At 61.4% G+C, this 56,485-nt stretch carries 55 protein-coding genes (2 of these 55 only partly in view); 25 read left to right on the top strand and 30 right to left on the bottom strand.

All coding sequences use genetic code 11. The features are described from left to right. Window positions 1-1,188 carry the 3' portion of a heavy metal translocating P-type ATPase gene (locus HY26_RS02195; protein WP_112072835.1) on the top strand. 870 nt of this gene lie to the left of the window's left edge, so the window shows 1,188 of its 2,058 coding nt (coding positions 871-2,058); its start codon lies beyond the left edge, outside the window; it ends in the stop codon at window positions 1,186-1,188. Window positions 1,189-1,383: 195 nt separating this feature from the next. Here HY26_RS02195 and HY26_RS02190 read toward each other — a convergent pair whose 3' ends face one another. From HY26_RS02190 to HY26_RS02150, 10 genes are all read right to left on the bottom strand, one after another. Further along, window positions 1,384-1,572 (bottom strand): hypothetical protein, encoded by a 189-nt coding sequence (locus tag HY26_RS02190; RefSeq protein WP_112072834.1) that lies wholly within the window; start codon window positions 1,570-1,572, stop codon window positions 1,384-1,386. Window positions 1,573-2,047: 475 nt separating this feature from the next. Further along, window positions 2,048-2,449, bottom strand: coding sequence for a holo-ACP synthase (gene acpS, locus HY26_RS02185; RefSeq protein WP_112072833.1), 402 nt, complete (start codon window positions 2,447-2,449; stop codon window positions 2,048-2,050). After that, on the bottom strand, window positions 2,446-3,492 hold the full coding sequence (locus tag HY26_RS02180; protein WP_112072832.1) for a nucleotide kinase domain-containing protein: 1,047 nt from the start codon (window positions 3,490-3,492) through the stop codon (window positions 2,446-2,448). Before HY26_RS02180 ends, acpS begins: the two co-directional genes overlap by 4 nt. A gap of 76 nt (window positions 3,493-3,568) precedes the next feature. Further along, window positions 3,569-4,216: a deoxycytidine triphosphate deaminase gene (locus tag HY26_RS02175; RefSeq protein ID WP_158531393.1), complete on the bottom strand. Its 648-nt coding sequence runs from the start codon at window positions 4,214-4,216 to the stop codon at window positions 3,569-3,571. A 7-nt stretch (window positions 4,217-4,223) separates the two neighbouring features. Next, a complete protein-coding gene (locus tag HY26_RS18930) occupies window positions 4,224-4,787 on the bottom strand; it encodes a hypothetical protein (protein WP_158531392.1) in 564 nt (187 codons plus the stop codon). Between the two features lie 12 nt (window positions 4,788-4,799). Next, complete coding sequence (locus HY26_RS02170; RefSeq protein WP_112072830.1) at window positions 4,800-5,657, bottom strand: hypothetical protein; 858 nt, start codon at window positions 5,655-5,657, stop codon at window positions 4,800-4,802. Then, window positions 5,658-6,305 carry a C1 family peptidase gene (locus HY26_RS02165; protein WP_112072829.1) on the bottom strand — a complete coding sequence of 216 codons (648 nt, stop codon included), beginning with the start codon at window positions 6,303-6,305 and terminating at the stop codon, window positions 5,658-5,660. Further along, the gene (locus HY26_RS02160) at window positions 6,302-7,321 is read right to left on the bottom strand and encodes an ImmA/IrrE family metallo-endopeptidase (RefSeq protein ID WP_158531391.1); all 1,020 of its coding nucleotides are present in this window, start codon (window positions 7,319-7,321) and stop codon (window positions 6,302-6,304) included. Before HY26_RS02160 ends, HY26_RS02165 begins: the two co-directional genes overlap by 4 nt. Continuing rightward, window positions 7,311-7,667, bottom strand: coding sequence for a helix-turn-helix domain-containing protein (locus HY26_RS02155; protein WP_112072827.1), 357 nt, complete (start codon window positions 7,665-7,667; stop codon window positions 7,311-7,313). Before HY26_RS02155 ends, HY26_RS02160 begins: the two co-directional genes overlap by 11 nt. Window positions 7,668-7,671: 4 nt before the next feature. Further along, the gene (locus HY26_RS02150; protein ID WP_112072826.1) at window positions 7,672-8,058 is read right to left on the bottom strand and encodes a hypothetical protein; all 387 of its coding nucleotides are present in this window, start codon (window positions 8,056-8,058) and stop codon (window positions 7,672-7,674) included. 207 nt (window positions 8,059-8,265) lie between these two features. Between HY26_RS02150 and HY26_RS02145 the strand changes: the two genes are divergently transcribed. Continuing rightward, window positions 8,266-8,589, top strand: coding sequence for a helix-turn-helix domain-containing protein (locus HY26_RS02145; RefSeq protein WP_112072825.1), 324 nt, complete (start codon window positions 8,266-8,268; stop codon window positions 8,587-8,589). Then, entirely contained in the window at window positions 8,589-9,845 is a 1,257-nt protein-coding gene (locus tag HY26_RS02140; RefSeq protein WP_112072824.1) for a type II toxin-antitoxin system HipA family toxin, read from the top strand. Before HY26_RS02145 ends, HY26_RS02140 begins: the two co-directional genes overlap by 1 nt. A gap of 111 nt (window positions 9,846-9,956) precedes the next feature. Here the strand turns inward: HY26_RS02140 and HY26_RS02135 are convergent, their stop codons facing one another. Continuing rightward, the gene (locus tag HY26_RS02135) at window positions 9,957-11,015 is read right to left on the bottom strand and encodes a site-specific integrase (RefSeq protein ID WP_112072823.1); all 1,059 of its coding nucleotides are present in this window, start codon (window positions 11,013-11,015) and stop codon (window positions 9,957-9,959) included. Between the two features lie 110 nt (window positions 11,016-11,125). On the opposite strand from HY26_RS02135, the gene dusA reads away from it, so the two are divergent. The 11 genes from dusA (at window position 11,126) to HY26_RS02080 (ending at window position 21,337) form a co-directional block, all read left to right on the top strand. Beyond that, window positions 11,126-12,109, top strand: a complete 984-nt coding sequence (dusA, locus tag HY26_RS02130; RefSeq protein ID WP_112072822.1) for a tRNA dihydrouridine(20/20a) synthase DusA — start codon at window positions 11,126-11,128, stop codon at window positions 12,107-12,109. A 15-nt stretch (window positions 12,110-12,124) separates the two neighbouring features. Beyond that, window positions 12,125-12,343: a hypothetical protein gene (locus tag HY26_RS19180; RefSeq protein WP_081812955.1), complete on the top strand. Its 219-nt coding sequence runs from the start codon at window positions 12,125-12,127 to the stop codon at window positions 12,341-12,343. Between the two features lie 66 nt (window positions 12,344-12,409). After that, complete coding sequence (locus HY26_RS02120) at window positions 12,410-13,894, top strand: response regulator (RefSeq protein WP_051599590.1); 1,485 nt, start codon at window positions 12,410-12,412, stop codon at window positions 13,892-13,894. Then, on the top strand, window positions 13,891-15,630 hold the full coding sequence (locus tag HY26_RS02115) for a hypothetical protein (protein WP_065382758.1): 1,740 nt from the start codon (window positions 13,891-13,893) through the stop codon (window positions 15,628-15,630). Before HY26_RS02120 ends, HY26_RS02115 begins: the two co-directional genes overlap by 4 nt. Continuing rightward, the gene (locus tag HY26_RS02110) at window positions 15,630-16,172 is read left to right on the top strand and encodes an HdeD family acid-resistance protein (protein ID WP_051599593.1); all 543 of its coding nucleotides are present in this window, start codon (window positions 15,630-15,632) and stop codon (window positions 16,170-16,172) included. Before HY26_RS02115 ends, HY26_RS02110 begins: the two co-directional genes overlap by 1 nt. 74 nt (window positions 16,173-16,246) lie before the next feature. Beyond that, on the top strand, window positions 16,247-16,720 hold the full coding sequence (locus HY26_RS02105) for a DUF4440 domain-containing protein (RefSeq protein ID WP_034762157.1): 474 nt from the start codon (window positions 16,247-16,249) through the stop codon (window positions 16,718-16,720). A 111-nt stretch (window positions 16,721-16,831) separates the two neighbouring features. Beyond that, window positions 16,832-17,722, top strand: a complete 891-nt coding sequence (locus HY26_RS02100; RefSeq protein WP_051599622.1) for an ion transporter — start codon at window positions 16,832-16,834, stop codon at window positions 17,720-17,722. Window positions 17,723-17,802: 80 nt separating this feature from the next. Beyond that, a complete protein-coding gene (locus tag HY26_RS02095) occupies window positions 17,803-18,519 on the top strand; it encodes a molecular chaperone DjiA (RefSeq protein ID WP_034762159.1) in 717 nt (238 codons plus the stop codon). A 91-nt stretch (window positions 18,520-18,610) separates the two neighbouring features. Then, window positions 18,611-18,889 (top strand): hypothetical protein, encoded by a 279-nt coding sequence (locus HY26_RS02090; protein ID WP_034762162.1) that lies wholly within the window; start codon window positions 18,611-18,613, stop codon window positions 18,887-18,889. 154 nt (window positions 18,890-19,043) lie between these two features. Continuing rightward, complete coding sequence (locus tag HY26_RS02085; protein WP_065383110.1) at window positions 19,044-19,430, top strand: BlaI/MecI/CopY family transcriptional regulator; 387 nt, start codon at window positions 19,044-19,046, stop codon at window positions 19,428-19,430. After that, a complete protein-coding gene (locus tag HY26_RS02080) occupies window positions 19,427-21,337 on the top strand; it encodes a M23/M56 family metallopeptidase (RefSeq protein WP_065383109.1) in 1,911 nt (636 codons plus the stop codon). Before HY26_RS02085 ends, HY26_RS02080 begins: the two co-directional genes overlap by 4 nt. 69 nt (window positions 21,338-21,406) lie before the next feature. Here the strand turns inward: HY26_RS02080 and HY26_RS02075 are convergent, their stop codons facing one another. The 4 genes from HY26_RS02075 to HY26_RS02060 form a co-directional block, all read right to left on the bottom strand. Beyond that, window positions 21,407-22,345, bottom strand: a complete 939-nt coding sequence (locus HY26_RS02075; protein WP_112072821.1) for a ribose-phosphate pyrophosphokinase — start codon at window positions 22,343-22,345, stop codon at window positions 21,407-21,409. Window positions 22,346-22,438: 93 nt separating this feature from the next. After that, the gene (gene pgeF, locus HY26_RS02070) at window positions 22,439-23,218 is read right to left on the bottom strand and encodes a peptidoglycan editing factor PgeF (RefSeq protein WP_034769664.1); all 780 of its coding nucleotides are present in this window, start codon (window positions 23,216-23,218) and stop codon (window positions 22,439-22,441) included. A 55-nt stretch (window positions 23,219-23,273) separates the two neighbouring features. Then, entirely contained in the window at window positions 23,274-24,488 is a 1,215-nt protein-coding gene (locus HY26_RS02065) for an ammonium transporter (protein ID WP_051600342.1), read from the bottom strand. Window positions 24,489-24,695: 207 nt separating this feature from the next. Further along, a complete protein-coding gene (locus tag HY26_RS02060) occupies window positions 24,696-25,619 on the bottom strand; it encodes a peptidylprolyl isomerase (RefSeq protein ID WP_051600333.1) in 924 nt (307 codons plus the stop codon). Window positions 25,620-25,713: 94 nt separating this feature from the next. Here HY26_RS02060 and HY26_RS02055 point away from each other — a divergent pair, with 94 nt between their 5' ends. Continuing rightward, window positions 25,714-26,205 carry a GFA family protein gene (locus tag HY26_RS02055; RefSeq protein WP_065383028.1) on the top strand — a complete coding sequence of 164 codons (492 nt, stop codon included), beginning with the start codon at window positions 25,714-25,716 and terminating at the stop codon, window positions 26,203-26,205. A gap of 176 nt (window positions 26,206-26,381) precedes the next feature. Next, on the top strand, window positions 26,382-29,243 hold the full coding sequence (locus HY26_RS02050) for a YncE family protein (protein ID WP_065383029.1): 2,862 nt from the start codon (window positions 26,382-26,384) through the stop codon (window positions 29,241-29,243). A gap of 10 nt (window positions 29,244-29,253) precedes the next feature. On the opposite strand, the gene HY26_RS02045 is transcribed toward HY26_RS02050, so the two are convergent. Continuing rightward, window positions 29,254-30,870: a class I adenylate-forming enzyme family protein gene (locus HY26_RS02045; RefSeq protein ID WP_034769659.1), complete on the bottom strand. Its 1,617-nt coding sequence runs from the start codon at window positions 30,868-30,870 to the stop codon at window positions 29,254-29,256. A gap of 92 nt (window positions 30,871-30,962) precedes the next feature. Further along, window positions 30,963-31,259, bottom strand: coding sequence for a TM2 domain-containing protein (locus HY26_RS02040; RefSeq protein WP_051600331.1), 297 nt, complete (start codon window positions 31,257-31,259; stop codon window positions 30,963-30,965). 179 nt (window positions 31,260-31,438) lie between these two features. Here HY26_RS02040 and HY26_RS02035 point away from each other — a divergent pair, with 179 nt between their 5' ends. Both HY26_RS02035 and HY26_RS02030 read left to right on the top strand, forming a co-directional pair. Further along, window positions 31,439-31,837 (top strand): DUF1330 domain-containing protein, encoded by a 399-nt coding sequence (locus tag HY26_RS02035; protein ID WP_233348874.1) that lies wholly within the window; start codon window positions 31,439-31,441, stop codon window positions 31,835-31,837. A gap of 44 nt (window positions 31,838-31,881) precedes the next feature. Continuing rightward, window positions 31,882-32,739 carry a 50S ribosomal protein L11 methyltransferase gene (locus HY26_RS02030; protein ID WP_034769657.1) on the top strand — a complete coding sequence of 286 codons (858 nt, stop codon included), beginning with the start codon at window positions 31,882-31,884 and terminating at the stop codon, window positions 32,737-32,739. Between the two features lie 132 nt (window positions 32,740-32,871). On the opposite strand, the gene HY26_RS18925 is transcribed toward HY26_RS02030, so the two are convergent. Beyond that, window positions 32,872-33,048, bottom strand: coding sequence for a hypothetical protein (locus HY26_RS18925; RefSeq protein WP_155843687.1), 177 nt, complete (start codon window positions 33,046-33,048; stop codon window positions 32,872-32,874). Window positions 33,049-33,248: 200 nt separating this feature from the next. Between HY26_RS18925 and HY26_RS02025 the strand changes: the two genes are divergently transcribed. After that, a complete protein-coding gene (locus tag HY26_RS02025) occupies window positions 33,249-35,060 on the top strand; it encodes an aminopeptidase P family protein (RefSeq protein ID WP_112072819.1) in 1,812 nt (603 codons plus the stop codon). Here HY26_RS02025 and HY26_RS02020 read toward each other — a convergent pair. Continuing rightward, window positions 35,057-35,851: a helix-turn-helix transcriptional regulator gene (locus HY26_RS02020; protein WP_112072818.1), complete on the bottom strand. Its 795-nt coding sequence runs from the start codon at window positions 35,849-35,851 to the stop codon at window positions 35,057-35,059. The two genes, HY26_RS02025 and HY26_RS02020, sit on opposite strands and share 4 nt — an antisense overlap. Before the next feature lie 116 nt (window positions 35,852-35,967). Between HY26_RS02020 and HY26_RS02015 the strand changes: the two genes are divergently transcribed. Then, on the top strand, window positions 35,968-36,378 hold the full coding sequence (locus HY26_RS02015) for a tautomerase family protein (RefSeq protein WP_034769652.1): 411 nt from the start codon (window positions 35,968-35,970) through the stop codon (window positions 36,376-36,378). Window positions 36,379-36,385: 7 nt separating this feature from the next. Here the strand turns inward: HY26_RS02015 and HY26_RS02010 are convergent, their stop codons facing one another. Together HY26_RS02010 and HY26_RS02005 are read right to left on the bottom strand one after the other, a co-directional pair. Beyond that, window positions 36,386-37,072 carry an SDR family oxidoreductase gene (locus HY26_RS02010; protein WP_065383363.1) on the bottom strand — a complete coding sequence of 229 codons (687 nt, stop codon included), beginning with the start codon at window positions 37,070-37,072 and terminating at the stop codon, window positions 36,386-36,388. Between the two features lies 1 nt (window position 37,073). Beyond that, the gene (locus tag HY26_RS02005; protein ID WP_034769645.1) at window positions 37,074-37,859 is read right to left on the bottom strand and encodes an SDR family oxidoreductase; all 786 of its coding nucleotides are present in this window, start codon (window positions 37,857-37,859) and stop codon (window positions 37,074-37,076) included. Between the two features lie 166 nt (window positions 37,860-38,025). On the opposite strand from HY26_RS02005, the gene HY26_RS02000 reads away from it, so the two are divergent. Next, on the top strand, window positions 38,026-39,714 hold the full coding sequence (locus tag HY26_RS02000) for a DNA repair protein RecN (protein ID WP_034769643.1): 1,689 nt from the start codon (window positions 38,026-38,028) through the stop codon (window positions 39,712-39,714). Further along, window positions 39,711-41,816 carry an NAD-dependent DNA ligase LigA gene (gene ligA, locus HY26_RS01995; protein ID WP_034769641.1) on the top strand — a complete coding sequence of 702 codons (2,106 nt, stop codon included), beginning with the start codon at window positions 39,711-39,713 and terminating at the stop codon, window positions 41,814-41,816. The genes HY26_RS02000 and ligA overlap by 4 nt, the downstream gene beginning before the upstream one ends. 18 nt (window positions 41,817-41,834) lie before the next feature. On the opposite strand, the gene HY26_RS01990 is transcribed toward ligA, so the two are convergent. From HY26_RS01990 to HY26_RS01965, 6 genes are all read right to left on the bottom strand, one after another. Then, entirely contained in the window at window positions 41,835-42,665 is an 831-nt protein-coding gene (locus tag HY26_RS01990) for an outer membrane protein assembly factor BamD (protein ID WP_065383118.1), read from the bottom strand. A 175-nt stretch (window positions 42,666-42,840) separates the two neighbouring features. Continuing rightward, entirely contained in the window at window positions 42,841-43,752 is a 912-nt protein-coding gene (gene lpxC / locus HY26_RS01985) for a UDP-3-O-acyl-N-acetylglucosamine deacetylase (protein WP_233351503.1), read from the bottom strand. Between the two features lie 212 nt (window positions 43,753-43,964). Next, window positions 43,965-45,428, bottom strand: a complete 1,464-nt coding sequence (gene ftsZ / locus HY26_RS01980) for a cell division protein FtsZ (protein ID WP_034769635.1) — start codon at window positions 45,426-45,428, stop codon at window positions 43,965-43,967. 92 nt (window positions 45,429-45,520) lie between these two features. Beyond that, the gene (gene ftsA, locus HY26_RS01975; protein ID WP_034769632.1) at window positions 45,521-46,813 is read right to left on the bottom strand and encodes a cell division protein FtsA; all 1,293 of its coding nucleotides are present in this window, start codon (window positions 46,811-46,813) and stop codon (window positions 45,521-45,523) included. After that, window positions 46,813-47,679 (bottom strand): cell division protein FtsQ/DivIB, encoded by an 867-nt coding sequence (locus tag HY26_RS01970; RefSeq protein WP_065383117.1) that lies wholly within the window; start codon window positions 47,677-47,679, stop codon window positions 46,813-46,815. Before HY26_RS01970 ends, ftsA begins: the two co-directional genes overlap by 1 nt. Beyond that, a complete protein-coding gene (locus HY26_RS01965) occupies window positions 47,667-48,575 on the bottom strand; it encodes a D-alanine--D-alanine ligase (protein WP_034769627.1) in 909 nt (302 codons plus the stop codon). Before HY26_RS01965 ends, HY26_RS01970 begins: the two co-directional genes overlap by 13 nt. A gap of 257 nt (window positions 48,576-48,832) precedes the next feature. Between HY26_RS01965 and HY26_RS01960 the strand changes: the two genes are divergently transcribed. After that, window positions 48,833-50,899: a TonB-dependent siderophore receptor gene (locus HY26_RS01960; RefSeq protein ID WP_139068897.1), complete on the top strand. Its 2,067-nt coding sequence runs from the start codon at window positions 48,833-48,835 to the stop codon at window positions 50,897-50,899. Here the strand turns inward: HY26_RS01960 and murB are convergent. The 3 genes from murB to secA form a co-directional block, all read right to left on the bottom strand. Further along, window positions 50,896-51,849, bottom strand: coding sequence for a UDP-N-acetylmuramate dehydrogenase (gene murB, locus HY26_RS01955; RefSeq protein WP_034769624.1), 954 nt, complete (start codon window positions 51,847-51,849; stop codon window positions 50,896-50,898). The genes HY26_RS01960 and murB overlap by 4 nt on opposite strands. 61 nt (window positions 51,850-51,910) lie before the next feature. Beyond that, window positions 51,911-52,420 carry an AAA family ATPase gene (locus HY26_RS01950; protein ID WP_065383115.1) on the bottom strand — a complete coding sequence of 170 codons (510 nt, stop codon included), beginning with the start codon at window positions 52,418-52,420 and terminating at the stop codon, window positions 51,911-51,913. Window positions 52,421-52,426: 6 nt separating this feature from the next. Continuing rightward, on the bottom strand, window positions 52,427-55,204 hold the full coding sequence (gene secA / locus HY26_RS01945; RefSeq protein WP_112072816.1) for a preprotein translocase subunit SecA: 2,778 nt from the start codon (window positions 55,202-55,204) through the stop codon (window positions 52,427-52,429). 181 nt (window positions 55,205-55,385) lie between these two features. On the opposite strand from secA, the gene HY26_RS01940 reads away from it, so the two are divergent. Continuing rightward, window positions 55,386-56,354 (top strand): peptidylprolyl isomerase, encoded by a 969-nt coding sequence (locus HY26_RS01940; protein WP_051600328.1) that lies wholly within the window; start codon window positions 55,386-55,388, stop codon window positions 56,352-56,354. Continuing rightward, window positions 56,351-56,485, top strand: partial view of a bifunctional glutamate N-acetyltransferase/amino-acid acetyltransferase ArgJ gene (gene argJ, locus HY26_RS01935; protein ID WP_034769610.1) — the beginning only. The gene runs 1,113 nt beyond the window's last position; the window shows 135 of its 1,248 coding nt (coding positions 1-135); its start codon is at window positions 56,351-56,353; the stop codon falls past the right edge of the window. The genes HY26_RS01940 and argJ overlap by 4 nt, the downstream gene beginning before the upstream one ends.

Raw genomic sequence — 56,485 nt, 5'->3', positions numbered from 1 at the left:
CCTCTGGTAATCGGACTCGCTATAGCGACATCACTTTCTTTTCTCGTCTTTGATGAAACGGTAGCGGACAGTTTCTACCGCGCGATGGCGGTTCTTGTGGCTGCAAGCCCATGCGCGCTGGCGATCGCAACGCCGAGCGCTGTCTTGTCGGGAATCGCGAGAGCCGCACGTGGAGGCGTCGTGATCAAGGGCGGTGCGCCACTTGAAGCTCTGGGGCGCGTCGAGGCGGTAGCCTTTGACAAGACTGGCACCCTCACGGAGGGAGAGCCGAAGCTTGTCGACATAGTTCCAAACGAAGGTAGCAATGAGGAAGAATTGCTGTCCGTCGCTGCCGCCGTGGAGTCACTTAGCGATCATCCCCTTGCAGAAGCTGTTGTGCGTGATGCCTCGCGCCGCCTAGGTGCGCCGGTCAGCCCCGCCACAGAGTTCTCGAGCCTGACAGGACGCGGCGTATCGGCGATTGTGAAGGGTAAACCCGTTCACATAGGCAAGTCTGACCTGTTCGCCGAAATTCCGGGTGCTCCCATTCCGGCAGGTCTGGATGCTCGCGCGAAGGACCTGGCGAATTGCGGGCGCACGACCATGATTGTCCGCCACGGCGACCGCTATCTCGGTGTGATCGGTTTGATGGATGCGCCCCGCAAGGCAGCGAGGCCCGTCATTGCAAGGCTGAGAGAGCTTGGAATCAGGCGGATGATGATGATTTCCGGTGACAATCAACGGGTCGCAGATGCCGTCGCAGGAGAGATCGGGCTCGATGAGGCATTCGGCAATCTGATGCCTGAAGACAAGGTAGTCAGGATCGCTGAGATCAGCAAAAGTGGGGGCGTTGCCATGGTGGGAGACGGGGTCAATGATGCCCCGGCGCTCGCAAATGCAACTGTCGGAATTGCTATGGGCGCTGCAGGTTCTGATGTGGCGCTTGAGACAGCCGATGTTGCGCTTATGGCGGACGATCTCGAGACGTTACCCTTCGCCGTTGGGCTCAGCCGTTCGACTAGCCGAATAATTCGCCAGAACCTGTTCGTCAGCCTCGGCGTAGTGGGATTCCTGATTCCGGCAACCTTACTCGGGCTGGGGATTGGGCCGGCTGTGGTTGTTCATGAAGGCTCGACTCTCGCTGTTGTTGCGAATGCTCTGCGGTTATTGGGATATGACACTTCGTTCCAGAGTAATTTGTCCCGCTGAAAAAAAAGGGGGTCCACCCTGTTCCACTAGCCAGCAGCACTATTCAGGAACTTCATAGAGGAAATTACTTTAACAGCTCTGACCCAGCCCCTTGATCCGGGCCGCTTATTTGGAGACTCCGTTCGCCTGTTGAACTTGACCCCATTCCTGGACCATGCCCAAGCCACGGATCAATCTTCGCCTTGCGACCGATATCTACGCTAAGCTTGATAAGGCAACGCCGAGACCTGGTGCAACGAAGGCAGCCAGGCGCTTCGAGAGTACTTTGATCCTGAGGTCAAAACTGGGCTCGAGGAACGCATTCTGGCGCGCTTGGATGCCTTTGAAATCCGTCAGGGTGAAATCGAGCGAGATGTCGGCTTCACGCTTGAGGCGCTTGGTCAATTTGTTCTCTACTGGCTGACTCGGACAGATCCTCTTCCAGAAGGGGAGCGGGAAGCGGCGCACGCGCTTGGGCAGAGAAGGTTCAATTATTTCGTCGAACAAGTTGCGCGAAAAGTAAATGGTGACGGGAGTTTGCTTGCCAGCCTTTGAGCTAGATTCATTCGATATCGACTCTTGCTCTGAGACCCAACCTTGGACTGAGCCGCTCCCAAAGCTGCCCTCACTCGGGGATGGAGTTTTTGGCGCTTCCTCACCTTCGCGGGCTGGCTTCGCCGAGGTGATTCATTGGTGTAATCGGGGGGCATGTTTCCCCACGCGCAAGTGCACATCCATCCTGTTGTGGCGGTCGACGGCTATTCATTGGTCGAGAGGCCATGCAACAGTTCCTGATGCGCTCGCCTCGCGTCAGCGGTGATTGCATTGCTAAGCCATACGGAGAACAAACCTCAGCATGGCACACCTCCTTCCTTATGCGTTATGACGCCGTCGGTTTCGCGATTTCGGCGAGTGCATACGCCAATACGAGCGGAGGACGAGCCGACACGCTGAGATGAAGACGGAGCATGTCATGAGTTTGACCGAATTGGGCAGCAAGGGATGCCTCTGAAATGAATATCGATGGTTTGGACGCGAAAACTTGCCCGATTTCGATGTCATCCCAGAAAAGGGAATCTCCAATCCCGGTGCCGAGCGCTTTGGCGATCGCTTCCTTCGCCGAGAATATACCAGCGTAGGCAATGACAGGATTGGCGGCGCGCTCTGCCCAAGCAAGTTCATTAGGACGGCAAAACTGATTTGTGAAGTCGCGGCCAAATTCTTTTACGGACGCAGAGAGTCGGGGAATGAGACATATGTCATGTCCGACTCCAAAGATCATGGCGTGACATCGCAGCTACTTGTGCCTGAGCTGACGACTTTCCGGTTTGTTGATTTATCGGGGCGGTTTGATGCTCCCGCCGACAAGAATGCAGTAACGCGCATTTCGAGATTCCAATCGGCGGGAAAGGTCGGGTAGGGGATCGGTTCATGGTCCAGGTGGTATTTCTGCTTAATACGCGTCCGGTTTGCGGTCCCCACGATTTCGGGATGGGCAACGCGAGCATATTTGGAAATCTCACAGAATAGGTTCTGGCAATCTATGGGCTGCAGTCGCCGACCAAACAACGAAGGGGGCGAGAGCCTGTAGGCGCCAGCAAGCTGCTCCTGATTTTGATGGACGTGCATGATCACCTGTTCCGGTGTCATGCCATCCAGTTCAGAAAAGCACTTGGCAATTCCGTCAATCGCCCCTGGGCCTGCAACAACGAGATCGGATTCGTCGAAGTGCAGCATTGATGAATAATTGAGGTCGATCGTGAACTGGAAGGCAAGAAACCGTCCGAGACCCGGCCACTCCAAGAGGGACTCATACACGTTGGCAAGGCTAGGCAGTTGCGCGAGGCGTTCGGGTAGTCGCGCCTCCATCATCCGGAAGAGAAGCTCGAGGTGATTGGCGTGCTTTCTTCTGTGCCCGAAGGGGGGGGCGGGAATTATGTAGGCGGCGGAATAAATGCGCTTTCCCTCAGCAAGAAGTTGATCGAACAGCTGAGAGGTCTGCTCATAGTCGAAATCTGTGGATACGATGGGTCCCAGTTCTCTTTCCAGAAATTCCCAAGTTTCGATCTTGTTGAAGAGCTTAAACAGAATGGTCCTGAAGAACACCTCCCGAGGGGATTGCGGCCGGTCCTGTCCTAGTTGGACCTCGGCGATCAGATACTGTGAAACACGGTCGGCCGCGCGAAATGCGTTCGTGAAGCGATAGGTATTCAGAATGGGGTCATTGGACCAAGGGCCGGCGGGCGCGCGAAGGCGGCGCTCATATATGGACTGGCGCTCCCAGGCAAAGCGCCAGTAGGATTCAAAGACCGGTGTCGGCTTCATTGCGGAACCGGTCGATCTTGCGGTGTTGCGTCTGCAGGATCCTTGCCAGTCATATCTATCTCTTTTGCGGTATCCATCACCGGCTGGCGGCTGATGTTTTCGGCCTCCTGTATTGTGTCCTGAGCTGGTCCTGTGTTCGTTCGATTGCTTCGGCTCGTTGATGGTAACGCTTTTCTGAATCCTGGATCTGCGTTGAAAGGCTCTCGAAGGAATGCAGTTGCGGTCCGAGGTCATTGATTATGGTGGAGTCGATCCTTGCATAACCGCGGCGGGTGGCCTCCTCATGAGGCTGGTCAACGTCCGCATACCAGATGTGAAAACACTTTTCACCGCGGGCCAGCGTGATGTCTGAAGGGCCCGCATTGAATACGGCGAACACCAGCCGTCCCTCAAAGCCCGGATCGACATGAAAACCCGACACATTCACAAGGCCCCGGAATTTAAACCGGGCACGGATCGAAATAAAGGCAATGGCATTTGCCGGAACCCTGATGGATTCCTCGGTCAGGAGGAATGCGAACTGCCCAGCGGGAATCCGGAATGTCTGGTCCGGGCCTAGTTGAATCTTTGTCTGGTCGGTCGGGCCGTCAGGTTTCCGGCTGGGGCTCACATATATTTCAGGACCGACGCTGAGAGTGTAATTGGCGCGCTGAATATTGGCCGCGTCATAGAGGTCAATGAGTTGCGGTAGCCGTTCGCGAAGGGTCGAGGCGCTCCAGAACATGGACGGGCTACTCCAGGAGAAGGCTGCGCGGCGAATTTGACTCAATGTCTTTGAGCCGTTGCATGTAGAGATGCGCGAAATCCAGCTTGCGCACTGCTGCCGTCTCGACCAGCAGGCCGAACATGTTTTCATTGGCTGCAAGCAGGGCTTTTCTGAACGGAAAATCCTCTACATGATCGAAGGATTCGCAAGCCTTTGCCATTGCGCCCGCCTGCTCACTATATCGCCTGACAAACCGCAGATCAGTCTTCGGCGTATGCGCGACCACTTGCCCAAGTTCCATAAGGGTGCTGCTCTTTTCGGCCCGGCCTTGAAAGCCGTGCCGGAGGTCCTGAGCGAAGATATTTGCAGTCGCGACCGAAATAATTGCTGCATCCGTGAAGGTGCGTTCGAACAGAACATCGTCGCCGTCTTCTTCAGCCCCAAGAAAGCGCGCCGTATATTTGGCGTGGTGCAGAGCCATGTGCTTCATCCGGCTCGCCGTATCAAGGAACAGGATGTCCGGATGGTAGCCGGCATCATGCCGGTTCTGCTCCCGCTGCAACTGGAGGATCTGGTTGGCGGCGTTCATCTCCATCTCGTCCTAGACGTAGGTCATTTCCCGGGTTTCAGTTGCGTAGATGGATTCGCAGCGAGCTAGGAGGGCGTCGATGTCGCGATACCCCCAACTGCTTTCGCCGCGCCCATCGCTACCTGTATCCAGCTTGGCATAGGTTGCATTGATGGTCAGGGGCCCCACGCCTGCGCCCGCCTCGTGGGCGACAAAGAAGAGGAGGCGGCCGAGGCCGATAAAATTGCCGAGAGCGCGCTGCATGTAGTGGTGCGCGCGATAGGTTGCGTTGAGGCGGACCTGATCGTTTCTCTTGTCATACTTTATGCTTACATGGCTGAGACACGGAAGGTGACCCCGGTAGACCTTGCGGTCCGTTGCGGGGTCATAAATTGGAATGTCTCCGTCAAGGGCAGGACCTTCTTCTTCCGTTTCATGCAACGGGCGACCACGTCCGAGCTCATAGCATGCCTTGTAGTTCCGTCTTTCCACCTTGTTCAGCAGGTCCTTGAGCGGGTTGAACGATTTCCCTGTGAGGTCAGTCTGCCGGAGAATTCTCATGGCATAGCACCCCCACTGGCGGTCCGGGTGGGCCTCATGAATTCTTTGCATGCGCTCTGGATAGGTCTCGAATACCGCATCGCGTCCACCTCGAATGTAATCGGCATTCGGGAAAATCGTCTCGGCGACAGTGTCGAGGCTCAAACCGCCGAAACTCGTCAGAAACGCGTCGACTTCATTGTAAACGGAACGGTCCGCCGCGGAAAGGACGGTCGGTTCTGCAATCTGAATAAACAGATCAAAGGTTTCGTTGTCATGGCACTCCCGGCGGAGAAAGCGAGTTGCTTCAAACCAGGCTTCGGGCGCCGTGCGCGTCTGGATCAGGCTCATCTATTTGGTTTCCTTGGAAATCACGATTGCTGCTTCCGCCAGTTGGCGGGACAAATAGGATGGAGGCAACCAGCCATGCCCCTGGTCGCCCCAACTGGAGCCCCAGCTATTGCGGATCAGGATATGTTGTCCATCGCTGCCCCCGTAGCCCACTGCGAGGACAGCATGGGCGGCACGCGGCGGATCTGGCGCCAAGTCAGGGATGTTGCCCTGATGATCGCACATGTAAAAGGCGTCCGTAACGACAAGACCCAGGAGAACTGGGCCAGCGGTACGGATCAGCGTGGCGATGTCTTTCGGCGAGGTCTTCGTTGTATCCAACCGCGCGAAATGCAGCTCATTCTTGCATGACGGTGGGTGCCAGTCTGCCGGAGCCGGCTGATCGGTCAGATACGGCCAGGCTGACTCAGGTGGCTGGCCATTGTCGAAGAGCGCCTTTGAAATCGCCGTCAGGCTGGTGCCGCGGGAGGGATCTGCTTCGGGCATATTCTGCACTGCATGATAGAAGAGATATTCGGCGGAGAGAGCTTCCGCAGACGAGATTACATGCGCGTGGGCGTCACTCGCCGCACAGGCGAGGCAGGACATCCTTGCTCCCTGAAATCTGACCGGGCGAAAGGCTGCGCGCAAATCTAGATCGCTGGTCATGGCGTCAGGGCACCGCGCTTCAATCGTGTGGCCCGGGATACTCCACCTCGCTCCTTGCCCTCGAGATTCATCCGGATATCAAGTGTGCCGCTTCCGGGCGCGCCATTGGTCCAGGGCTGGCGTTCTTCCAGCGATATATCGGTCATGGCTGTGTCGGGAGGGCGTGCAATGATGGTGCGCATGGTTTGCGCACCATAGTTCATGGGGGATGTGTCGATGGCATTATGATCGGCCAGAATTTCAAACCCGGCATCTTTCAGGTCGCCGATATTCCATTGGAAGCCCGCGCCGGACGCTTCGGCAAGGTCGAGCCTCAACAGGTCCTCACGGCTGCCGCGCAGAAGCGCGCCGTGATCCCTTTGGGATATTTTCCACGCATCGGCCCAGCTGGTTGCGGGTCTGTGACCTTCCCCGATCTGAGATTTGAGGGCTGCCACTTTCGTATCAACAAGGGTCTGTGCCGCGGTTTGCGAAATCACATTGTGCGAGACCAGCCCCCAGCAGGTTGCCTCGAAGCTGGCCCCCATGCGGAGCGCGAGCTGGTAGACAGTCGCTGGGTCCTGAAGGTGCCCCTGCACCGTCCAGCCTTGTTTCTGTATATGGTATTTGTAGAGCCAGCGCGGGAGGAGGAATTCTGCTGCGAAAGCGTCGGCGGCGATTTCCTGGAGATCGTGCAGGTCGGCTGCAAAGCCGGACCGGTAGTTGAGCGTGCGATCGATGCTGCCGGAATGGTCGAGGACCGCATGGCCGAGTTCGTGAGCGGCGGTGAAGCGTTGAATTGAAAGCACGCGCTCCGTTGTGATGATAATTCCGCGCAGCGGTGAGGGCAGACACAGTCCCAGGGCCGATGTGAGCGGCTTGAAGACCAGCGTGATGCCAAGCGATTCAATCGCCCCGAACACATCAATCTGACCTTCCCCGAGTTCGAGCCGGGCGCGGGATTCAAGATCGAGGTGCAGTGCTTTTGCCGCCGCCACTGCCTCAAGCCGGGCCGTATTTGCCGGACTACGTGCCACCGCCGCCTCCAGACTGTTTGGACTGAAGGAAGCGCGCGAAAGATAGCAATTGTTGGCGATCATCGTCCGACAATTTCGTCGCTGCGCGCGCAAGCGCCTCAACGCTCTCCGGAAGAGGCGGGACGTCGTGCGATCCGGTGAAGGATTCCACTGACTGGGAATAGAGTTGCGAGAATCGGGAAAGTTCGACGGCGTTGACCTTGCGTTTTCCGTTCTCGATGAGAGAAATTCCTGACCGGGTAATGCCAAGAGCGCTTGCCGCTTCGTCCTGGCTGATTTCGAGATATTCACGCGCGGCTCTCAGGCGAGCACCGATCTGCGCCCACTCCGGATTTGTCTTGGTCATTTTCCTATCCCTGAACTGCGGTCATCTTTTTGGAGTGACTGCGCTCTTTCACCTTCCTTTCGCCCGAGTAAACAGAGCGCAGCTGCGGCAAGAGTTCGTCGAACAGCTCATTCTTCGATTTGTAGCCACCCCGTTTGATGATTTCCGGCGGAATGTCGATGCCGAGGATGCGTCGCGTGATCGCACTCGCATCAAGCACGCGCTTCGAGTCGATTGCCGGACCGATGCCGACAATCGAGCCACCTGTGCCAGCTGGAGCGCTTGATACAATGTCGGCATCAATCGCAGAGGATTCTTCATCGTACCAGTCCGAGAGCGCGGCACGCAGGGATTTCACCTGCGCATCGAATGCCTTCTCTCGGTCTGCGCGGGACGGTGTTGGGTCGGTCACAGTCTTCACCAATGTTCGAATTTCGAACAATATGACTACTCATGTGTGAAATGTCAACTATTGTTCGTGTTAAGTTCTCCGCGGTTGTGACATGGTCTTCTTATGATGATAATTATCCAACAAAGTGCGATCAGCTGCGTAGAATCTTGAAAATGAAACCTTCATAGCGCATATTGGGCGCTATATGCTCAACGAAGGTATCAAATCATGCCCACACCTCATGCTCCGCCGCTCACGGTTCGCCGGACATTGGCGAAACTGGGCGACGATATCTATGATGCCCGCAAGCGGCGGAAATTGTCGGCACAGGTAATTGCCGAACGGGCCCACACTTCGCGCAATACACTAAAGCGGATCGAGGATGGCGATCCGGCTGTAAGCATGGGGATCTATGCATCGGTGCTCAATGCGCTGGGCCTCCTGGAGGGCGTGGCGGATCTTGCCGATCCGGCGCGGGACCGCCTGGGGATTGAATTGTCGAGCCCGTCAACGAACCGGCGGGCAAATAAACAGCGCAAGGGATCGCGCTGATGGCCGGGCCTGTCGAGGTTCATGTCAGCTTGCCGGGCGGCACGTTCAGGGTCGGAACGCTCCACCGGACGCCGTCGCGCGACCGCGAAACAGTCAGCTTTGAGTACCACGAGGACTGGCTTGAGCAAAAGGAACGGTTTGCGCTCGAGCCTGCGCTGGCTGTCGGCAGAGGTCGCTTTTATCCAGACCAGGAACGGGAAATGTTCGGGGCGATAGGGGACTCCGCGCCGGATACGTGGGGGCGGCAATTGATGCGACGAAGGGAGCGCCGCCGGGCAGAGGCAGAGGGCCGAGCCGCCCGAACCTTGCATGAAACGGACTTCCTTCTGGGGGTCGCAGATGTATCGAGGCTCGGTGCCTTGCGTTTGAAGCAAGAGAATGACGATGCGTTCCAGGCACCAAATGGGGCAGGTGTACCGGGGTTCATCATGCTTGGGAGATTGTTGGAGAGTGCTGAACGGATCGAGCGCGGTGAAGAAACCGACGAAGATCTTCAGATGATCTTCGCTCCTGGGTCCTCCCTTGGCGGGGCACGTCCAAAAGCGTCCGTGCAGGACAACCAGGGCCGCCTTGCCATTGCCAAGTTTCCCAAAGAGAGCGACGAATACTGCGTCGAAGCTTGGGAGCACATAGCGCTGACACTGGCGCAACAGGCCGGCATTAGGTGTCCCGATCACGATCTCACGCATGTTGGCCAACGGCCCGTCCTGCTATCCTGGCGGTTCGACCGGGAAGGTGACGGACGCATCCCGTTTCTGTCAGCTTTGTCGATGCTGCAATTGAAGGATGGCGACCGGTCCAGCTATCCGGAAATCATGGACGAACTGACTCGTATGGGAGCTGGCGCAAAAAGGGATGCAACAGAGTTGTTCCGCCGAATGGTCTTCAACATCCTGATCTCGAATGTTGATGATCATCTGCGCAATCACGGATTCCTGTTTCAAGGGAAGTCGGGATGGGTGTTGTCGCCAGCCTATGATCTTAATCCGACACCTCAGGACGTGAAGCCGCGCGTGCTGACGACCATGATTAGCCCGGAGGACGGAACCTGCTCCATCGATCTTGCGATCGAACAGGCGCCATATTTCGGGCTGAACAAAGATCAGGCCGCTGCCATTGTTGTCGAGATTGGCGCCGCAGTCAGCCAATGGCGAGATGTTGCACAGTGTGTCGGCCAGACGCGGGCCCAGATAAACCGGATGGAGAGTGCATTCGAGCACGCCGACTGGGCCCGCGCAAAGGCCATGGCATCCTGATCTGGCTGAAGCCTGCGTGCTGACGAAGCTGGATGTATCAGACAAATCATGATTGCAAAGCAAATGGCGCTGATAGGCAGCGTCGAACTCAGAAGTCAGGAAAGGGGTTCACTATCGTATATTGGCAGAGGCAAGAGCCACAATCGTGTCTGCGCTGAGGTGCGTGTATCGCTTCAACATCTTCCAGTCCTTGTGGCCAGTGACCAGGGCGACCTGTTGAATTTTCAACCCTGCTTCGAAGAGCCTGCTTGTGCCTTCGTGGCGCAGGTCGTGGAAGTGCAGGTCCTCGATATTGAGGTCGGCGCATGCGCGTCTGAAGGCGGTTCCGATTGAGCGTGGGTTGTGAGGGAATACCCGACCGGTACTGTTGCTGGCCCGGCGTTGTTCATTGATGAGCTCCCAGGCGTCATAGCCCGTGAGATTTACAAGCGGCACTTTCTGATGATTGCCATCTTTTTGTCTGGGGTCTTTCCGGTCACGGACCGTAACGATGCGCCGCCGCATATCCACGTCATCCCACTGTATTGAACAGATCTCTGACTGGCGCATGGCCGTCGCGATCGCGAAACGAACAATCCGGCTCATCGGAGCGCGGTAGCGCTCATTGGCGTCGAAGAATTCGAACAGGTCATCGAGCTCTTCTTGCGAAGGTCGGCGGTCCCGTTCGCGACTCTTCCCGATCAGGCCAAGACGGTTGAGCGCAACGCGTGCAAGATTGATCTCTTCAACAGGTGTATGGACGCCGTGCACGGCTTTTGCATGCAGAAGGATTGTCTTCAGATAGGATATGTCCATCGCGATCGTCGGAGGCCCGGCGCCTTCATGAGATCGATTGCGCCCGAATTCGACGACGGTCTCGCGATCAATCTGATCGATGCGCATGTGGCCGATATCGAGTTTCAGCTTGTTGAGTGAGTAGGACTTCGATCGGCGCAGGGGCTTGCGGGATTCATGCATGTCCGCGATGTGGAGGTCGACGAGATCAGAAAGTGTATTGAGATGTTTAGGACGGGCTTTGGAGACACTTTCGCCGCGGTCGATGCGGCGTTCCATGTCCACGGCCCATCCGTCTGCGTCGCGACGACGCTTGAAGGTCTTCGAGACATACCGCCCGTTGCGTCGCACCTGGGCCCGCCAGCTTCCGGAGGGAAGTTTTACAATCGTCGCCATTTCGTGTGCGCTCCGTGTGCACAGACAGATCAAAACCGGTACAAGCGTGTGCAAATTGGTCCAAAAAAGTGCACACGTTCTTGTTTTAGCCCTTTGAAACTACTTAAAAAATGCAAATAAATCAAGCCTATAGATTTTCCATTGCCCCCATGATGGACTGGACCGACCGGCATTGCCGGGCGTTTCACCGGTGCCTGTCGAAACGGGCGCTGCTATGGACAGAAATGGTGACGGCGGATGCGGTGATCCATGGCGACCGCCAGCGACTGATCGGCTTCAATGAAGCAGAGCACCCCGTGGTACTGCAGCTCGGCGGTAGCGAGCCGTGGAAGCTGGCCGAGGCGGCGCGCATCGCTGAGGGCTTCGGCTATGACGAGGTGAACCTCAATTGCGGCTGCCCGTCCGAGCGCGTGCAATCCGGCGCATTCGGCGCCTGCCTGATGGCGGAGCCGGATCTCGTCGCGGATTGTCTGGCCGCGATGAAGGCGGCGGTCTCGATTCCCGTGACTGTGAAGTGCCGGATCGCCATCGACGACCTGCCGGCGCGCGAGACGCTGTTCACTTTTGTCGACAAGGTCTCTGCGGCCGGGTGCGAGATCTTCACCGTGCACGCCCGCAGGGCCTGGCTCAAAGGCCTGTCGCCGAAAGAGAACCGGGACATCCCGCCGCTCGATTATGACCTTGTCGCGGAACTGAAATCTGCTCGGCCGGATCTGATGATCATCCTGAATGGCGGCATTCCGGACATTGAGGCGTGTACAGAACACCTGAAACGGTTTGACGGCGTCATGCTCGGCCGCGCAGCTTACCAGACGCCAGCTCTTCTGGGTGAAGTCGACGCGGTGCTGTTCGGGGAAGGGGAGGTCTGTTCGCCTTTCGAGGCATTGGAGGCTTATCGCCCCTATATGGCGGCACGGCTGGAAGAGGGCGTCGGCTTGCATGGCATGACCCGGCATATGTTGGGTCTGTTCAATGGACGGCCGGGCGCGCGCCTCTGGCGGCGTACCCTGTCGGAGCGTGCACCGCGGCCCGGCGCGGGGTTGGAAGTCCTTGATGCAGCGCTGGAAGCCGTGCGGGATCGCGCTCCTGTCTGATCGTCCTGATCGACCATTTCACTGGGCGCGAATTGTGTTCTGGAGATCGCTGCGACGGGACGGCTGAACCTGACGGCGCGCGGTTATTCCCGTGTCCTGAAAGTTACCCGCTCCATTGCAGACCTTGATGGATCAGATGGTGTACGCCGCGTACACATAGTCGAAGCGCTCTCTTACCGCCAGCGCTCGGCGGGGGAGGGTGAGGGCATCGATGCGCAGGCCATGGCGCGTTAGGAAATCGGACATGAAACACGTGCGCGATTTAAACAAATCCTAAAGCGTCTGCTGCAGGATACCGGCATGACCAAGCCACCCCTGCTGCCGGGCGAACCGCGCCCCCAAGAAACCTTCCTCGCCGCGGCGAGCCACGAGATCCGCACGCCGCTGAACGGAATTCTCGGCACTGTATCGCTATTGCTGGAGACGGAACTGGAACCGGCCCAGCGGGAATATGCTGAAGCGATCCGGCTCAGCGGCTCGCGTCTGCTGGACCTGTTGAACAACGTGCTGGACTATGCGCGTCTTGATGCATCGGCCATTGAGCTGGAGACCGAAGCGTTCTGCCCGGTGCGCCTCGGCCGTGAAGTGGTGGAATTGCTGAGCCCGCGCGCGCATGCCGCCGGGCTGGATATCGCAGCGCGCGCATCGGACCTGCCGATGCCGTCCTATTCCGGCGATGCGGGCCGCATCCGGCAGATCCTGTTCAACCTTGTCGGCAACGCGTTGAAATTCACTGAAACCGGCGCTGTCCTGCTCGATATTCTCGCGCATGAGGACGGGCTGGAATACCGCATTATCGACACTGGCCCCGGCATCGCGCCGGAGGATCGCGAGCGTCTGTTCGAAGCCTTCCGCCAGTCCAGCCGCCAGGATGCTTACAAGGATGGGGGGGTCGGCCTCGGCCTCGCCATCGTCAAACGCCTGACCGACCTGCTGGGTGGTCAGATCGAAGTGACGGGCGAGCCGGGCCTCGGCACCTGCTTCTCCGTGAGCTTGCCCCTGAAGAAGGCCGATCTGCCGGCGACGCACGACCTGCCGGTTCTGGATGCCGTCGTGGGTCTGGCCGGTCTGCCGCCGGCGACCTGCCTGTCGACCACGGCGGCGCTGATGAATGCCTCGGCCCGTCCCGTACGCATCGACGTATCGTCCGGCTATGTCCCGCCAGAGGTCGATGTCCTGCTGATCGGGGCAGAGCAGTCGGAAGAAACGGTCCGGGCTCTGGCCCGCAAGGCGCCGGCCCTGATCGTATTGCGTCCGGAAGACCGCGGCGCCATTGCCCGCTTCAAGGCGATGGGGTGTGTCGGCTGGCTGGTGCGGCCGCTCCGGGCGTCGTCACTGGTCGAGCGGGTGTTCGTCGTGAAGGCCGGTGGCCTGCCGGTGGAGGAACCCGAAAAGCTGACGGGGGCCGGTCGCGTCCTGATCGCCGACGACAATCCCGTCAATGCGATGATTGCACGGCGCGCCTTGGAATCGGCCGGATTTACCGTCACAGTCGCCTCAACAGGTATTGAAGCGCTGGAGGCCGCGAAGAGCATGAATCCCGCCCTGGTCCTGATGGATCTCCGCATGCCCGAAATGGACGGGTTCGAAGCCATGCGCCAGCTGCGCGCCGAAGGGTCGAATGTTCCGGTGATTGCCGTTTCCGCCGAAGTGAATGGCGATATTGAGCGTCAGGCCAAAACAGCCGGGGCCAATGACGTGGTTGCCAAGCCGATTGAACCGCAAGCCTTGCGGGCGCTCGCCATCCGCTGGACGGGCGCTGAAAACAAGGCCGGCGCCGCATGACGGAAACGACCGCGAGCGCAGAGCAGGCAGAGCACAAGCCGCCGCGCGCGCTGAGGGCGTTGAAGGCCCTGAAAGACCGGCGCATGGCCGCGATGCTGATGCTCGCCTTCGCCGCCGGCCTGCCTTATGGCGCAGTGCTTGGCACGCTGAACGCCTGGCTGACGCAGGAAGGCATCAAGCCGTCCACGATCGGTACCTTGTCGATCATCACGCTTGGCTATTCCTTCAAATATCTCTGGGCACCTGCGTTCCAGGATGCGTCCTTTCCCATCCGCTGGCTGGGGCCGCGGCGCATGTGGCTTCTGGCGTTTCAGATTCCGATTGCCATCCTGCTTGCCGTTCTGGCGTTCAGCGATCCTGCGAACGCCATCGGTCTCGTCGCTTTGGTTGCGCTGAGTGCGGCGCTTCTGTCGGCGACACACGACATCGTGCTGGATGCCTGGCGGATCGAGGTGGCGCGTTCGGATGAAGACAAGGACCTGATGTCCGCGATCTACCAGCTGGGTTATCGGGCTTCCGGCTTCGTGACCGGCTTCGTTGCGTTGCTGCTGGTCGGATATATCGGTTGGCCGCTGGTCTACGGCATGATCGCCCTGATGATGCTGTTCGCGGTGGCGGGCACGTTCGTGGCGCCCGAACCCGAGCAATCCGACGATCCGGCAAATGCCCGGCCGAGCTATCAGTCGAACCTGCCCGAGTCGGAGCGGAACCTTGTGACGTGGGGCATTGCGGCCGGGTGGCTGGCCGCCTTGAGCATGATCGTCTGGTTTGTCTTCGGTGCCCTGACACAGGATCCGCCGCCAAGCGCACGGGCGTTCGTGACCCAGCAGGGGCCCATTATCGTCTCGTTCACGGTCCTTTTCCCGTCACTGATCGCGGCGACGCTGCTTTTCCGGCATGGGCGCGAGCCAGGCACCGTGCTGATCGATGGACCGGGGACAAGCCGGTTGACCCGTACGGTCCGCGTGCTGTTCCGCGCGATCTTCGATCCGCTGATGGACCTGATCGGCCGGCTCGGCTGGGGCGCGCTGTTCGTGTTGCTTCTGGCGCTGACCTATCGATTCACAGACGCGGTCTGGGGCGCCTTTGCCTATCCATTCTATCTCGATGACCGCTTCGGCGCGCTGCATCACTCCACGGCGGATGTTGCGATTGCCTCGAAATTCTTCGGCATCCTGATGATCATGGCAGGCGCCGCACTGGGCGGTGTCGTTATGGGCATTATCGGCCGCATGCCGGTTCTGGTGGCCGGGGCCGTGCTGGCGGCAGTGACCAATCTCCTGTTTGCAGACCTTGCTGCGGGCGGGGCGGCCATCGATGCATTCCTCGATTTCACCCATATGGGAGAGCCTCTGCGGGCCTTCGCTGCGGTGGCGGCAGACATATCGCCGGATGCGCATGGTGCAGATGCGGGCCCACGGCTGGCGCGCCTGATGATGGCGATTGCGGGGGAAAATCTCGCTGGCGGGTTCGCCAGTGTTGCCATCGTTGCGTATCTTACCTCTGTCGTGAATCCGCGCTTTGCAGCCGTCCAGTATGCCTTGCTCGGGTCTTTGACGATGCTGATCGGAACACTCGGCCGGCCGTGGCTTGGCGAGATCATCGAACAACAGGGCTATTATACGGTCTTCATCATCACCTTCTGGCTGGGCGGGGTTGCGGTCCTGCTCAGCATTCTGGAATGGTGGCGGCAGGCGCGGGAGGCCCGCGCTGCAAAGCAGCAGGGAGCGAGCTGATGGAAACCAAACGGCCTGAAGGCCTTGGCGGCCACTGGTGGCTTTATGTGGCGATGGGGGTGCTGTCGCTGCTGGGCGGCGTGTTCGCGCTCATGAATCCCTATGTCGCCTCTGTGTTCGTGCTTCAGCTGGTGGCCTTCCTGTTCATCCTGCTTGGCGTGATGCAGGTGGCGTTCACACTGCGCTCGCCGTTTGGTTTCTCCTGGTTTGATCTCGGCATGGGCGTCTTGCAGATCCTGCTGGGCGTCATGCTGGCGACAAATGTCTTCGGCGGTCTTGTTTCACTGACGCTGATCCTCGCTTTCCTGTTCATGCTGGAAGGCGTGATCCTTGTTCTGGCAGGGACAAATTTGCGTCCGTTCCGGCCCTGGCTCTGGCTGGTGGTTGGCGGGACGATCTCGATCCTGCTGGCGGTGTTCGTGCTGATGAATTTGCCGGAAGCGGCAGCCGCCTTGCTGGGGCTCCTGCTGGGCATAGACCTGATGTCGAACGGGCTCTGGCTGGTCGCGGCGGGCTTGATGCTCCGCGAGTTCAGGGACTGAGTGGGAAGGGGGCTGGCCCCCCGGACCGGCGCACACTAGGCTCGGCATTCCTCTTCAAAAGCCGGAGCCGTCTCATGAAAATTCTGTTCGCTGCCGCCGCGGTTGCCGTCTTGCCTCTGGCCGCGTGCACGACGCAGGCTGGTGCGCCGATTGCCGCCGGAGCCTCCCAGGTCGAGACGGAAATTGCCGCCATTACCGCCATGCTCGAAGCTCAGGATGCCGCCTGGAACCGGGGCGACATTGACGGGTTCATGGAAGGCTACTGGAAATCGCCCGATCTGCGCTTTGCCTCTGGCGGCAATGTCACGCGCGGCTGGGACGAGACCAATGCCCGCTATCACAACACTTATGGCGGCCCGGCGACGATGGGCACGCTGCTGACCGATGATTATGAAATCGTGCTGTTGGGCGCGGACGCGGCTGTCGCCCATGGCCGCTGGAAGCTGGAAGGCCGCGAAGGCACGCCGTGGGGGCTCTACACGCTGGTCCTGCGCAAGATGGGCAGTGAATGGAAGATCGTTTCGGACACGACCACGTCGGCTGAGTGAGGCCACCGGCCTGCCATGAAATGACCCCAGGCTGACGGCTTGGCAGGCCTGCGCTTTGGCGGCACAAAGCGGGCAGTCGGCCCCGCGCGGCCGCAGGATCAGGGGACCAGCATGAAGCGAGCGACACTCGATCAGGACACATCGAACTTTGCCCTGGAGCGCTCGATCGAGCGGCCCTGGTTCCGCAGCTTCATCACCGGCCTCATCATATTCAATGCAGCGATCCTGGGTGTCCTGACCTATCGGCATTCGCTGCCCCGGGATCTGGTTCTGGCGCTCGAGATCATGGACCACGGGATCACCTACATTTTCGCGGTGGAGATCCTGCTGAAACTGGTGGTCTACCGCTTCCAGTTTTTCCGGGTTGGCTGGAACTGGTTCGACTTCATCGTTGTGGGTATTTCGCTGATTCCGGGTGGCGGCGCGTTCAGCGTGTTGCGTGCATTGCGGGTGCTGCGGGTGTTGCGCCTGCTGCACGTCGTGCCGGTGATGCGCCGGATCACCGAGGCGTTACTGAAGGCCCTGCCGGGCATGGGCGCCATCGTTGCTGTGCTGGCGCTGGTGACTTACGTCGCCGCGGTGATGGCCACCAACATGTTCGGCAATACCGAAACCGAGGAAGTGCGCCAGCTGTTCGGCGACCTGCCGAGCTCCGCCTTGTCGTTATTCCAGGTGATGACCATGGATGGCTGGCGGTTCGAAGTGATGCAGAAGGTGATCGATGACGGCCACCCGATGGCGTGGGTGTTCTTCCTGATTTTCATCTTCGTGGCGAGCTTTGCCATTCTCAACCTGTTCATCGCCCTGGTCGTGGATTCGCTGGCGGCGGAGCAGAAAACCCTTCTGGAAGAAGGGCTTGAGGAGCTGGAGGAGGAGTTCGAGGAGGAGCGGGAAGAGGCTGACGATGCGCGCCATGAAATCCTGGCTGTCCTGAAGCAGTTGCAGCAGGAAGTGGCGGACCTGAAGGCCGCCGTCGCGGCGCAGCCCGGCCCGCGGGAGTAAAAATGCATTAAGCCTGCTTCACGTAACTGTCAGCAACGCGGCCTCCCAAGATCACAAAATCCTGCTATAAAGCGTCAACAATGAGCCTGTGGACGCGACTTCTTGAAGGCGGCAGACGCCTTTTTGACCCCGACATCACGCATGAGGACGAATCCCGGGAGCCGGGAGAGGTTCCGTGCGCGCCGGACCCGAATGATGTGGGCTTTACCGCCGCGGTTGTGGGCCTGGGCGCAAAGCTCGCCAAGGCGGACGGCACCGTGTCCGACAAGGAGATCATGGTCTTCTCTCGCGTCTTCCGTGCGCCGCCAGAAGAGGCTGACAATGTGCGCCGTGTGTTCAATCTCGCCCGCCAGACGGTGCGTGGCTATGAAGGCTATGCCCGCCGCATCGGGCGGCGCTACCACGACCGGCCCTGCCTGCTGGAAGGGGTGATGGACGGCCTGTTCCAGATTGCGGGCGCTGATGGCGTCATTACACAGGACGAGCTGACCTACCTGCAGAATGTGTCAGAGGCATTCGGCTTCAGCGAGGCGACGTTCCGCCGGATCAAGGCCGCGCATATGGGGCCGGACCGGAACGACCCGTATCACGTGCTGGGCGTGGCGCATGATGCGGAATTCGATGTTATCCGCGCAGCCTATCGCCGTCTGATGGCAGATCACCACCCGGACCGGGTGATCCAGATGGGCGCACCGCGCGAGTTCGAGGATGCCGCCCACGCCAAGGCCGCCGCCATTACAGCCGCCTATGCGCAGATCCGCACCGAGCGCGGCCTGCTGATCCGGCACGATTCCTGAGCGGTAACACACGTTTCTGTGAAGCGCCGCGCGGCTTTCGTTGACGGGCGGCCATGATGCCGCCATGTTGAGAAGGCAAAAGGATTTTGCCATGACTCAGACAGCGCCCCATCCCGCCGGATTCGATTTTGCCGCCACGTTGCGGGCAGGCCTTGCCCTGTTTCTTCAGGTGATGATCGGGATGATGCTGGTGCTGACCGCCGGGATCGTGGCCGTGATGACCGCGATCGCGGGCGTGCTTCTGGGCACGACCGCTCTGGTCATGCGATTCGCCGGCAGCCGCCGCACGCGCCGCCGGACGGAAGACACCGGCGAGGAAACGCTGACGCTGGAAGCCCGGCGCACGCCGCGCGGCTGGACGGTGGAATAAGTCCGCTTCCGGACCATGAACAACACCGTCTAAAGACCATGTATACACCATGAATACGGCCCGTTTCAGACGGGCCGTTTGCTTGCGCGCGCGTGTCTCTTGACGCAATTGCGCTACAAGTGTAGTGAGTCGGCGTCAAACATAGTGAGGCGCCATGTCCCAACCCAATTCTTCCGAGCTCGCGGTGCTGAAGCACCTCTGGTCCGCCGGACCGCAGAGTGCGCGTGAAGTGCATGACGCCATCGGCCCGGGGCAGGGCTGGAAACCCTCCACCACGCGTACTGTCATCGCGCGCATGGAAGAGAAGGGCTGGGTCACCCGCGCCGACGTGCACGGCATGGCTGTCTTCTCCGCCGCGCTGGACCGGACCGCGACGCTGGGCGGGCTTGTCCGCCATCTCGCGCGCCAGGTGCTGGATATGGACGGGCCGATCCCGGCGGCCCTGTTTGCCGAGAGCCCGCACCTTTCCGATGCCGAACTGGACGAACTGGACGCCATCATCAATGCGGCGGAGGACGAGAAGAAAGGGCGCAAGTCATGAGCCCGCTCGGCCTCGTCCTGATCGCCCTTGGCTGGAGCGCCGCCGTCTGGGCCGGCGCGAGCCTGATCTGCCGCATGAAGCCTGCACCGAAACTGGCGCAGGCCATCTGGCGCGGCGCCGCGCTGGTCATGATCGCGCCCTTTGCCGCTTCGCTCGTGCTGCCGGGCCTGACTGTCCGGGTCGAGGCACAGCTGGCCGAGCTGCCGCTGATGGAGCCGTTGGCCGTGGCACCCATGGACGGGGCAGCGGCCGCCGCCCCGTCGCAGGCCTTTCAATTGCCGGACACCGGCACGCTGATCCTTGGCGTGATCGCAGCTGGCTGGGCCGTGCGCTTCCTGCTCTGGAGTATCAGCCAGGTCCGCTTGCAGCGGCTTAAGGCGCGCGCCATGCGGACGAACCGTCCTATCGGTCACTGGGCGGAGGCGGTCGGCCTCTCCCGCACGCCGCTGGTTCATGTCATCCCGCGCGGGGCGCCGTTCCTTGCGGGCATTCTGAAACGCTCCGTCTACGTCCCGGCGGCCCTGATCAATGGGGCAGGGGCGAGCCAGGTGATCGTGCACGAACTCGTCCACCTGAAACGGGGCGATCTTGCCACACGGCCGCTCGAGCGCGTGATTGCGGATATATTCTGGTTCTCGCCATTTGCCTGGTGGATCCGCGGCCAGCTCGATTTCTGGCGGGAGGCCGTGGTCGATGACGAAACAGTTGAGCTGACCGGCGACCGGATCGCCTATGCCCGGACCCTTACTTCTGCTGCGCGCGTGTCGCGCGATGAGGCGGTGCTGCCTGTGGCGGCATTCATCCTCCGGAAGAAAGGAACCCTGAAGATGCGTCTCAACGAATTGCTGACCGAGAAAACCCGCCCGCGCCGGCTTGGCCTTGTCCTGGCCGCGGCGCTTGTCTGTGCCGCCCCGCTTGCCATCGCCCAGGGCATGCTGATCAAGGGCGCTGCCGCCGCGCCGGGTGCGGATATCAGCTACAGCCACGCCGTGCTGGACAAGGCCCGCCTGACCAGCGCGTTCGGCCTGCGCAAACATCCGATCACGGGCGAAAAGAAAACCCATAATGGAGTCGATCTTGCCGCAGCTGAAGGCGTCCCGGTCCATGCGCCCTCCGCAGGCGTGATCACATCGGCCGCAGAGAAAGGTGCCTATGGCAATCTCGTGGAAATGCAGGCCGGCGGCCAGACCGTGCTGCGCTTTGCCCAGCTGGAATCCATGACGGTCAGCGCAGGCGATGCGGTGAAGCCGGGTGATGTGATCGGCACGCTCGGCCAGTCAGGCCAGGCCACCGGCCCGCACCTGCACTTCGAAGTTTGGCGCAGCGGCGTGGCCGTCGATCCGCAGACAGAGGAAGGACTCGTCCTGGCAGACAGCCTGTTCATCACGTCCTCTTCCGGTGCAGCGGCGCCAAAGCCGCCGGAGCCTCCGGTGCCGCCAGCACCGTCGGCGGATGCCCCCAAAGCGCCTGCGCCACCCGCCGCGCTGGGGGCATTCATCGAAAAAACAAGCGCAGATCTGAACGCGTGTAAGGATGCCGCAGAAGCGTTTGAGGCGATGCCTATGCCTGCGGCATGGACGACCCGCAAGGAGGCGTCTCGTAAGGCAAACTGGCAGACCGGCCTCACCCTCGCGACGGACTGGGCGCCAGACGTTCTGGCCTATCCGCGCCCGGCCTATCCGGCAGAGGCCGCTGCGGCATCCCGGAGCGGTGTCTGCAAAGTCATGTTTGACCTCGGAACGGACGGTCTGCCGAAGAATATGCTCGCTGAATGTTCTGATCCTGTGTTCGCAGCTTCTGCCGCTGAACTCAAAGGCGCCCGGTTCGAACCTGCCATTGGCGTCGACGGCAAGCCGGTCGAGGTGAAGGGCGTGACTTACCCGCTGCAATACTGCATCGAAGCCTGACCTCGGGCATCCCCTCAAACAAAAAGCCCGCAGCAGGCTGCGGGCTTTTTTCTGTCTTGTAGTCCTGGCTTAGCGGTCGAAGAGTTTCGACACGCTTTCCTCGTTCGCAATGCGGCGTATGGCTTCGCCCAGCAGCGGTGCGATCGGCAGGATACGGATGGATTTTGATTTCTTCGCTTCGTCGGACGGGGCGATCGTGTCGGTCATGACCAGTTCGTCGAGCACCGATTTTTCGATCCGCTCCACGGCCTTGCCTGAGAGGACACCGTGGCTGACATAGGCGGCGACCGATTTGGCACCGGCTTCCTTGAGGGCTGCAGCAGCGTTCGCCAGCGTGCCGCCCGAGTCGCACATATCGTCCAGCATGATGCAGCGCTTGCCGCTGACATCGCCGATGATGTTCATCACTTCGGATTTCCCGGCTTCCGGGCGGCGCTTGTCGACAATGGCGAGGTCCGCATCGTCGAGCCGCTTGGCCAGGGAGCGCGCCCGCACCACGCCGCCGACGTCCGGCGAAACAACCACGATCTTGTCCTTCCCGTAGCGCTCCTTGATGTCGTCGATCATCACCGGGCTGCCGAAGAGGTTGTCGGTCGGGATGTCGAAGAAACCCTGGATCTGGCCGGCGTGCAGGTCGACGGTCAGCACGCGGTCGGCGCCGGCCGTGGAGATGAGGTTGGCGACCAGTTTTGCCGAGATCGGCGTGCGGCCGTCAGTCTTCCGGTCCTGGCGGGCATAGCCGAAATAGGGGATCACCGCCGTGATGCGCCGGGCCGAGGCGCGCTTCAGCGCGTCCATCATGATCAGCAGCTGCATCAGATTGTCGTTGGCGGGGTGAGAGGTCGATTGGATCACGAAGACATCCTCGCCCCGGACATTCTCATCGATCCGGACGAAGATTTCCTCGTCTGCGAAGGATTTCACCTCCGAACGGGTCAGTCTCATGTCGAGATAGTCGGCAATGGCTTCGGCCAGCGGACGGTTAGCGTTGCAGGCGAGAAGTTTCATGTCGGCTTTGACCCTGTAGCTGCCCCGGATGGCGACGCTTTTGTAACAGGGAGCCGCGAGTCGCAACCGGACTCTGCCGCTGAGCGCAAATTTTTACGGTTGGAGCACAATGACTGAGGCATTTCGGCCATAGTCCGGTTCACCGCGATGATTCCGGCGTCGATTGGAAAAATAGCTGTCTTCCAGCGCGCAGGTGTCGAGGCCGAGATTGGCGATATGGCCGATGTCCATCGCGGCGAGGCTGGCGCTGCAATAGCCGGGCAGATCGAAATGATAGCGGTCTCCCTTGCCGGAGACGAAAAGGTGTTCGCTGGCGGGGGAGACTTCCAGGAAGGTGTCGCGGAATTCCGGGCCGACCTCGTAGCTCGTCTGGCCAATCGTCGGCCCGATCGCCGCATGGATGCGGCCTGGCCGGGCGCCGAGCTCTGTCATCGAGGCGACGGTGGCCTCCAGCACGCCGCCGAGCGCGCCTTTCCAGCCGGCATGGGCCGCGCCGATCACGCCGGCTTCGGCATCCGCAAACAGGACCGGCGTGCAGTCCGCCGTCAGGATGCAGAGGCTGAAGCCCGGCAGGGTCGTGACCATGGCGTCTGCCTGCGGGCGGTCTGTGTCCCAGGCTTCGGTGACGTGGACGACGTCAGCCGAATGGACCTGGTGGCAGGAGAGCAGGGCATCCGCGCCCATGGCCTTTCGGATGATTTCCCGGTTTTGCGCCACGGCAGCCGGATCATCGTTTGAGCCCGGCCCGGCATTGAGGCTGGCATAGAGACCGGTGGAAACGCCGCCTTTGCGTCCGAAAAAGCCATGACGGACGCCCTTCAGTCCGGCGAGGCCGGGGGCCGTTTCGAAGGGGGGCTGGGCTGTGCCGGTCATCCGTCCAAGGCGTGATGTGACGCGGGGGCAATGTCAAGTTGCCGATCCGCAATCCCTATTGGTGATAGGCGCTCTCGCCATGGGTGGCGGAATCGAGCCCGGCCTCTTCATCCTCCGGCGAAACCCGCAGCGGGATGACGGTGCGGATGGCGTAGAGCAGGCCTGCCGTCACGGCGGCTGACAGAAGCGCCACGACCGCGACGCCCAGCAGCTGGACCCCGAACTGGACGAAGACCGGCTTCGACAGGCCGGGCGCCAGCGGGCCGAAGGCGGCCAGGAAGGGCAGGGCGAGGCTGCCGAGAATGCCGCCGACGCCGTGCACGGCGAACACGTCGAGGCTGTCGTCGATCTGCAGCTTCTGCCGGATCAGCACGACCGCGCCGTAACAGATGATCGCGCTGGCCGCGCCGATGACCAGCGCACCTGCCGGACCGACCGATCCGGCCGCCGGGGTGATCGTGGCGAGACCTGCCACCATGCCGGTTGCGATGCCGACCAGTGTCGGCTTGCGGAAGCTGATCCATTCAATCGCCATCCAGACAAGCGATGCGGTAGCGGCGGAGGTGTGCGTGACCAGCATGGCCCGGGCGGCATCCCCGTTCGCGCCGAGGGCGGAACCGGCATTGAAGCCGAACCAGCCGACCCACAGCATCGCTGCGCCCAGCATCACGAAGCCGGGGCTGTGCGGCGGGTGCATGTCACGCGGGAAGTGGGCCCGCTTGCCGATGATCAGCGCAAAGACGAGCGCGGACACGCCTGCCGTCGTGTGCACGACGATGCCGCCTGCAAAGTCGATCACGCCCATGCCGGCGAGCCAGCCGCCGCCCCAGACCCAGTGGGCGGCGGGCGCATAACACAGCAGCAGCCAGAGCGCGCAGAAGGCCAGCATCGCGCCGAAATTCACCCGCTCCACAAAGGCACCGACAATCAGCGCCGGGGTGATGATCGCGAAGGTCATCTGGAACATCATGAAGAGCGGCTCGGGAATGGACTGGCCGTCCAGCGGGGCTGCGGTGACGCCTGCGGCGAAGGATTTCGCAAAGCCGCCGATGATGCCGCCATCGCCCGGCCCGAAGGCGAGGGAATATCCGCAGACCAGCCAGACGATGCTCATCAGCGCGGCGATCGCCATGCACTGCATCAATACCGAGAGCAGATTCTTCGCCTGGACAAGGCCGCCATAGAACAGGGCGAGGCCGGGCAGGGTCATGAACAGGACCAGCGCAGTGGCGGTGAGAATCCAGGCCGTGTCACCTGCGCTGGATCCCATGTCCGCAAAGGCCGGCGCGGAAAATGCCGCGCACAGCAGCGAAAGCACGCCGAAGCGTGCCGCAGTCGAATTGTACACCAATGTCAGCTCCCTCACTTAGTTCACGCGCGTGAACTTGCCCTCCACTCGCGTCTACTGGTTTGGGAAAAACAGGCGCCGAGTGCACCGGACCGCCAAGCAAATTGGATTAACCAATCGCGAACTGGATCAATTATGCTCAATAATTGGGCGGGCAGGGACCGGTAATGTGCAAATATCGAGCACTTTTGGCGGGGTTTGAGGAAAGGCGGTGACCGAAGAGTAGTCGATCTTGCTCTCTTTCAGGGCAGTCCATTCGGGGCTCGGGGTCTTCATGACTTCGAAGGCAGGGCGGCCGTCTGCCGGCATATCGGCGGCGACATGGGCCGCGATGATCCTGTTCGGGGCGAGCTTGCCGGTGCGCGCCTCTGCGGCTTCGTCGGCGGCCACCGGATCATCGCCGAACAGGATGTCCGTTTCCGCCTCGGTCGAAGGTTCCACGCGGGCGAGGCGATTCACCGTGTCCATGCCGGAAATCACGCGGCCGACGATGGTGTAATTCCGGTCGAGGTAGCGGCGCGGCAGGAGCGGGATGTAGATTTCGGTGACCGCCGTGTCCGGCCCTTCGTCGCGGGCCATGCCGACGGCTCCGGGGCAGTTCAGCAACCATTCGCCGCCCCGCTGGTTTGCCACCGGAAAGCCCTTCCGGTGACCGACTTGCGCTGCGTAGAGATCTTCGCCGCCGAGCGGGTCGAAGCCGATAGTGCTGGCTTCGCGTTCAGCTTCCAGCGGCAGGCGCGGTACATCTTTGAGGTGTTCGTCGAACTCCCGGCCGGCCTGGGCCACATGGGTTTCGACCACGCGGTAGAAATATTCGCCGTCGAAATAGCCGGTCCGCACCGCTTCGCGCAGGGCGGCGGTATTCACCGGGGCCGCCTCGGGCAGCAATTCGATAAAGATGATACCGTTCTGGCCAAGATCGAACAGGAGGAGGTTCTCCGGATCGACCGGGCGCCAGGAATACTCTTCCGGTACCGCCTCAGGCGCAGTTTCTGCCGGGGCGCTCTGGCAGGCGGCGATCAGGGCAAGGGCGGGGATCAGGCGTTTCAGCATGGCCTGAGTGTGGGCGGGGAAGGGGCCCGGAGGCAAGCGAATATGAAGAGACAGATTAGTTGTTCCGGTAGAATTGCCGGGTAGGATCACCCGCATGCTACGCGCCGATGTTTCCCGCCCGCCACTCCCGAAAACGCCCATCCATGGCGGCTGCCATTGTGGGGCCGTGCGCTATGAAATCACGGCCCGGCCGAAAGCGGTGAACGCCTGTCATTGCGATGACTGCAAGCGGCTGTCCGGAGCGACCTTCGGCCTCTACCTGCATGTGCCGAAAGCTTCGCTGGATGTCGCTGCCGGCACATTCGACACATTCAGGCGCACCGGCGGCAGCGGCCACACGATCCCGATTGAGCGGTGTACAGAGTGTGGCACCCGCATGTGGCACCTGCCGGAGGCGGCGCCGGACCTTGTCATTCTCTGCGCCGGCACGCTGGACGACCCGTCCTGGGCCGTGCCGACCTCCCACATCTTCATCGAGGAAGCCGCACCCGACGCCGTAGCGGCAAACGACGCCCTGGTGATCGAATCCTTCAACTCAACCCGCCAGGCTTTGTGGGATCACTTCGCGTCCATTTATCGGGACTGAATTTGCAGTTCTCGCAGGGATTTAATTTCTCATGTGAGATACACTATTTTCTGCGTCCGGAGGAGTTCGCCTAACAGGATGTATCTTGAGCACTTTTCTGTCTCATGGCTGGCAATTTGGGGTTGCGTGTTATGCGTTGATCCGGAAAGTTGAACTCTCCATTGGGAGGGTAGAAAATGGGAATACGCGCGTTCGCGGCGGCGCTGGCATCGGTTGTCTGGCTAGCAGCTTGCGGAGGCGGCGGAGGGGGCGGCACATCCAGCCCACCTCCTGCACCCCCAGCATCCAACCAGGCACCTTCCGCCAATGCCGGACAGGATATTGCCGGCCCAATCGAAGCGGACGGTGTTCAGGTCGGCAGCGATCTAAGCGGTGATCCGGACGGCGATACGCTCACCTATCTTTGGACCATTATCTCCCAACCAGAGGGGGCCGATGCAGAACTGGATGATGAAACCGCGCAGCAACCAAAACTGCTGACCCTGGTACCCGGGACTTATGAGCTTGAACTCGCCGTTTCGGATCCCGCCGGCGCGACAGGTTATGACAGAGTGTCCGTGACGCTTGAGAACGATGCGCCCGTGCCGGTGGCGGATGTATCCCTTTTCATGCCTGCGATCGGAGAGAACATCGGGCTGACCGCAGTTGAGACGTCTGATCCCAATGGCCAGCCGCTGACATATACGTGGACATTAGAGACGGCACCGGCGGGTGTGGCGGCGGGCACGACATATGACGGCGTGACGCAGACGCTCTCTTTCGATACGGAAGGGGCGTACGGCTTTTCTCTGACTGTATCGGATGGGTATGACTCGGTGGTGGTCGACCTTCCAGCAATCTTCGCAAGTAAATTTTCAATCCGTAAGCTGCCAAGAACGTTCAGCGCCCGGGGGCTGCAGCCAGGCGGCGGCCGGCTGGTTGTGGATCTTCATGACCAGATCGGCGTTTTCGATGAGGGGGTGATTGAGCCGAAACTTATACCCGCTCCGCACGATGTGGTCGGTGTGGCTGTGTCACCGGACGGAAGTATTGCTGCGGTAGAAGGCGATGATGCCATGAGCTTTGTCGATCTCGACAAAGCCGAGATCATCGCTACATGGCCTCTGGACGTTTCTCCCAGACATTTTGTGGTGTCCGATGAGGGCATTGCCTACATAACAGGTTTGTCTGGCGGCAGTACCGATCTTGTGTCTGTCAACATGACAACCGGACAAGTCAAAACGACCGCGGGACGGTATCCGGACCTTAGAGGTTACCTGCATCCCTCCGGCGACAAATTGTATGTTATGTCAGGCATCTCTCCGAATGTCCTTGGCCGGTACACGATCTCGGGTGGGGCGTTTTCAGACTATCGTGAGTCGACCACCGCGAATGGCCTGTGTGGGGCGGGCTGGATGAAGGGAGATGGAAGCGCGCTCATGGCCTATTGCGGCCGGATTATGCAGTTTTCTGATGATCCGGCGACGGATATGACGCCGATCGGGTGGATCTATAATCTTGGTGGCGTCCAAAGCGCGACATACAGCCCGATTACGAAATACTGGTATGTTCTGGGGCTTCCGAATGAAGAGTTCCAGAGCAAGATACTGGTGTATGACTCCCGGACTTATGAATTGATCCACACGATCGAGCTGCCATTGGAGCATGGGACAAGCGGCAATCAGCTGGTCGCGCGATTCGTCACTGCCAGCCAGACGGATCTTTCGCTCCGCATTCTCGCAACGGATCACCCGACAGCGGATGTGGATCACTACATGCTGGTGACGGCTTTGGATTACCCTGCCGGAGTGAACCTGCCTCCCGAAGTGACATTGCAGAAATATTCGGCCGGGTATGTGGGCGAGCAGGTGAGTCTCGATACCAACGACAGCATTGACCCTGAAGGGCTGCCGTTGACGTATGATTGGCAGGTTCTGAGTGAGCCGAATCCTGGCGCAGCGATCCTGACCGGCGGAATTGGGCCAAATGTGAATATGGTTCCGTCTTTGGAAGGGGAATATGTTGTCCAGCTCATTGTGAGCGATGGCGTTCACCAGGTGGTCCGGCAAGTGACCGTGTCAGTTGCGCCGGATCATAGCGCTGCCTTCTACAGATTGCCTGGAAAAATTCTCGATGCGGATTATTCCAAATCACTTTCCGTGCTTGCCTATGTCGTGGAAGGCGAGTCTTCGGTGCGCCTGGTCGATCTTCTGAATTTTAAGGAAAGGCAAGTTCCGCTTGAGCGTCAGGCGTACAGTATCGGGCTCAGTCCGGACGGCCGGCAGGCCGCTGTGTCTCTGTCCGGCAAAGTTTATTTGATCGATCTGACATCGGCAAAGGTTATTGATAGTGCGCTGGTATCCTGGGACTGGGGAGATATCGTCCTCGACGGAAACGGGCGTGCCCATTTCAATACGGAAAAGGGAAGTGTCGGCCCCTTAGTGTCCGTCGATTTCGGTGCAGACGAGGTCAGCATGAAGTACAGCCTTGATCTTGGCACGGCGCTTCGCATGCATCCGACCGAAAACTGGATTTATGGTGTTACGACAAGACAGACCCCAGCGGTTCTCCGCAAATGGGATACGACGACTTTGCCTGTCCAATCGCTCAGGATTGAAGAGATCGGCGTAGCCCAGGAAGAGTTGGGGGGAAATATCTGGATCAGCGAAGACGGCGACAGGATGCTCTCAGGAACCGGCCGATTGTTCACGATCTCTGGTAATTACTCCGCGGACATGTTGCTCGATTACACGATACCGGACGGCATATTCGCCGCCTGGGCAGATCACTCAAGTGAAACACGGGAGTGGGCCGTGATCATCGGGAACTCGACCGGCGTGCCGAGCATGAATGGAAAGATCGCCTTCTATGACGATCAGACCTTTGCGCGGAAGTCTGTCGCCGACGTGCGTGACGTGCCCATCGAGGGTGTGCTCTACCCCGTCCTCGCTGCCCGGATATTCCACTCCGACGATGGCTCTGGGCAGGTCCTTGTGACATCGAATCTGGGCGCCACAGCGGACCCGTTCACCGTTCAGGTGTTAAATTTGTCGAAGTGACAATCAGCGCCTACTCCACCTGATCGGTGTAGGCGCCTTGTTCAAAGGCTTCGGCGAGTTTGAAGCGCTGGATCTTGCCGGAGCCGGTAAGGGGCCAGTCGTCGACCCAGATCCAGTAGGCGGGCGTTTTCTGCGGTGACAGGCGCTCGCGGATGAAGGTCTTCAGTTCTGCATCGGTCGGGTGGGGCTTTGAATTGCCGCGCATGAAGCAGGCGACCTGTTCTCCCCATTTCTCGTCGGGTATGCCGACAATGGCGATTTCGGAAATGGCATCGTGTTCGAGCAGGGCGTTCTCGATCTCTGCCGGGAAGAGGTTTTCCCCGCCTCGAATGATCATCTCCTTCACCCGGCCGGTGATTTTCACATAGCCGCGTTCGTCCATGCGGCCGAGATCGCCGGTGTGCAGCCATTTTTCGCTGTCGATGGTTGCGGCAGTGGCTTCCGGATTGTCGTTGTAGCCGAGCATGACGGAATAGGCGCGGGCGCAGATTTCACCCTGTTCGCCGATGGGCATGACTTCGTTCGTGGCCGGGTCGCGGATTGAAATTTCCGTATACGGTACGGGCTGGCCGATGGTCTGGGTCAGGTCTGTCTCGTCGTCCTCATACCAGGCCTGGGTGAGGCCGGGAGATGTTTCGGTCTGGCCATAGATGATCTGGATCGGTGCGCCCAGCACCTTGCGGGCCTTGCGGCAAAGCTCCGGCGGCACCATTGAGCCGCCGGACATGATGCGACGGGTGGCGGAGACGTCGCGCCCTGTTTTCTCGACCTCTTCGATAAGGGCGACCAGCATGGTCGGCACACCGAGAATGAATTTGGTGCGCTCACGCTCCATCACCTTGACGATCATCGCCGGGTCGAACATCGGCGCGAGCAGCATGGTCGCCCCGACGCCAAGACCGCCCAGCACCAGAATGGCGCAGCCGGTGGTGTGGAAGAGGGGCATGTGGTGCACGAACACATCGCCCTGGTTCACACCGGCGCGTTTCATGTCCTCGATGCCATTGAGGACGAGGCCATTGTGGTGGAGCAGGGCGCCCTTGGGAAAGCCGGTTGTGCCGGATGTGTACTGAATCTGCGTCGGATCGTGTGGGTCCGGGCTGCGCAGCTCGCCGCGCGCTTCGCCGTCGAACAGGGCGGCATGGTCGGTCAGCAAGATTCGGTGGCGGATGGCCGGGATTTCATTGCAGACCTCGTCGGCGATCTGTTGCATCGGATTGCCGCGGAAATCGGCGACATAATAGATTGCTTCGGAGCGGGACTGTTCGAGCACGTATTTCAGTTCGCGCTTCTGGTAGGCCGGGTTCACCGTGACGAGGGTGATGCCGGCGAGGCCGCAGGCGAGCTCCAGCAGCACCCATTCGGGCACGTTGTTGGCGTAGACCGCAACGCGGGCGCCTTCCTCATGGCGGCTGGCCAGCGCGCGGGCGAGGCGCTCGGCATCGAAGAGGAGTTCCTGATAGGACCAGGTGCGCAGGACGGTGCCGTCATAGTCCAGCGCTTTCAGGGCCGGCTGGTCCGGTTTGCGGGCGGTCGAGGCGCGCAGCATGTCGCCGATTGTGCGCGGGGCCGGTTCGGGCCCCCCATGAGCCGGAAAATAGGATTCCGTCAGCGAAACCTGGTACATGCGTGCCTCCCAACACTCATTAAGTGTTGGAGGTTACAGGGAAAATTTCCTCGCCGCTACGGGCCATTCCGGCGCGGCTGCAGCAGGTTCACCTAGTAGGCGTAATGGCCGCGGCGGCGCAGGTATCCGGCCATCCGGGAGCGCTTGTCGTCGAGATCGTCTTCGATGATCGAAGGGATCAGGAAGAAGTCCAGGAACCACCAGACAAAGCCGATCAGGAAGAAATAGGAAATGATCTGCAGGATCGCGCTGATCGGCTTGCCCAGATAAAAGCGGTGGGCCGAAACGAAACCGAGGAAAAACCAAAGCAGGTAGGCCGCGCCCGCGCTCTTGCGCTCATTGGCAACGCGTTGCTCGATCAGGATCATGTCATCGGTTGTAAGGCTCATGGCCCGGGGTCTCCTTCTTATCGAATAACAATATATGTGTATTCCCGCGAGATTCCAAGGGCAGCGCCGATCTGGCGCCTGATTTTTCTGTTCCGGCCAATGAAAAGCCTTGGCAGGCCGGGGTTCCGGGCCTTTGCTGGGGGGCCGGGACAGGCCGGGTTTCAAGGGGAGACAAGAAAATGGCGATAAACACTTACGCCCGCGCGGTCATGCTTGGCACGGGGATCTGCCTGGCGGCAGCCTGCACGACAGTCGCGGAGCCGGATGCGGCTCCTGCTACGGTGCCGAAAGCCTACCTCGTCGCCGAAATCGAGGTGGTGAATCCGGAACCCTACAAGGCCTATGTGGCGGCGGCCGGACCGCTGGTCGCAGCCTATGGCGGCAAGTATCTCGTGCGCGGCGGCGCGGCCGAGGCCCTTGAAGGCGCTCCACCTGCCGGCCGGATGGTTGTCGTGGAGTTTCCGAGCATGGCGGAAGCGAAGCGCTTCTACGACTCGCCGGAGTATACGGAAGTCCGGCGGGGGCGAATCGAGAATGCGGTTTCCCGGTTCATTCTGGTGGAAGGCCCAGCCCCCTGATGCAGCATCTTCCTTTCGGTTCGGTGTCCTGCTAAGCGCCGCGGATGTACCAGATATCGGCAAGAGGCGCGCGGGCGCCGGTGGAAGCAGCATGGGATGCCCTGGCCTGGGCAGACCCGTCGCCTGCGGGCGCAGTGGACTGCAAGGAAGACGGACGGGGCGTCTGGCGCCTCGATGCCTTCGCGGAGAGCCAGGAAGACGCCGACGCGTGTGTGGCCATGATCACCGAGACCAGCCCGGAGCTGAACGCGCGGGTGGAAGAAGTGGTCGAGCGCGACTGGGTGACCATGTCGCTGGAAGGCCTGCCGCCGGTTTCTGCTGGTCCGTTCTTTGTCGCGGGCAGTCATGCGCTGGCGAAGATGGCGCCGGGGCGGATCCCGGTGCTGATCGAGGCGGGGCCGGCTTTCGGCACCGGCCATCACGGTACGACGCTGGGTTGCCTGCTGGCGCTCGATGACGTGCGCCGCCGCCGCGCCATCGGGAAAGTGCTGGATCTCGGGACGGGCTCCGGCGTCCTGGCAATCGCTGCCCTGAAGGCCGGCGCGACCATGGCGCTCGGCACCGATATCGATTTCGACAGTGTCGTCGTGGCGAACGAGAATGCGAAGAAGAACAATGTAACCGGCTTCACGGCGATGCATGTGACCGGCGCGAACCATCCGCGCATCCGACAGGCTGCGCCGTACCAGACCGTGTTTGCGAACATCCTGATGAAGCCGCTGATCGGCCTTGCGCCGGAGATTGCGCGCCTTACGGCGCCCGGCGGCACGATCATCCTGTCGGGCTTGCTGCATCACCAGGCCATGCAGGTGCGTCAGGCCTTCGAGGGTCATGGCATCCTGTTCGAACGCCGCATCCGCAAGGATGGCTGGTCAACGCTGGTCATGCGCCAGAAAGCCTGACGCAGGGCAGAACCTGGCATTGAAATAAAAATCTCCCGCCGCATCCCAGGGAGGATGGGCGGGAGAAAGGTAATCTACACTCAGGGTAGGTTGCCTGCCCGGAGGTGTGGGCAGGCCAGGGATCAGGGTTGATCAGGCGTGCGTGGCGCGGCGTGCCCAGCGGGCCATGCGGCGGGCCAGGATGCGCGGACGGTTCACCGGCATCTGCACGGCTTCGCCGGCGATGATCGCGCGGGTGATGTCTTTGACCTCTGCGCCGCGAATTTCGGCAGTGTCAGTGCGGGCGGAGGTCGTCAGGTCGGTATTCATCAGTTTTGCTTTCGTTGTTCTTGCAATTATTATTCGTGCGTTCTTTTTCCGAACCCGAGATGCATGTCTCAATGACTTCGGAGGGCGCCATATAGGCCTCAGAGGTAAACAAAAAAGAGGGAAAGCCTGAAAATAAGCATGCTGAAATGCATAGCTCAAATGCGCTTTCCTTGGGTCAGGTGCGGCGGTAAGACTCCGGCATGAGACAGACCTTCGATATCAAGGGCGGCCCCCAGGACGGGCGCGCGCACCTTCCGCTGCTCCGCAAGGAGCTTGGCACCATGGGCCTCGACGGCTTTTATGTGCCGCACGACGACGAATACCAGAACGAGTACCTGCCGGACGCGAACGAGCGCCTGGCCTGGGTATCGGGCTTCACCGGCTCGTTCGGGTCCGCCTTCGTCTTCACCGACAAGGCCGTGATCTTCGCCGATGGCCGCTACACCATTCAGGCAGCCGACCAGACCGCCCCTGAACTGTGGGACCGGGAAGCCATTCCGGAGCCGGGCGCTTTCGGGTGGCTAGCGAAACAGAAACTTTCCGGCAAGAAGGTCGGGTACGACCCGCGCCTGATGAGCCCGAATGATGTCACCCTGCTGGAGGCCGCCGCAAAGAAATCCGGCGCCGAACTGATCGCGGTCGAGGAAAACCCGATCGACAAGGCCTGGGCCGACCGTCCGCCGCAGCCAATGGCGGAAGTCGCGCCTTACCATGTGAAATATGCCGGCGTTGCGCATGACGAAAAGCGCGCTGAAATCGGCAAGGCGCTGGAAGAGGACGGCATCGATGCCGCCGTGCTGACGTCACCGGCGTCGCTTGCCTGGGCGTTCAATATCCGGGGCGGGGACGTGATGTGCACGCCGCTGCCGCTGGGCCGGGCGATCCTCCACAAGGATGGCAGTGCGGATCTGTTCCTCGACGAAGCGAAAGTCTCGCCGAAGTTGCGCAAGCATCTCGGCAATACAGTCACCGTCCGTCCGCTGTCGGAAATTGACGAGGGACTGGGTGAATTGTCCGGCAAGACCGTCAGCCTCGATCCGGATCTCGCCTCGGCCTGGTTCTTCGACACGGTGGAAGCGGCCGGTGGCAAGATCGTGCGCCAGCGCGACCCGGTGGCTCTGCCGCGCGCCTGCAAGAATGAGGCAGAGATCAAGGGCACCACCGCCGCGCACATTCGTGACGGCGTTGCACTGACCCGCTTCCTGCACTGGCTCGACACCGAAGCGCAGAGCGGCAAGGTGACCGAGATCGAAGCGGCGATCCGGCTGGAGAATTTCCGCGACGAATACGACTCGCTGAAAGACCTGTCCTTCCCGTCGATTTCCGGCGCGGTGGAGCATGGCGCGCTGCCGCACTATCGCGTGTCGGAAGCGTCCGACCGGACGCTGGAGCTCGGCTCGCTCTACCTGATCGATTCAGGCGGTCAGTATCCGGATGGGACGACGGACGTCACCCGCACCGTGCCGATCGGTGAACCGATAGCAGACATGATTCGCCACTATACGCTGGTGCTGAAAGGCCATATCTCGCTGGCCACCGTACGGTTCCCGGAAGGCACGACCGGTACGCATCTCGATACGCTGGCGCGTCATGCGCTGTGGCAGGCGGGGCTCGACTATCAGCACGGCACAGGCCATGGCGTCGGCGTGTATCTCGGCGTGCATGAAGGGCCGCACCGGATTGCCAAGGCGTGGAACGCCGTGCCGCTGATGCCGGGCATGATCGTCTCGAACGAACCCGGCTATTACCGGGAAGGGCAGTACGGCATCCGGATCGAAAACCTGCAATATGTTACCCCGCCAGCCCGCATCGAGGGCGGCGAGATCGACATGCTGGGCTTCGAATGCCTGACCTTCGCGCCGCTGGCACGTGACCTGATCGACGTGAAGCTGCTCACCAAAGAAGAGCGCAAATACGTCAACGACTATCACAAGCAGGTCTGGAAGCTGCTGAACCGCAAACTGCCGGACGATGTGAAAGCCTGGCTTAAGGACGCCACGAAGCGGATCTAGACGGCATAGTAGATAATGGTTTTGAGTGCCGGGTTTTCGATAACCTGAAGGGCGACATATTCGTATTTCGTCCTGCCGCCGCCTGGCGGGTAGAGCGTCTTGCACCCGGCACCGCCGACCTTGATGCCATGTTGGCGCCACCATGTCGCAAACAGATGGCTCTCTGCCTGAAGCCGGCCCGTTAGCTGCACGAAGCGGGGATCGGCTGTGTTGATGTCGTGAACGGGCCGGAACTCGGCCAGCATGCGTTTTGCTTCGGCTTCCCAGCCAGCCCCGAACAGCTTGCGTGAGGCCGGGCGGAGGAACATGCCGATAAAGACATTCCTGTCGGCATCCGCAACATCGCCGAACCCGAACAAGGCATCTGCCGCAAGGTTCCAGTGAAGCACATCGCCCAACCGGTTGGTGACATAGGCTGGCTGTGCCAGCCGGTCGGTCATGCGCTGCACAGTCGGCGGAACAACTTCGTCCGCGGCGTCCTGGGGCAGGGCCATGCCGGACAGGGCGTAGAGGTGAGCTATCTCGACCGTGTCGAGCCGCAAGGCCCTGGCAATCGCGTCAACGGTGTGGCGGGACGGGCTGACCGGGCAGCCCTGTTCCAGCCTGATGTACCAGTCGACAGAAATATCTGCGAGCTCGGCCACCTCATCGCGGCGAAGCCCCGGGGTGCGGCGCCGTCCGCGTTCAGGCAGGCCGAGGGTCTCCGGCCGGATCGCCTCGCGCCGGGAGCGGAGGAACCGGCCAAGCTCGTTGCGGGCATGGCGAACAGGGGTGGGCGTCGTCGTTTGCATCTCAGGGTGGGTCCATTTAGTCCTAGGATAATCCTGGTCCTGTTTGAGGCGTGACGTTCACCCTAGTCTCGACAAACGATCCGTCAACTGCGGGTCGAACGAGAAAGGAATATCCCATGCCAATGATTCAAGTCTGGATGCGATCCGGGAAGGACAAGGCCTACAGGGCGGCCGTTTCGGCGGGCATCCACCAGGCGATGATCTCGGTGATGAACCTGCCGGAAGACGACTATTTCCAGGTCACGCACGAACTGGAAGAAGAGAATTATATCTTTGACCCGAACTATTTCGGAATGCCGCGCAGTCCGGACTTCCTGATGATCCGGCTTTCGTTCAATGCCCGCCCGGCCGCCGTGAAGATGCGCCTGTTTGAGGCAATTGCAGACAATCTTGTGAAATCTCCCGGCGTCCGCCGCGAGGACCTCGGCATGAGCATCCTCGAGACCAATTTCGAGAACTGGTGGGCCCATGGCCGCCGGGTGGACAAGGAGACGGGTACGGATGAGCGGATCGGTGGGGACGGCTAGCCTTTCTCTAGAACTCCCGCTCTCTCCCGGTCCATTCGATAAATCGGCCCGTGCGGGCCAGAGTGAGCCCGTCCGCGACTGCAACAATCCCTTTCGCGACTTCGTCCGGGGTGAGGTTTGCGGCGGGCCCGCCCATATCGGTCTGTACCCAGCCGGGATCGATCAGGCAGACTGCGATGCCTTCTGGCGCGAGGTCTGTCGCAAGGCCTTGCATCACCTTGTTCACTGCTGCCTTGGACGCCCGGTAGGCGATCCGGTCGGATTTGGCATAGCCCATCCAGGACATCTGGCTGGAAACGGTCAGGATACGGCCGTTTTCAGATTTCCGGATATGAGGCAGGAAAGCCTGCGCGACGGCCAGCGGCGCGAGTGTGTTGATTTCGAGCGTCCGGGCGAAGCCGTCGAAATCCATTTTCAGCGTGGTCTGCTCAGCATCCGGCGGGCCGATTGTGCCGGCATTGTTGATCAGGATGTCGACGGGTGCGTCGAGGTGCGCAGCGGCTGCTGACATGGCTGAGCGGTCGGTCACGTCGAAGACAAGTGGCGTGAAGCCGGAGCCGAGTTCCGCTGCTGTTTCCTCCGCCTGTGCGTCAGTGCGCACGCTGCCACAGACGCGCCAGCCCTTGTCCAGCGCCTCCCGGGCGAGGTGAAAGCCGATACCGCGATTTGCGCCGGTGATGAGGATGGTGGTCATGTCATTTGAGTCCCAATTGCTTCAACGCATCCTGCACACCATCGAACCGGGGGCGGATGTCCTCCCCGATATGGGCATGGGTGGGGATGTAGAACAGGCCAAGGTCCAGGCCTTTCAGGGCAATCTCGGCGCACTGCTCCGGCATGATGACGTTGAATTCGGGCGGGATCATCGCCGGATCGGGAATGCCGCTGGCGATCAGCGGCGTATAGACCCCACCCGGCATCAGCACGTGCAGATCCATCAGTTCGCCGCGAAGGTCTTCGCGCAACCACTCAGCCATGATCAGCACACCGTGCTTGGTCGCGCCATAGGCGCCGATATGGGTGCGCTTCACGGCGTGCGGCAGGCTGAGGGAATTTTCAGATCCAGTGATCATCAGCCGTCCCCGCACACCTGAATCCTTGAGGACTGCGGCATAGGCCTGGGCAATGCGGAAGGGAGCAAACATGTTCACTTCGAACATCCGCATTGTCTCTGGCCCGAAATCCTCCTTGGTCATCCGTTTGTGGCGATCGATACCGGCATTGGCGCAGACAAGGTCCAGCTGGCCTTTCCAGTCCAGCGCCTCTTTCACGAGCGCGGCAGATGCTTCCGGCTTCGACAGATCACAGGGAATGGCAAGGCCCGGGCGGGGCAGCTGCGCGGCGACCTCCCTGGCGAGGTCTGCCTGTATGTCGGCGACCACGACGTCCGCCCCGCGTTCGCTGAGCTGCGTCGCCATCGCCTTTCCGATGCCGGATGCTCCGCCGGTGATCAGCGCCACCTTGCCGTTGTAATCGATCATGCTTGCGGCCTCCCTGAATATCGCCTTCTTTGGCAGGCTATACTGAAAGTGCGCCCGGGCAGAGGGCTTGCGGTAAATCTGCCCTGAATGGGTGCCGTGCAGATTCCATTTGTTCTGTTTTTGTTCTAATGCTAGGAACACACTCCGTAGAGTTGGGAGTGCTTCCATGATCCTTGCTTTGTCCATTCGTGATTTTGTTCTGATCGACCGTCTCGATATCGAGCCGGGATCAGGCTTTACCGCGCTGACCGGGGAGACCGGGGCGGGAAAATCCATCATCCTTGATGCCCTGGCGCTGACGCTGGGCGCACCGGCAGACCGGGGCGTGATCCGCTCCGGCGCAGAGCAGGCAAGCGTTGCGGCGGAATTTGCCGCCGTGCCCGGCCATCCGGTCTGGGACGTGCTGGCCGAGCATGGCTTCGAGGCGAGTCCGGACGAGACGCTGACCCTGAAGCGCGTCGTGCGCGCCAGCGGCCCGGCGCGGGCCTTCATCAATGACCAGCCGGTCAGTGCCGCCCTGTTGGCCGAGGCAGGCGAGACGCTGGTGGAGATCCATGGCCAGCATGCGGCGTCCGCGCTGATGCGTCCGTCCTCTCATCGAAAGCTGCTCGACCTGTTCGCAGGCAATGAAGCCCTGCTGGATGCTTGTGCCGAAGCACAGGCGGCCCGGCTGGAAGCGAGGGAGACACGCGAGCGGCTGGAAGCCGAGACAGAGGAAGCGCTGCGCACGCGGGAATGGCTGGCTGGCGCGGTGGAGGAGCTGGACACGCTCGCCCCGCAGGCTGGGGAGGCAGGTGTTCTGACCGAGACCCGCACGCGCCTGATGCAGTCCGAACGCGTGACCGAAGCCATTACGGAGGCCGAAGAAGCCTTCGCCGATGCCGAGATCGAGGCAGCGCTCTCCAAAGCGTCACGGGCGGCTGAGCGTATCTGCCGTCTGCCGGGCTTTGACGGGGCTGATCATCCTCTCGCCCATGCGGCCCGGTCGGCGGCTGAAGCACTGGAGCGTGCCCTGATCGAGACAGGCGAGGCCGAAGCGGCGATTGCCGCGCTGGAAAGCCTGGTCGAGCATGACACCAGTGCGCTGGAGATGGCCGAGGCGCGGCTCTTCGCGCTGCGGGCCGTTGCCCGCAAGCACATGGTCGATCCGGATCTGTTGCCAGACGTGCTGGAGACCCTGCGTGAGCGCCTGAACCTGGTGGAAGCCGGCGAGGACGCGCTGGTCCGCGCCCGGAAAGCCGAGAGCGCGGCCAATGCCGCCTGGCATGCAGCGGCGGAAAAACTGACCGCCGCACGGAAAGCGGCCGCTGCCCAGCTGGAAAAGGCCATCGTGAAGGAGCTTGCGCCGCTAAAACTCGGTCGTGCGGTCATTCGTGTCTCTGTCACGCCGCTCGGTGAAGATGGCGGGGCGCATGGCGGTGACCGGGTGGAGTTCGATGCCGAAACCAATCCCGGCGCAGGCTTCGGCCCCTTGCGCAAGATCGCCTCCGGCGGGGAACTGGCGCGCGTGTCGCTCGCCCTCAAATGTGCCCTGGCAGAGGCGGGCAGCGCTGGCACTCTGATCTTCGACGAAGCGGACCAGGGCGTCGGCGGCGCAGTCGCCGCGGCGATTGGCGAGCGATTGATCCGGCTGGGCCGCACGCGGCAGGTGTTCGCGATCACCCACAGCCCGCAAGTCGCGGCGGCGGCGCGGTCGCAGTGGCTTGTGGAAAAGGGCAGGGGCAAGTCTGGTGGCACGCGCCTGCGCGGGCTAGATGAGTCGGACAGGCAGGAAGAAATTGCCCGCATGCTGTCCGGCGCCGAGATCACCCAGGAGGCGCGGGCAGCGGCCGGGAGGCTGTTGGAGGATGTATGAGCGAGGCGACCCCGGTCGAAGACCTGACACGCGAAGAGGCCGCGGTCGAACTTGAACGCCTTGCCGGCCTGATCGCCGAGGCAGACGCGGCGTATTACCAGGAAGACGCCCCGCTGATGACGGACGCGGAATACGATGCCGCGCGCCTGCGCAATGCGGCCATTGAAGCTCGCTTCCCGGACCTGAAGCGCGAGGACAGTCCGTCAGACAGGGTCGGTGCGGCCGCGCATGACGGCTTCGCCAAGGCGGCGCATGCCGCGCCCATGCTGTCGCTCGACAATGCGTTCTCCGACGAGGATGTCAGCGACTTCGCAGACCGGATCCGGCGCTTTCTCGGCCTCGGCGCAGACGAAGAAGTCGCAATCACGGCGGAACCTAAAATCGACGGCCTGTCTCTCAGCCTCACCTATGAGAAGGGCACGCTGAAACGCGCAGCAACGCGCGGCAATGGCGAGGTGGGCGAGGACGTCACCGCCAATGCGCGCACGCTGGGCGACATCCCGAAAAAACTGTCCGGCAAGGGCTGGCCCGACAGGATCGAGATCCGCGGCGAAGTCTACATGACCAAGGCGGACTTTGCGGCGCTTAACAAGCGGGAAGAAGAGGCGGGCCGGAAGGTTTTCGCCAATCCGCGTAATGCGGCGGCAGGCAGCCTTCGGCAGCTCGATGTCGAGATTACGAAATCCCGCCCGCTACGCTTCTTTGCCTATGCCTGGGCTGCCGAGAGCACGCCTTTTGCGGACACACAGCATGAAGCCGTGCAGATTTTCGCCGATTGGGGCTTTTCAACAAACCCGTTGATGATCCGTGCCGTGACGGTGGAGGAATTGCTCTCGGTTTATCGTGACATCGAGGCAAAACGGGCCGATTTGCCGTATGATATCGACGGCGTCGTCTACAAGGTGGACCGGCTTGACTGGCAGCAACGCCTCGGCTTCGTCTCCCGCGCGCCGCGCTGGGCCATTGCGCACAAATTCCCGGCGGAGAAGGCCACGACCGAACTGCTGGACATCGACATCCAGGTTGGCCGTACGGGGTCACTGACGCCGGTAGCGCGGCTGCAGCCTGTGACGGTGGGCGGCGTGGTCGTCTCCAACGCTACCCTGCACAATGAAGATGAGATCGCCCGCCTAGGTGTGAAGCCCGGCGATACGGTCGAGATCCAGCGGGCAGGGGATGTGATTCCGCAAGTCCTCCGTGTCGTGAAAGATGGTGGCGGCGAGTCCTGGCAGATGCCGCACCAGTGCCCGATCTGCGGATCGGACGCGGTGAGGGAAATCGATGCCAAGGGCGAGGAAGATGTCCGGCGCCGCTGCACCGGCGGGCTCGTCTGCCCGGCGCAAGCTGTGGAGCGGCTGAAGCATTTCGTCTCCCGCAAGGCACTGGACATTGACGGCCTCGGCGCGAAACAGATTCAACTCTTCCATGAGAAAGGCGTGTTGAAAGGCCCGCAGGATATCTTCCGGCTTGCGGCGGCGATCGAGGCCGCCGGCCTGCCGCCGCTGGAAGCGTGGGAAGGCTTCGGCAAGGTCTCTGCGAAGAAGCTGTTCGATGCCATTGATGCGCGCCGGAACGTGCCGTTTGCACGGTTCCTCAACGGGCTCGGCATCCGCCATGTCGGCCAGACGACGTCGCAATTGTTCGCGCGGACTTTCCTGAAATGGGATGTGTTCTGGGCAAATGTCGTCTCCGCCGCCGAAGACGGGGAGGGCAGTGAAGCCTGGGAGGCGCTGTCCGGCATCGACGGCATCGGCGCAACGGCGGTCAACGCGCTCTGCGATTTCGAGCGCGAGGCCCATAATCGCGACATGCTCGCTGCCTTGCTTTCGGAGCTGACGATCGAGGACGAGGCGAAAGCCGCCTCCGACAGCCCGGTTGCGGGCAAGACGATTGTCTTCACGGGGACGCTGGAGCGGATGACGCGGGACGAGGCGAAAGCCCGAGCCGGGGCGCTGGGGGCCAAAGTGTCAGGATCGGTCTCCGCCAAGACGGATCTCGTCGTCGCCGGGCCGGGCGCCGGGTCGAAACTTAAGAAGGCGGCAGAGCTCGGTATCCAGACGATGACCGAGGATGAATGGTTCGACCTGATTGGCGGCGCGTGAAGCGCGTGGCCTTGCCGCTTATTTTCCGCCGGGAATGATTCTCTGCAGCAGGGTGCGCTTCGTCGCCGACGTATCCAGCATCACGCCTTCCGAGGTCAGAAGGTTGTATGCCATCTTGTACCAGTCCGATTCCGGATAATTGTATCCGAGAGTCGCGGCGGCTTCAGTGGCCTGCGGGCGCATGCCAAGGGAGAGGTAGGCCTCGACCAGGCGATAGAGCGCTTCTTCGGAGTGGGAAGTCGTGTCGTAGTCCTGAACGACGGTGCGGAACCGGTTGATCGCCGCCAGCGTCTGGTTGGACCGCAGGTACCAGCGGCCGACTTCCATTTCCTTGCCGGCCAGCTGGTCATTGACCATGTCCAGCTTGAGTTGCGCGTCGCGGGCGTATTCACTGTCCGGGAAACGGCGCAGTACGTCCTGCAGGGAGACCTTGGTCTGTTCGGTCATGCCCTGGTCGCGGCCGACATCAACAATCTGCTCAAACTGGCTGACCGCGATGAGGTAGTAGGCATACGCTGCCTCGGTACCGCCTGGGTGCAGCGAGATATAGCGCTGAGCTGCGGAGATGGCTTCGTCATAGTCGCGGCGCCGGTAATGGGCGTAAGCGGTCATCACCATCGCCTTGCGGGCCCATTCGGAATAGGGGTGCTGGCGCTCGACTTCGTTGAACAGCAGGATCGCTGTCTCGTAATCGCGGCTGTCCAGTTCGCTGCCGGCCTGATTGTAGAGTTGCTCGACCGGGCGCTCGACATAGGCGAGTTCGCGCTGGCGCTTTTCCCGGCTCTGGCAGGCTGTGAGGCTCACAGCCACGGCGATCAGGGCGAGGGCGAGGGGCTTGGCAGGCTTCATGGGCTCCGGCGCGCTTTCTGCAATTCTTGTCGCCCTTTGATTAGCGCGAACCCTGCCGGAATTCCAAGGAACTTTCACATGCCGGAAACCTTAAACAGGCCCGGAAACAGGCTAGGTGGCCCAAGTCTTACAGGCTTTTTAGACAGGCTCTTTGAGGAAGTGCGGCGATAACCGCTCAGATGGCAGCGCCGGCCCGAACAGTTTGGGTGACGAGATCGGTGTCGGCGTCGCTTTCCCAGCACCAGGCTTCCGGGGTCGCCAGCAGCTTGCGTACCAGCTTGTTGTTCAACGCGTGGCCCGGCTGCACCGCGTCATAAGCGCCGGCGATCGGGGCGCCTGCCAGCATGAGGTCGCCCACCGCATCCAGCATCTTGTGGCGCACGAATTCATCTTCGATGCGCAGGCCTTCCGGGTTCATGATCGCTTCGTCGTCGTCGATCACGACAGCATTGTCGAGCGAGCCACCGCGGGCAAGGCCCATGGAACGCAGCATCTCGACATCGCGGGCAAACCCATAGGTGCGGGCAAAGGCGAGGTCCCGGGCAAACATGCCGGGCGCGAGGCGCAAGGCCATCTGTTGAACGCCGATGACATTGTTGTCGTATTCGATGCGGGCGCGCAGCGTGAGGTGATTGTCTTCAGAGGGCGACAGGGTGGCGCGCTTCGGCCCGTCAACGATCTCGATGGTTTCGAGAATGCGGATGCGGCGGCGCGGCGCGGTCTGCTGTTTCAGGCCAGCTTGTAGAAGCAGCTCGCAGTAGACGGCCGACGAGCCATCCATGATCGGCACTTCCGGCCCGTCGATTTCGATCAGAAGATTGTCGATACCGAGACCGGAGACGGCCGCCATCAGGTGTTCAACCACGGCGACCGAAATACCATTTTCGTTGGAAATCGTCGTGCCGAGCTGGGTGTCGGAGACGTTTGCGGCATGGGCCAGGATTTCAGCTTTCGGCAGGCCGAGGTCTGTGCGGCGGAACAGGATGCCAGTGCCGACAGGCGCCGGTTTCAGAACCAGCCGGGCTTTCTCGCCGCTGTGGACGCCGACGCCGGCGCACATGGCGGGCCGCTCAATTGTCTGCTGCATTTCCATGCCAAATCTACTCACAACTGCCCCATGACAACAGGCGCCTTTGTGAGGGTAGGGGGTTAAAGGAGCAAAACACGGCTTGTTTCGGCGTGTTACAAAACGAGCCATATCATCAGATATGGCCCTGTTTAAATTGGGTTTTTACTGCAACAGGTTAACCTTGCCTGACTGTTTTTTCACGCATCCGGCGCTGCCATCCGTTGGGCGGTTCAGTGATTGGCTGACCGGCGCAGGAAAGCGGGGATCTCGAGGTCTGCATCGTCGAACGGGGCAGGCTCGGGATGATCGTCCGGCGAGGAGACAATCGGGGCCGGCTCAGCGGTGTCATCGTTTTCGCCCTGCGGCGTGTTGCGGCGCCATCCGAACAGGTTGGCAAAACCGGATCCGCCCTGGTCGGCTTTCGGCTTGTCGGCGACCGGGGTGTCGCGACGGGCGGAGAATACAGAATCTGCTGACACTTCTTCGTCTCCTTCTGCGCCTACATAGTGATCGTCTTCGACCGCCGCTGTTTCTGCTTCCGCAGCGGTTGGACGATGGGTGATGATGGTCGGGCGGTCTTCGTCATGCGCCGGGGCGTCTTCCGCCATTTCCTCGGCTGCGACGCCTTCGGTTTCTGCGGTGTCCTCTTCCAGCTCGGGTTCCGGCTCCGGTTCCATTTCTTCGACCGGAGCAGCGATCGGCTGACGGACGCTGGCTTCCGGATTGGCGGGCTCTGCCGGCTTGGCGGCGAAGCCTGCTTCGACGCCTGCCGCGATCACGGAGACGCGCAGACGGCCTTCCAGTTCGGTGTCGAAGGCCGATCCGAGGATGATGTTCGCATCCGGGTCCACTTCGCGCCGGATCTCGTTGGCAGCCTCGTCCAGCTCGAACAGGGTCATGTCATAGCCGCCGGTGATGTTGATGAGCACGCCCTTGGCGCCCTTCATCGAGATATCGTCCAGCAACGGATTGTCGATCGCCTGGCGTGCCGCTTCCAGTGCGCGGTTCTCGCCGGTGGCCTCACCCATGCCCATCATGGCCGTGCCCATGCCGTGCATGATGGCGCTGACATCTGCGAAGTCGAGATTGATCAGGCCGGGCATGACCATCAGGTCGGTGATGCCGCGCACGCCGGAATACAGCACGTCGTCGGCCATGCGGAAGGCTTCGGCGAAGGTCGTGCGATCGTTGGCGATGCGGAAAAGGTTCTGGTTCGGCACGACGATCATCGTGTCGACATGGCCGCGGATCAGGTCCAGCCCGCTCTCGGCGACATGCATGCGGCGATTGCCTTCGAAGCCGAACGGCTTGGTGACGACGGCGACGGTGAGGATATCCATCTCGCGCGCGGCGCGGGCGATCACCGGGGCGGCGCCGGTGCCTGTACCGCCGCCCATGCCGGCCGCGATGAATACCATATGGGCGCCTTCGAGGTGGCCCTTGATCTCGTCGATGGATTCTTCGGCGGCCTTTTCGCCGACTTCAGGACGCGCGCCGGCGCCGAGGCCGGAGGTCGTGACCGGGCCAAGCTGAATCTGCTTCTCGGCCTTGGAACGTGAAAGGGCCTGCGCGTCTGTGTTGGCTGCAATGAACTCGACGCCCTGAAGGTTCGCCTCGATCATGTTGTCGACAGCGTTGCCACCGGCACCGCCGACGCCAAAGACCAGGATCCTGGGCTTCAGTTCATAATTCATTGCATCCCTCACTTCACTCTACTTGCGGACCCCTGCCGTGGGGCAAGATGGCGTGATGCGGCTAAGAAGCAGTTAAGTGGAGTGAAATTGGCTCAGAAATTTTCTTCGAGCCAATGGAACACCTTGTTCACCACGCCGCTTCTCGACTCTGGTCCGTCCTTGCGCGAAGCAGTTGCCCTTACTGCGTCCGCAAACCCCAACTCAGAGTACAGTAGCAGACCGGAGGCTGTGGAGAAAGCTGGTGTTGCCAGTGTTTCGCCCAGAAATTCGGCGATGGTCGGTCGCCCAAGCCGCACTGGCGCCTGCAGGATGCGGTTGGCGACGTCGCGCACGCCCGGTAACTGCGATGCACCGCCTGTCAGCACGACGCGGTGGGGGAGTACTTTGCGTACACCACTGGAATCGAGCGTCTTGCGCACAAATTCGAAGGTCTCTTCGACGCGCGGAGCAATGATGGCGGCTAGCTGGCCGCGCTCCATGCGCGTCGCCTGCAGCCGGCCGTCATCGCCCAGTCGCGGAACCTCAATTCTTTCAGCGAGGCCCGGACCTTCGAGGTTGGCCGTGCCGTAGACGCTTTTCAGGCGCTCGGCGGCCGCGAAAGTCGTTCCGAGGCCCTGGGCAAGGTCTGACGTTACATGCGCGCCGCCGGCAGGGACAAGGCCCAGCCAGGCAGGAGAGCCGTTCAGGTAGACCGAGACCGCCGTCACTCCGGCACCCATATCGATGCAAATGGCACCGTTCTCGATCTCGTCGTCGATCAGCGTGCCCGCCCCACTCGCGATGGAGGAGGGGATCAGCGCCGAGACGCCGATATGCGCCCGGCCGACACATTCGACCAGATTTTTCACCACTGATTTCGGTGCGGTGACGACCGAGAGCAGCAGGCTGAGCTCATTGGCATACATGCCCTGCGGCTCACGCACGCCTTCCTGTTCGTCGACGCGATAGGCAACCGGCCAGGCGGCGAGGGTTTCTTCCCCGCGCGCCGGGACCTTCGCCAGCGCCTGGGCCTGGATACGGCGCACGTCTTTCTGGTTGATCTCCCGTCCGTCAATCGCGATCCGGGCGGTCACCAGTGTGGAGGCCAGTTTCTGGCCGGTGATGCCCAGCATCACATTGGAAATCTGCTCGCCCGCTTCGCGCTCGGCATCTTCCACGGCGAGGCGGATGGCGCGTTCCAGGCCCTCCATGTCGGTGATCGTCCCGCCGGTGAAGCCGCGCGACTGCTGGCGCCCGGCGCCGAGAATGCGGAAACTGCGCGGACCGGAGCCGTCATTGCGGCCGATCAGGCAGGTGATCTTCGAACAGCCGATGTCCAGCGCCGCTACCGTGCCGGTGCTCGAACGGCCCATACGGGGGGCGCGGCGGGACTGGACATTGGCCATCAGGAACGCGCCGCGATTTCACGCGCCTTGAAGTTCGGCGGATTGACCGGGCCGAGATAGACGCGGCCGGCATTGCGCAGGTCGATCATTTTCAGCGGGCGCTGCATGAGGGCGGTGCGCACCTGCAGGTCGGTCAGGCGGCCAAGGGCGGCGGTCAGCTCGATGTCTTCCGGCAGGCGGACCGTGGCGCCGGAAATGAGGCGCATGTCCCAGCGGCGGTCATTGATGCGCGTGGCGATTGCGAGATCGTCTGTCACTTCCGGGGCGTCGGCGAGTGCCATGACGAGGGCAGGGGCGGCTTCCGGCGCGCCGCGCCCGGCAACGCGGACCAGATCCGGATGATCGCTAGCCCGCTCGTCCGGAATGACGCGGCCAAGGCCGTCCACAACGGTCCATTCCTTGCCGTCATGCCAGATGGCGACCGGCTCGGCGGCGTCCGCGATGATCACGACCTGGTCCGGCCAGAGCCGGTGCACGCGCACGTTCAGCACCTTGTGAGTGCCCTCGACACGGCGGCGGATGATGTAGGGATCGGCGCGGAACATGTTCTCGCCGGGCTCGATCATGGCGGCGGCGCGGATTTCCTGCTGCAGGCGGGGATCCTGCTCAAGGCCGAGGACGGAGACTTCGTTGACGGAGACACCGGCCATGCGGGCCGTATCGTCCATGAAGCCGGCAAACCGGCTTTCGATCTGTGACATGGATCCGCCCATCCAGGCTGCCAGCGCCACGATGATGGCGATCAGCATGACGAAACCGAACAGGACGGACGAGACGCGCACTTCCTCGCCGGTCACTTCGTCGACGAAGGTGATCGGTTCGCGTCTGCGTTTCGGTGTGGGCTGGTTGCGGCTTATCTTCGGCATGAAGCGTCCTCAATCATCCATGCGACCAGTTCTTCGAAGGACATTCCAACGAAAGCGGCCTGTTCAGGGACAAGTGAGGTCGGCGTCATGCCGGGTTGGGTATTGGTCTCAAGGATCACGAGCCGGTCTCTCTTGTCGTCGTAGCGAAAGTCGGACCGCGTCGCGCCCCGGCAGCCAAGGACCTGATGTGCCCGCAAGGCGAAATCCATCGCCATGGCGGTAATGTGCTCAGGCACGTCTGCCGGGATCACATGACGTGATCCACCAGCTGAATATTTTGCATCGAAATCGTAATAGTCCCTTAAGGTCGTGATCTCTGTCACGGCAAGGGGACGGTCGCCCAGCACGGCGACGGTCAGTTCACGGCCCGGAATGAACTCCTCGGCCATGAGGTAATCGCCATAATGCCAGCTCTCGCTGAGCAGTTCCTGCGGCGGGCCATTCGCGCCTTTCCGCACGATCAGGACGCCAAAACTGGAGCCTTCATTGACCGGTTTGACCACATAGGGCGGTTCCAGCGGATGGGCCGCAGCGGCTTCGGCGCGCGTCACCTGGCGATCCTCTGCCACCGGCAGGCCGGCGGCGCGGTAAACGGCTTTTGACTTCAGCTTGTCCATCGCCAGCGCGGAGGCGAGCACGCCGGAATGGGAGTAGGGCAGGTCCATGACCTCCAGCAGGCCCTGCACACAGCCATCTTCGCCCCAGGGCCCGTGCAGGCCGTTGAGCACGACATCCGGCTTCACATCGGCCAGTTGGGCGGCGAGGTTCCGGTCCACATCGATACCGACTGCGTCATAACCTGCCGCCTGCGCGGCCTTCAGCATCTGCGTGCCTGAGGAAAGCGAAACCTCCCGTTCGGAGGACCAGCCGCCATAGATCACTGCCACGCGCTTCATTCTGAAAGTCCTTCCTGCCGGGCGGGCCCTGATCGGTCACGCCTGCTTCCAACCGTCTTTTCTGCTTCGTGCCGGTGAATAGGGGCTTAAGCGAGGCAAACCGGCGGCAGGGGCGGAGAGGATTACGAAAAAGTCATGACCGGGACCACTTGCATGCTTCTGACTACAACAGTAGTCGTTATCGAATAACAAGAAGATGAGTCGCTGGCGGGGGCGCCGGTGTCTCTTCACCCAAGCGAGGAAACAGGAGGCGCCCCGTGGCTGTCAGCCATACCCTATTGTCGAGTTTTGCCGCCCTCACGGCAGCCGGTCTCACCGTATTTCCAGCCATGGCAGAGCCTGCCGCTGACACATCGGTCTCTTCCCGGAGTGATTATGCGCCGGGCGACTTCGCACAGTATAACCCGCAGACAGCTCTGGACATGGTGAACCGGATCCCCGGCTTCTCCATTCAAGGTGACGACGATGGATCGCGTGGGTTCGGCCAGGCCACCGGCAATGTGCTGATCAATGGCCAGAGGGTCTCTGGTAAATCGAACGGCGCAGAAGCCGCGCTGGGGCGAATCTCCGCGACGCGGGTTGTCCGGATTGAAGTTGTCGATGGCACCAAGCTGGATATACCGGGCCTGTCCGGGCAGGTCGTGAATGTCACGACCGACGGGGAAGGGGGCGTGTCCGGCACATGGCGCTGGAAATCCCGCATCCGGGAAGACATCACGCCCTATTTTCATGAAGGCGTTGTGACGCTGTCGGGAGGCGACGAACGCCTGAACTGGAGCATGGAGGTCAGCAGCCTGCCGGAGCGCGGCGCCCATGCCGGGTGGGAATCCATAACGTCAGCCGACGGCACGCTTCTGGAGCGCCGCAAGGAAGACGTGACCAACATCGCTGACAATGCTGCCGTCTCCGGATCTTTGTCGTGGACACCTCCAAGCGGTGTGGTGGCAAACCTCAATGGCCGTGTGGGACTCTACCAGTTCGACCGGAAGGAGATCTCAAAAACCTTCCCCGTCGGCGGGCTGGAAGGCCGCCGACTGTTCCTGCGGGGGGAAGACGAGTGGAATGCCGAGTTCGGCGGAGACTATGAATTCGGGTTCGGGCCGGGTCGCCTGAAGGCGATCGGCCTCATCCGCCGCGAAAACAGCCCGGTGAACGATTCCGTCCGTATCGGCGCCGTCGATGGATCCGGCTTCTCGGAAACCCGGTTCAGTCAGACTGTGGATGAAGGCGAATATATCGGCCGGGGCGAATATGCCTGGGCGGGCGGACCGGAAAGCGACTGGCAGGTCTCCGTCGAGAATGCCTTTAATTTCCTCGAAGCCGAGGCCGGGCTGAGCGTCGCAGAAGGCGGTGATCCGTTCGAAATCATTCCGCTGCCGGGGGCCAATTCCCGTGTCGAGGAAAACCGCTGGGAAGCCGCGATCACGCATGGCCGGGCCCTGTCGGACGCACTGCGCCTGCAGGTTTCTCTGGGGGCGGAATATTCCGAACTGACCCAATCCGGGGACAATGCGAATGCCCGGGAGTTCACCCGGCCGAAGGGCTTTGTCAGCCTCTCATGGCAGGCGGACCCGAAGCTGAAACTCACGGCGCGGCTGGACCGGGAAGTGGGCCAGCTCGATTTTTTCGATTTCATTTCTTCGGTGAACCTCAATGCCGACAATGGCAATTCCGGCAATGCCGAAATCGTGCCGCAGCAGGCCTGGAAGTGGAGCCTGCAGGCCGAAAAGGATTTCGGGGAGTGGGGCGCTGCGACGCTGAACACGTACTATTCCGATATTGAGGACATTGTGGACCGCGTTCCCATCGGCATGGGGGATGGGCCTGGAAATCTCGACTCTGCCTGGGAAGTCGGCGTGACCCTCGACACAACCCTGAAGCTGTCCAGGCTGGGTATTCCAGGCGGCGAGATAACGAGCTTTGCCGAAGTGTACGACTCAGAGGTCACCGACCCGTTGACCGGAGAGATCCGCCGAATCAACGACAGCCAGCTCTACTATGTGAACATGGAGTTCCGGCAGGATATTCCGGGAACGGACTGGGCGTGGGGCGCCTTTGCGGAGAAGTTCGAACGTAACCACTACTACCAGCTTCGGGAGCAGGGCGTGGAAGCCTCCACACCCGGCTATGCCTACGCTTTCGTGGAGCATAAGGATGTGTTTGGCCTGTCGGCCATGTTTGCGATTGGAAATCTCCTGAACCAGAAAGACAATTTCCGGCGAGAGATCTACGAGACCAACCGGCTGGGCCAGATAGCATCGATCGAAGACCGCAACCGCCGGTTCGGGCCGATTGCCATTTTTGAACTGCGGGGAACGCTCTAGGCGGTCTCGCTCGCCAGCTGGCCGATTCGGCGCACTTCCCAGCGCAGTTCCACGCCCTGCGTTTCGAGAACACGGCGGCGGACGAGTTCGCCCAACGCTTCGAGGTCCGCGGCAGTGGCATCGCCGGTATTGATCAGGAAGTTGCAGTGTTTCGGCGAAACCTGCGCCCCGCCGACCTTCAGGCCCCGGCAGCCAGCCGCATCGATCAGTTTCCATGCGGAACGCTGGTCCGGGGTGCCTGGCGGGTCAGGATTGGCGAAGGTGGACCCCGATGTCTTTTCCTTGATCGGCTGGGTCTCGGCCCGTCGCGCCTGCAGCTGTTCGATGTCAGCGAGGATTTTTTCCGGCGCGTCCGTGTCGTTGCCCTCCAGGATGAGGCGCGTGACGATCAGGTCGTCCGGCAGGTCTGTGTGCCGGTAGGAGAAATGGGCTTCCGGCTGGGCGCCCGGCTTGCCCGGCCCGCGATAAGCCGCCTTCGACCCGTCGCGCCGGAAGCCGTGCAGGGCCACCAGCGTGTCACGAAGCTCGCGCCCGTAGCAACCGGCATTCGTGCGCGTCGCCCCGCCGATGGAGCCTGGAATACCGGACAGGAATTCCAGCCCGCGGACGCCATTTTGCGCGGCAGCCTTCGCAACCGACAGGTCCAGCGCCCCGGCGCGCGCCTGCATGGTGATGCCGTCCAGCGCTTCGATCTGTCCCCAATACTTGCCCATCAGGCGGATCACGACGCCCCGAATGCCGCCATCGCGGACGATCACATTGGAGCCGACCCCGAGCACGGTGACCGGTACGGCCGGGTCGAGCGCGGTGAGGAAGGCTTGAAGGTCTTCCTCATCAGCTGGCAGGAACAGGGCATCCGCCGGTCCGCCCACCCGGAACCAGGTGTAGGGCGCCAGCGATGCATTCTCTAAAATCTTGCCCCGCACGGGGGGAAGGGGAAACGCTGTCATATGCTGGCGTTCCCTCGACTTGCCTGCGAAGTCAAGCGACTGGCCGTATTGCGCAGGGAGTTCAGGCGAGGGACGTCAGCCGCAGGAGATCTTCCAGGCAAGCATCGGTGCTTCGCCCTGCGGTATCCAGACGTGCCGGATTTGCCGTATTTCGTTCCCATCTGCGTGTGGCCATCGCGTCAGGCGTGACTGGAGCAAGGCCCGGAATACCCGTGTCGCGAGTCCTCAGCCGGGATCGGACCTCATCAGCATCCGAACAGAGAATTTCGATTTCGACGATATCAGCGCCAGCCATCTTTGCGACATTGCGCCAGCATTGCCTTGCCTGTTCGACGGCATTCACCGCATCGGCGACGACGTCATGCCCAGCCATCAGGTGGTCTGCGGCGAGCGTATAGCCCTGCTGGTAACCCAATGTACCGACATCGAAGTCGGGGCCGTGCGTGTTCCGCAGGTTCTGCTCGAATTCATCAATGCGCAGGTGCTTGGCGCCGGTCCGTTCCGAGAGCAAGCGGCTAAGTGTGGATTTTCCGGAACCCGGCAGGCCTGACATCAGGACCAGCCGGGGCATGACGGTTTATGCCCGCTGGGTGCTGAGGGCGCCGTGGCAGTGTTTGTACTTCTTGCCGGAGCCGCACGGGCAGGGGGAGTTGCGTGGTGTGTTCGACCAGTCGTCTTCGGCCTGCTGTAGTTCCGGACCGGGCGGTTTGGACGTGTCTGACGGGTCCATCTCGTTGATGCCGGTATCGGGGTCGAGATGCGTCTCGTGTGCCTGGGGAGGTTGCGGTGCTGGCATTTGCGCTGGCGCAGGCCTTTGCGGCATCTGGGCCGGGGCAGGGCGCTGTTGTGCCTGTTCCGGCTGAGCCTGCTGTAAACGGATATGCATCAGCGACCGGGTGACCGTCGCGCGCAGCTCTTCCAGCAGATTGTGGAACAGGTTGAAGGCTTCGGACTTGAATTCGTTCAACGGGTCACGCTGGCCATAGGAACGCAGGTGGATGACCGAACGAAGCTGGTCGATCATCTGCAGGTGCTCGCGCCAGCGCATGTCGAGGACCTGAAGCAGGATCTGTTTTTCGATCCGGTGCATCTGGTCGGCGCCAACGGCGGTGGTGACCGCCTGGTAAACCTGTTCCACCGCATCGCGGATGCGCTGGGCGATCTCTTTGTTTGCCACGCCTTCTTCGGCGGCCCATTCGTCGACCGGCAGGTCGATCGCAAATTCGTTGCGCATGGCTTCGCGCAGGCCCTGAACGTCCCACTGCTCCGCATACGCCTTCTCCGGCATGGTCCGGGAGACGATTGCACCGATCACATGCTCGCGCATTTCCAGGATCACGTCAGACACATCCTCGGCGCGCATGAATTCCATGCGCTGCTCGAAGATGGCCTTGCGTTGGTCGTTGATGACGTCGTCATATTTGAGGACGTTCTTTCGGATCTCGAAATTGCGCTGTTCGATCTTGCGCTGCGAGGTTTCCATCGCCTTGTTCATCCAGGGATGGGTGATGCCCTCGTCTTCCTTGATGCCGAGGCGGCGCATCACGGCGTCCATGCGCTCGGCCGCGAAGATGCGCATCAGGTCGTCTTCGATGGAGATGTAGAATTTGGATTTGCCGGGGTCGCCCTGACGGCCCGTCCGGCCGCGCAGCTGGTTGTCGATGCGGCGGCTTTCGTGGCGCTCCGTACCCAGAACGTAGAGCCCGCCGGCATCCAGCGCGCGCTTTTTCTTGACCTCGATGTCAGCCTTGATCTGGGACGTGAGCAGGGAGGCTTCGCCCTCGGTCAGCTCGCGGCCGAGCTCGGCCTCCTTTTTCGTCTTCTCCTGCTCGAGGCGCATTTCGAAATTGCCGCCGAGCTGGATGTCGGTGCCGCGGCCGGCCATGTTTGTGGCGACGGTGACGGCGCCGGGTACGCCGGCATTGGCGACGATCTGGGCTTCCTGCTCGTGGTGGCGGGCGTTCAGCACCTTGTGCGGAATCTTCGCGGCGGTCAGCAGATTGTCGAGAATCTCGGATTTCTCGATTGAGGCGGTGCCCAGCAGGATCGGCTGGCCCTTGGCGTGGCACTCGCGCACTTCCTTGACGATCTCGGCATATTTCGCCTTGGCCGTGCGGTAGACGACATCGTCCTCGTCGATCCGCTGGATCGGCTTGTTGGTTGGAAGGTCGATGACTTCCAGTTTGTAGATGTCGGCGAATTCGTCTGCCTCTGTCAGGGCGGTACCGGTCATGCCAGCCAGCTTGGAGTAGAGGCGGAAATAGTTCTGGAACGTGATCGAGGCCAGTGTCTGGTTCTCGGGCTTGATGTCGGTGCGTTCCTTGGCCTCGATGGCCTGGTGCAGGCCTTCGGACAGGCGGCGGCCTTCCATCATGCGGCCGGTGAACTCGTCGATCAGCATCACCTCGCCGCCTTTGACAATATAATCCTTGTCGCGGGCATAGAGCTTGTGGGCGCGCAGGGCCTGGTTGGCGTGGTGGACCAGCGAGATGTTGTGCGGTTCCCAGAGTGAGCCTTCCAGGAGGCCTTCCTCTTCCAGCCAGCCTTCGATCTTTTCCATGCCGGATTCGGTATAGGTGACCGAGCGCTGCTTCTCGTCGAGTTCGTAGTCTTCCTCTTCAAGGCGCGGAACCATTGCGTCGATCTTGATGTAGAGGTCGGATCGGTCGTCCGTCGGGCCGGAAATGATCAGCGGTGTACGGGCTTCGTCGATGAGAATGGAGTCCACCTCGTCGACAATCGCGAAATGGTGTCCGCGCTGGGCCATCTGGTCCAGCGAGTATTTCATGTTGTCGCGCAGATAGTCGAAGCCGAACTCGTTGTTCGTTCCGTAGGTGATGTCAGCGGCGTAGGCGGCCTTGCGCTCTTCGTCGGTGACACCGTGCACAATGATGCCGGTCGTCATGCCGAGGAAGCCATAGATCTGGCCCATCCATTCGGCGTCGCGGCGGGCGAGATAGTCGTTGACGGTGACGACGTGCACGCCTTTGCCCTCAAGGGCATTGAGATAGGCGGCGAGTGTTGCGACCAGCGTCTTGCCTTCACCGGTGCGCATTTCGGCGATCGCGCCGGAATGGAGGATCATGCCGCCCATCAGCTGCACATCGAAATGGCGCATGCCGAGGGCGCGCCGGGCGGCCTCCCGGGTAACGGCGAAAGCCTCTTCCAGCAGGGAATCGAGCGTCGCGCCATCGGCCAGGCGTTTGCGGAATTCTGCGGTCTTGCCTTTGAGGGCGCTGTCTGAAAGCGCCTCCATCATCGGCTCGAGGGCATTGATGCGGTTGACGCGGGCTCGCAGGGGTTTCAGCTTGCGGTCGTTAGCGGAACCGAAAATCTTGCGGGCGACGGAAAACATAAGAGGCTGCACCAATCAGGTCTGGGGCGAAGAAACTGTGATCCTGACCGTGTGACCGCACAGGAATACGCGGGTTCTCCCACCGTGATTACACCAGCCAAACCTACTCGACCAGCGCGCGGGTGAGACTTAAGAACGCCGCATTGGGGTGTCAATGCGGCGCCATCAGACAGCTGGAGTGATGACTGTGTTGAATCTGAAGGCTTTGCGGGTCCACCCGCGTATCCTGTTTGCCGGTCTGGCGATTATGACAGCGGCTGCGTGCAGCCCGCCACCGGAGGAAGAAGTGCCGGTTCGCGTTGAAGGCGCAACCGCCGCCACGGTGAATGGCGAGAAAATCTATGTCAGCGATGTAGAGCTGGAAGCCGTGGCCCGGGGCCTTGTGCCTGCTGGCACCAAGGTCAAATCCGGCGATCCGGAATACGACACGGTGCTCAATCAGCTGATTGAACAGAAGCTGATGGCGCAGGAGGCCGTCCGGCGCGGTCTGGACAAGGATCCGGCAGGTCGCCGGCGGCTCGAAATGGCTGAGGAGCGCATTCTCGGCAATCTGCTGGTCGAAAACCTCGTCGCTGAAGATGTGACCGAAGACCAGATTGAGGCGATGTACGAGAAACAGGTCGCCCTGCAGCAGGACGATGATGAAGTGCGCATCGCCCACATTCTGGTGGACACCAGGGAAGAGGCCCAGGCCCTGTTCGACCGGATCCAGGCGGGCGAAAGCTTCGAAAGCCTGGTCAGCGCCAACTCGCTCGACAGTGCCACACGCATGGAGCAGGGGGACCTTGGTTATGTCTCCCCGAACGATGAACCGCCGCCATTCCCGCTGGTCATCGCCAATACCGGCGAAGGCGAAGTCGCGCCGCCCTTCGAGTCGGCCGATGGCTGGCATATCCTCAAGGTTAAGGATCGCCGTTCGCGGGCACCGAAAACCCGCGCGGAAATGCGGCCGGATATCGTGACATTCCTGACCTTGGAACAGGTCGCCAAGATCGTTCGCCGCCTCAAGGCGGAGGCGCAGATCCAGCAGGGCGAACCGGGGCTCGACGATGACGGCGCAACGCCGTACAGGCTTCCCGACCCGGACTCCGGCCCCAACGATACGCCGGATGATCTCGCTGCCCCGGCTCCTGAAGGAACTGAACTTTGAATCTGACGCCCTCGCCCTTTGCGACGCCCTTCCCGAAACTGCCTGAGGTGAAAGGCGTACGCGCCGCCACCGGCTCGCGCGGCTTTTATGCAAAGCGCGGCGTGACCCGTGACGACGTTTTCCTGTTCGCC

Origin of the sequence: Hyphomonas sp. GM-8P, assembly GCF_003263315.1 — a bacterium.
In the GTDB taxonomy this organism is placed as follows: domain Bacteria; phylum Pseudomonadota; class Alphaproteobacteria; order Caulobacterales; family Hyphomonadaceae; genus Hyphomonas.
Note: the sequence above shows the minus strand (reverse complement) of the source record. Positions and strands in the feature narration are given on the sequence as shown.

Coding starts and splice junctions, on each gene's coding strand:
- acpS (WP_112072833.1), bottom strand. CDS start 2,449: ATGATCTTTGGAGTCGGACATGACATATGTCTCATTCCCCGACTCTCT.
- HY26_RS02180 (WP_112072832.1), bottom strand. CDS start 3,492: ATGAAGCCGACACCGGTCTTTGAATCCTACTGGCGCTTTGCCTGGGAG.
- HY26_RS02175 (WP_158531393.1), bottom strand. CDS start 4,216: ATGTTCTGGAGCGCCTCGACCCTTCGCGAACGGCTACCGCAACTCATT.
- HY26_RS18930 (WP_158531392.1), bottom strand. CDS start 4,787: ATGAACGCCGCCAACCAGATCCTCCAGTTGCAGCGGGAGCAGAACCGG.
- HY26_RS02170 (WP_112072830.1), bottom strand. CDS start 5,657: ATGAGCCTGATCCAGACGCGCACGGCGCCCGAAGCCTGGTTTGAAGCA.
- HY26_RS02165 (WP_112072829.1), bottom strand. CDS start 6,305: ATGACCAGCGATCTAGATTTGCGCGCAGCCTTTCGCCCGGTCAGATTT.
- HY26_RS02155 (WP_112072827.1), bottom strand. CDS start 7,667: ATGACCAAGACAAATCCGGAGTGGGCGCAGATCGGTGCTCGCCTGAGA.
- HY26_RS02145 (WP_112072825.1), top strand. CDS start 8,266: ATGCCCACACCTCATGCTCCGCCGCTCACGGTTCGCCGGACATTGGCG.
- HY26_RS02140 (WP_112072824.1), top strand. CDS start 8,589: ATGGCCGGGCCTGTCGAGGTTCATGTCAGCTTGCCGGGCGGCACGTTC.
- HY26_RS02135 (WP_112072823.1), bottom strand. CDS start 11,015: ATGGCGACGATTGTAAAACTTCCCTCCGGAAGCTGGCGGGCCCAGGTG.
- dusA (WP_112072822.1), top strand. CDS start 11,126: ATGCAAATAAATCAAGCCTATAGATTTTCCATTGCCCCCATGATGGAC.
- HY26_RS02120 (WP_051599590.1), top strand. CDS start 12,410: ATGACCAAGCCACCCCTGCTGCCGGGCGAACCGCGCCCCCAAGAAACC.
- HY26_RS02115 (WP_065382758.1), top strand. CDS start 13,891: ATGACGGAAACGACCGCGAGCGCAGAGCAGGCAGAGCACAAGCCGCCG.
- HY26_RS02110 (WP_051599593.1), top strand. CDS start 15,630: ATGGAAACCAAACGGCCTGAAGGCCTTGGCGGCCACTGGTGGCTTTAT.
- HY26_RS02105 (WP_034762157.1), top strand. CDS start 16,247: ATGAAAATTCTGTTCGCTGCCGCCGCGGTTGCCGTCTTGCCTCTGGCC.
- HY26_RS02100 (WP_051599622.1), top strand. CDS start 16,832: ATGAAGCGAGCGACACTCGATCAGGACACATCGAACTTTGCCCTGGAG.
- HY26_RS02095 (WP_034762159.1), top strand. CDS start 17,803: ATGAGCCTGTGGACGCGACTTCTTGAAGGCGGCAGACGCCTTTTTGAC.
- HY26_RS02090 (WP_034762162.1), top strand. CDS start 18,611: ATGACTCAGACAGCGCCCCATCCCGCCGGATTCGATTTTGCCGCCACG.
- HY26_RS02085 (WP_065383110.1), top strand. CDS start 19,044: ATGTCCCAACCCAATTCTTCCGAGCTCGCGGTGCTGAAGCACCTCTGG.
- HY26_RS02080 (WP_065383109.1), top strand. CDS start 19,427: ATGAGCCCGCTCGGCCTCGTCCTGATCGCCCTTGGCTGGAGCGCCGCC.
- HY26_RS02075 (WP_112072821.1), bottom strand. CDS start 22,345: ATGAAACTTCTCGCCTGCAACGCTAACCGTCCGCTGGCCGAAGCCATT.
- pgeF (WP_034769664.1), bottom strand. CDS start 23,218: ATGACCGGCACAGCCCAGCCCCCCTTCGAAACGGCCCCCGGCCTCGCC.
- HY26_RS02065 (WP_051600342.1), bottom strand. CDS start 24,488: ATGGGATCCAGCGCAGGTGACACGGCCTGGATTCTCACCGCCACTGCG.
- HY26_RS02060 (WP_051600333.1), bottom strand. CDS start 25,619: ATGCTGAAACGCCTGATCCCCGCCCTTGCCCTGATCGCCGCCTGCCAG.
- HY26_RS02055 (WP_065383028.1), top strand. CDS start 25,714: ATGCTACGCGCCGATGTTTCCCGCCCGCCACTCCCGAAAACGCCCATC.
- HY26_RS02050 (WP_065383029.1), top strand. CDS start 26,382: ATGGGAATACGCGCGTTCGCGGCGGCGCTGGCATCGGTTGTCTGGCTA.
- HY26_RS02045 (WP_034769659.1), bottom strand. CDS start 30,870: ATGTACCAGGTTTCGCTGACGGAATCCTATTTTCCGGCTCATGGGGGG.
- HY26_RS02040 (WP_051600331.1), bottom strand. CDS start 31,259: ATGAGCCTTACAACCGATGACATGATCCTGATCGAGCAACGCGTTGCC.
- HY26_RS02035 (WP_233348874.1), top strand. CDS start 31,439: ATGGCGATAAACACTTACGCCCGCGCGGTCATGCTTGGCACGGGGATC.
- HY26_RS02030 (WP_034769657.1), top strand. CDS start 31,882: ATGTACCAGATATCGGCAAGAGGCGCGCGGGCGCCGGTGGAAGCAGCA.
- HY26_RS18925 (WP_155843687.1), bottom strand. CDS start 33,048: ATGAATACCGACCTGACGACCTCCGCCCGCACTGACACTGCCGAAATT.
- HY26_RS02025 (WP_112072819.1), top strand. CDS start 33,249: ATGAGACAGACCTTCGATATCAAGGGCGGCCCCCAGGACGGGCGCGCG.
- HY26_RS02020 (WP_112072818.1), bottom strand. CDS start 35,851: ATGCAAACGACGACGCCCACCCCTGTTCGCCATGCCCGCAACGAGCTT.
- HY26_RS02015 (WP_034769652.1), top strand. CDS start 35,968: ATGCCAATGATTCAAGTCTGGATGCGATCCGGGAAGGACAAGGCCTAC.
- HY26_RS02010 (WP_065383363.1), bottom strand. CDS start 37,072: ATGACCACCATCCTCATCACCGGCGCAAATCGCGGTATCGGCTTTCAC.
- HY26_RS02005 (WP_034769645.1), bottom strand. CDS start 37,859: ATGATCGATTACAACGGCAAGGTGGCGCTGATCACCGGCGGAGCATCC.
- HY26_RS02000 (WP_034769643.1), top strand. CDS start 38,026: ATGATCCTTGCTTTGTCCATTCGTGATTTTGTTCTGATCGACCGTCTC.
- ligA (WP_034769641.1), top strand. CDS start 39,711: ATGAGCGAGGCGACCCCGGTCGAAGACCTGACACGCGAAGAGGCCGCG.
- HY26_RS01990 (WP_065383118.1), bottom strand. CDS start 42,665: ATGAAGCCTGCCAAGCCCCTCGCCCTCGCCCTGATCGCCGTGGCTGTG.
- lpxC (WP_233351503.1), bottom strand. CDS start 43,752: ATGCAGCAGACAATTGAGCGGCCCGCCATGTGCGCCGGCGTCGGCGTC.
- ftsZ (WP_034769635.1), bottom strand. CDS start 45,428: ATGAATTATGAACTGAAGCCCAGGATCCTGGTCTTTGGCGTCGGCGGT.
- ftsA (WP_034769632.1), bottom strand. CDS start 46,813: ATGGCCAATGTCCAGTCCCGCCGCGCCCCCCGTATGGGCCGTTCGAGC.
- HY26_RS01970 (WP_065383117.1), bottom strand. CDS start 47,679: ATGCCGAAGATAAGCCGCAACCAGCCCACACCGAAACGCAGACGCGAA.
- HY26_RS01965 (WP_034769627.1), bottom strand. CDS start 48,575: ATGAAGCGCGTGGCAGTGATCTATGGCGGCTGGTCCTCCGAACGGGAG.
- murB (WP_034769624.1), bottom strand. CDS start 51,849: ATGACAGCGTTTCCCCTTCCCCCCGTGCGGGGCAAGATTTTAGAGAAT.
- HY26_RS01950 (WP_065383115.1), bottom strand. CDS start 52,420: ATGCCCCGGCTGGTCCTGATGTCAGGCCTGCCGGGTTCCGGAAAATCC.
- secA (WP_112072816.1), bottom strand. CDS start 55,204: ATGTTTTCCGTCGCCCGCAAGATTTTCGGTTCCGCTAACGACCGCAAG.
- HY26_RS01940 (WP_051600328.1), top strand. CDS start 55,386: ATGACTGTGTTGAATCTGAAGGCTTTGCGGGTCCACCCGCGTATCCTG.